General features: G+C 48.9%; 48 protein-coding genes and 1 tRNA gene (2 of these 49 cut by a window edge). 25 read left to right on the forward strand and 24 right to left on the reverse strand.

Annotated features, from left to right (window positions below):
• Together FIM25_RS03660 and FIM25_RS03665 are read right to left on the reverse strand one after the other, a co-directional pair.
• On the reverse strand, positions 1-711 hold the 5' portion of the coding sequence (locus FIM25_RS03660; RefSeq protein ID WP_179953137.1) for a poly(R)-hydroxyalkanoic acid synthase subunit PhaE. It extends 183 nt beyond the left edge of the window; only the first 711 of its 894 coding nucleotides appear in the window; it begins with the start codon at positions 709-711; its stop codon lies off the left edge, out of view.
• A 576-nt stretch (positions 712-1,287) separates the two neighbouring features.
• The gene (locus FIM25_RS03665; RefSeq protein WP_139446429.1) at positions 1,288-1,989 is read right to left on the reverse strand and encodes a LysM peptidoglycan-binding domain-containing protein; all 702 of its coding nucleotides are present in this window, start codon (positions 1,987-1,989) and stop codon (positions 1,288-1,290) included.
• A 371-nt stretch (positions 1,990-2,360) separates the two neighbouring features.
• On the opposite strand from FIM25_RS03665, the gene FIM25_RS03670 reads away from it, so the two are divergent.
• The 8 genes from FIM25_RS03670 (at position 2,361) to FIM25_RS03705 (ending at position 11,573) form a co-directional block, all read left to right on the forward strand.
• Positions 2,361-2,855, forward strand: coding sequence for an NADH-quinone oxidoreductase subunit NuoE family protein (locus tag FIM25_RS03670; protein WP_139446431.1), 495 nt, complete (start codon positions 2,361-2,363; stop codon positions 2,853-2,855).
• A 43-nt stretch (positions 2,856-2,898) separates the two neighbouring features.
• The gene (locus FIM25_RS03675; RefSeq protein WP_139446433.1) at positions 2,899-3,306 is read left to right on the forward strand and encodes a (2Fe-2S) ferredoxin domain-containing protein; all 408 of its coding nucleotides are present in this window, start codon (positions 2,899-2,901) and stop codon (positions 3,304-3,306) included.
• Entirely contained in the window at positions 3,296-5,074 is a 1,779-nt protein-coding gene (locus FIM25_RS03680) for an NADH-quinone oxidoreductase subunit NuoF (RefSeq protein ID WP_139446435.1), read from the forward strand. The genes FIM25_RS03675 and FIM25_RS03680 overlap by 11 nt, the downstream gene beginning before the upstream one ends.
• Before the next feature lie 31 nt (positions 5,075-5,105).
• A complete protein-coding gene (locus FIM25_RS03685) occupies positions 5,106-6,854 on the forward strand; it encodes an NADH-dependent [FeFe] hydrogenase, group A6 (RefSeq protein ID WP_139446437.1) in 1,749 nt (582 codons plus the stop codon).
• Positions 6,855-7,069: 215 nt separating this feature from the next.
• Positions 7,070-9,184: a TonB-dependent receptor plug domain-containing protein gene (locus tag FIM25_RS17665; protein WP_139446439.1), complete on the forward strand. Its 2,115-nt coding sequence runs from the start codon at positions 7,070-7,072 to the stop codon at positions 9,182-9,184.
• A complete protein-coding gene (locus tag FIM25_RS03695) occupies positions 9,184-10,191 on the forward strand; it encodes an ABC transporter substrate-binding protein (protein WP_139446441.1) in 1,008 nt (335 codons plus the stop codon). Before FIM25_RS17665 ends, FIM25_RS03695 begins: the two co-directional genes overlap by 1 nt.
• 28 nt (positions 10,192-10,219) lie before the next feature.
• Positions 10,220-10,975, forward strand: coding sequence for an ABC transporter permease (locus FIM25_RS03700; protein ID WP_218961255.1), 756 nt, complete (start codon positions 10,220-10,222; stop codon positions 10,973-10,975).
• On the forward strand, positions 10,962-11,573 hold the full coding sequence (locus FIM25_RS03705) for an ATP-binding cassette domain-containing protein (protein WP_139446442.1): 612 nt from the start codon (positions 10,962-10,964) through the stop codon (positions 11,571-11,573). Before FIM25_RS03700 ends, FIM25_RS03705 begins: the two co-directional genes overlap by 14 nt.
• 74 nt (positions 11,574-11,647) lie before the next feature.
• Here FIM25_RS03705 and FIM25_RS03710 read toward each other — a convergent pair whose 3' ends face one another.
• The 10 genes from FIM25_RS03710 to FIM25_RS03755 form a co-directional block, all read right to left on the reverse strand.
• On the reverse strand, positions 11,648-11,851 hold the full coding sequence (locus FIM25_RS03710) for a DUF6485 family protein (protein WP_139446444.1): 204 nt from the start codon (positions 11,849-11,851) through the stop codon (positions 11,648-11,650).
• A gap of 41 nt (positions 11,852-11,892) precedes the next feature.
• Positions 11,893-12,711 (reverse strand): lipoyl(octanoyl) transferase LipB, encoded by an 819-nt coding sequence (lipB, locus tag FIM25_RS03715; protein ID WP_139446446.1) that lies wholly within the window; start codon positions 12,709-12,711, stop codon positions 11,893-11,895.
• On the reverse strand, positions 12,665-14,128 hold the full coding sequence (gene gcvPB, locus FIM25_RS03720; RefSeq protein ID WP_139446448.1) for an aminomethyl-transferring glycine dehydrogenase subunit GcvPB: 1,464 nt from the start codon (positions 14,126-14,128) through the stop codon (positions 12,665-12,667). The genes lipB and gcvPB overlap by 47 nt, the downstream gene beginning before the upstream one ends.
• Positions 14,128-15,471: an aminomethyl-transferring glycine dehydrogenase subunit GcvPA gene (gcvPA, locus tag FIM25_RS03725; RefSeq protein WP_139446450.1), complete on the reverse strand. Its 1,344-nt coding sequence runs from the start codon at positions 15,469-15,471 to the stop codon at positions 14,128-14,130. Before gcvPA ends, gcvPB begins: the two co-directional genes overlap by 1 nt.
• Position 15,472: 1 nt before the next feature.
• Positions 15,473-15,874 (reverse strand): glycine cleavage system protein GcvH, encoded by a 402-nt coding sequence (gcvH, locus tag FIM25_RS03730; protein ID WP_139446452.1) that lies wholly within the window; start codon positions 15,872-15,874, stop codon positions 15,473-15,475.
• Between the two features lie 329 nt (positions 15,875-16,203).
• Positions 16,204-18,141, reverse strand: a complete 1,938-nt coding sequence (gene uvrC, locus FIM25_RS03735) for an excinuclease ABC subunit UvrC (RefSeq protein WP_246052001.1) — start codon at positions 18,139-18,141, stop codon at positions 16,204-16,206.
• Positions 18,142-18,532: 391 nt separating this feature from the next.
• Positions 18,533-20,635, reverse strand: coding sequence for an excinuclease ABC subunit UvrB (uvrB, locus tag FIM25_RS03740; RefSeq protein WP_139446454.1), 2,103 nt, complete (start codon positions 20,633-20,635; stop codon positions 18,533-18,535).
• Complete coding sequence (cysS, locus tag FIM25_RS03745) at positions 20,632-22,047, reverse strand: cysteine--tRNA ligase (protein ID WP_139446456.1); 1,416 nt, start codon at positions 22,045-22,047, stop codon at positions 20,632-20,634. Before cysS ends, uvrB begins: the two co-directional genes overlap by 4 nt.
• 164 nt (positions 22,048-22,211) lie before the next feature.
• Positions 22,212-22,733, reverse strand: a complete 522-nt coding sequence (gene ispF / locus FIM25_RS03750) for a 2-C-methyl-D-erythritol 2,4-cyclodiphosphate synthase (protein WP_139446458.1) — start codon at positions 22,731-22,733, stop codon at positions 22,212-22,214.
• 185 nt (positions 22,734-22,918) lie between these two features.
• Positions 22,919-23,197 carry a hypothetical protein gene (locus FIM25_RS03755; protein ID WP_139446460.1) on the reverse strand — a complete coding sequence of 93 codons (279 nt, stop codon included), beginning with the start codon at positions 23,195-23,197 and terminating at the stop codon, positions 22,919-22,921.
• 433 nt (positions 23,198-23,630) lie between these two features.
• On the opposite strand from FIM25_RS03755, the gene FIM25_RS03760 reads away from it, so the two are divergent.
• Complete coding sequence (locus FIM25_RS03760; protein ID WP_139446461.1) at positions 23,631-24,308, forward strand: response regulator; 678 nt, start codon at positions 23,631-23,633, stop codon at positions 24,306-24,308.
• A gap of 45 nt (positions 24,309-24,353) precedes the next feature.
• Here the strand turns inward: FIM25_RS03760 and FIM25_RS03765 are convergent, their stop codons facing one another.
• On the reverse strand, positions 24,354-26,129 hold the full coding sequence (locus FIM25_RS03765; protein ID WP_246052003.1) for an ARMT1-like domain-containing protein: 1,776 nt from the start codon (positions 26,127-26,129) through the stop codon (positions 24,354-24,356).
• A gap of 178 nt (positions 26,130-26,307) precedes the next feature.
• Between FIM25_RS03765 and FIM25_RS03770 the strand changes: the two genes are divergently transcribed.
• The 4 genes from FIM25_RS03770 to FIM25_RS03785 all read left to right on the forward strand — a co-directional run bounded on the left by FIM25_RS03770 (position 26,308) and on the right by FIM25_RS03785 (position 32,085).
• The gene (locus FIM25_RS03770; RefSeq protein WP_179953138.1) at positions 26,308-27,027 is read left to right on the forward strand and encodes a GntR family transcriptional regulator; all 720 of its coding nucleotides are present in this window, start codon (positions 26,308-26,310) and stop codon (positions 27,025-27,027) included.
• On the forward strand, positions 27,024-28,553 hold the full coding sequence (locus tag FIM25_RS03775) for a glycerol-3-phosphate dehydrogenase/oxidase (protein ID WP_139446465.1): 1,530 nt from the start codon (positions 27,024-27,026) through the stop codon (positions 28,551-28,553). The genes FIM25_RS03770 and FIM25_RS03775 overlap by 4 nt, the downstream gene beginning before the upstream one ends.
• Positions 28,550-30,100 (forward strand): FGGY-family carbohydrate kinase, encoded by a 1,551-nt coding sequence (locus FIM25_RS03780; RefSeq protein WP_139446467.1) that lies wholly within the window; start codon positions 28,550-28,552, stop codon positions 30,098-30,100. The genes FIM25_RS03775 and FIM25_RS03780 overlap by 4 nt, the downstream gene beginning before the upstream one ends.
• A gap of 311 nt (positions 30,101-30,411) precedes the next feature.
• Complete coding sequence (locus tag FIM25_RS03785) at positions 30,412-32,085, forward strand: FAD-binding oxidoreductase (RefSeq protein ID WP_139446469.1); 1,674 nt, start codon at positions 30,412-30,414, stop codon at positions 32,083-32,085.
• A gap of 350 nt (positions 32,086-32,435) precedes the next feature.
• Here FIM25_RS03785 and FIM25_RS03790 read toward each other — a convergent pair whose 3' ends face one another.
• A complete protein-coding gene (locus FIM25_RS03790) occupies positions 32,436-33,032 on the reverse strand; it encodes a recombinase family protein (RefSeq protein WP_179953139.1) in 597 nt (198 codons plus the stop codon).
• Positions 33,033-33,497: 465 nt separating this feature from the next.
• Here FIM25_RS03790 and typA point away from each other — a divergent pair, with 465 nt between their 5' ends.
• The gene (gene typA / locus FIM25_RS03795) at positions 33,498-35,324 is read left to right on the forward strand and encodes a translational GTPase TypA (RefSeq protein ID WP_139446472.1); all 1,827 of its coding nucleotides are present in this window, start codon (positions 33,498-33,500) and stop codon (positions 35,322-35,324) included.
• A 78-nt stretch (positions 35,325-35,402) separates the two neighbouring features.
• Here the strand turns inward: typA and FIM25_RS03800 are convergent, their stop codons facing one another.
• The 5 genes from FIM25_RS03800 to FIM25_RS03820 all read right to left on the reverse strand — a co-directional run bounded on the left by FIM25_RS03800 (position 35,403) and on the right by FIM25_RS03820 (position 40,162).
• Positions 35,403-35,603, reverse strand: a complete 201-nt coding sequence (locus FIM25_RS03800) for a hypothetical protein (protein ID WP_139446474.1) — start codon at positions 35,601-35,603, stop codon at positions 35,403-35,405.
• 127 nt (positions 35,604-35,730) lie between these two features.
• Entirely contained in the window at positions 35,731-36,834 is a 1,104-nt protein-coding gene (locus FIM25_RS03805) for a tRNA-queuosine alpha-mannosyltransferase domain-containing protein (RefSeq protein WP_139446476.1), read from the reverse strand.
• A gap of 66 nt (positions 36,835-36,900) precedes the next feature.
• Positions 36,901-36,985 (reverse strand) — tRNA-Leu (locus FIM25_RS03810).
• 80 nt (positions 36,986-37,065) lie between these two features.
• Positions 37,066-39,228, reverse strand: coding sequence for an alpha/beta fold hydrolase (locus FIM25_RS03815; RefSeq protein WP_139446478.1), 2,163 nt, complete (start codon positions 39,226-39,228; stop codon positions 37,066-37,068).
• A gap of 25 nt (positions 39,229-39,253) precedes the next feature.
• Positions 39,254-40,162 (reverse strand): SDR family oxidoreductase, encoded by a 909-nt coding sequence (locus tag FIM25_RS03820; RefSeq protein ID WP_139446480.1) that lies wholly within the window; start codon positions 40,160-40,162, stop codon positions 39,254-39,256.
• A gap of 482 nt (positions 40,163-40,644) precedes the next feature.
• Here FIM25_RS03820 and FIM25_RS03825 point away from each other — a divergent pair, with 482 nt between their 5' ends.
• From FIM25_RS03825 to FIM25_RS03855, 7 genes are all read left to right on the forward strand, one after another.
• Positions 40,645-41,076 carry an NIL domain-containing protein gene (locus FIM25_RS03825; RefSeq protein ID WP_139446482.1) on the forward strand — a complete coding sequence of 144 codons (432 nt, stop codon included), beginning with the start codon at positions 40,645-40,647 and terminating at the stop codon, positions 41,074-41,076.
• The gene (mnmA, locus tag FIM25_RS03830) at positions 41,073-42,110 is read left to right on the forward strand and encodes a tRNA 2-thiouridine(34) synthase MnmA (protein ID WP_139446485.1); all 1,038 of its coding nucleotides are present in this window, start codon (positions 41,073-41,075) and stop codon (positions 42,108-42,110) included. Before FIM25_RS03825 ends, mnmA begins: the two co-directional genes overlap by 4 nt.
• Before the next feature lie 29 nt (positions 42,111-42,139).
• On the forward strand, positions 42,140-43,459 hold the full coding sequence (gene mtaB, locus FIM25_RS03835; protein WP_139446487.1) for a tRNA (N(6)-L-threonylcarbamoyladenosine(37)-C(2))-methylthiotransferase MtaB: 1,320 nt from the start codon (positions 42,140-42,142) through the stop codon (positions 43,457-43,459).
• A 55-nt stretch (positions 43,460-43,514) separates the two neighbouring features.
• Positions 43,515-43,754, forward strand: a complete 240-nt coding sequence (locus FIM25_RS03840) for a hypothetical protein (protein ID WP_139446489.1) — start codon at positions 43,515-43,517, stop codon at positions 43,752-43,754.
• A 281-nt stretch (positions 43,755-44,035) separates the two neighbouring features.
• A complete protein-coding gene (locus FIM25_RS03845) occupies positions 44,036-45,091 on the forward strand; it encodes a TRAP transporter substrate-binding protein (RefSeq protein WP_139446491.1) in 1,056 nt (351 codons plus the stop codon).
• A gap of 157 nt (positions 45,092-45,248) precedes the next feature.
• The gene (locus FIM25_RS03850) at positions 45,249-45,812 is read left to right on the forward strand and encodes a TRAP transporter small permease (protein WP_139446493.1); all 564 of its coding nucleotides are present in this window, start codon (positions 45,249-45,251) and stop codon (positions 45,810-45,812) included.
• 47 nt (positions 45,813-45,859) lie between these two features.
• On the forward strand, positions 45,860-47,146 hold the full coding sequence (locus tag FIM25_RS03855; protein WP_139446495.1) for a TRAP transporter large permease: 1,287 nt from the start codon (positions 45,860-45,862) through the stop codon (positions 47,144-47,146).
• Between the two features lie 19 nt (positions 47,147-47,165).
• Here FIM25_RS03855 and FIM25_RS03860 read toward each other — a convergent pair whose 3' ends face one another.
• Positions 47,166-48,233 carry a type IV pilus twitching motility protein PilT gene (locus FIM25_RS03860; protein WP_139446497.1) on the reverse strand — a complete coding sequence of 356 codons (1,068 nt, stop codon included), beginning with the start codon at positions 48,231-48,233 and terminating at the stop codon, positions 47,166-47,168.
• Positions 48,220-49,299, reverse strand: a complete 1,080-nt coding sequence (locus tag FIM25_RS03865; protein ID WP_139446499.1) for a type IV pilus twitching motility protein PilT — start codon at positions 49,297-49,299, stop codon at positions 48,220-48,222. Before FIM25_RS03865 ends, FIM25_RS03860 begins: the two co-directional genes overlap by 14 nt.
• A 390-nt stretch (positions 49,300-49,689) precedes the next feature.
• On the opposite strand from FIM25_RS03865, the gene FIM25_RS03870 reads away from it, so the two are divergent.
• The 3 genes from FIM25_RS03870 (at position 49,690) to FIM25_RS03880 (ending at position 53,121) form a co-directional block, all read left to right on the forward strand.
• Positions 49,690-50,304 (forward strand): penicillin-binding protein activator LpoB, encoded by a 615-nt coding sequence (locus tag FIM25_RS03870; RefSeq protein ID WP_139446501.1) that lies wholly within the window; start codon positions 49,690-49,692, stop codon positions 50,302-50,304.
• A gap of 60 nt (positions 50,305-50,364) precedes the next feature.
• Positions 50,365-51,399 carry an LPP20 family lipoprotein gene (locus tag FIM25_RS03875; RefSeq protein ID WP_139446503.1) on the forward strand — a complete coding sequence of 345 codons (1,035 nt, stop codon included), beginning with the start codon at positions 50,365-50,367 and terminating at the stop codon, positions 51,397-51,399.
• A 63-nt stretch (positions 51,400-51,462) separates the two neighbouring features.
• On the forward strand, positions 51,463-53,121 hold the full coding sequence (locus FIM25_RS03880; RefSeq protein WP_139446506.1) for a COG3014 family protein: 1,659 nt from the start codon (positions 51,463-51,465) through the stop codon (positions 53,119-53,121).
• 128 nt (positions 53,122-53,249) lie between these two features.
• On the opposite strand, the gene FIM25_RS03885 is transcribed toward FIM25_RS03880, so the two are convergent.
• Complete coding sequence (locus tag FIM25_RS03885; RefSeq protein ID WP_179953140.1) at positions 53,250-53,783, reverse strand: hypothetical protein; 534 nt, start codon at positions 53,781-53,783, stop codon at positions 53,250-53,252.
• Between the two features lie 196 nt (positions 53,784-53,979).
• Here FIM25_RS03885 and FIM25_RS03890 point away from each other — a divergent pair, with 196 nt between their 5' ends.
• Complete coding sequence (locus FIM25_RS03890) at positions 53,980-54,918, forward strand: FecR family protein (RefSeq protein WP_139446510.1); 939 nt, start codon at positions 53,980-53,982, stop codon at positions 54,916-54,918.
• 368 nt (positions 54,919-55,286) lie between these two features.
• Here the strand turns inward: FIM25_RS03890 and tsaB are convergent, their stop codons facing one another.
• A complete protein-coding gene (gene tsaB / locus FIM25_RS03895) occupies positions 55,287-55,970 on the reverse strand; it encodes a tRNA (adenosine(37)-N6)-threonylcarbamoyltransferase complex dimerization subunit type 1 TsaB (protein ID WP_139446512.1) in 684 nt (227 codons plus the stop codon).
• Positions 55,970-57,671, reverse strand: the 3' portion of a protein-coding gene (lon, locus tag FIM25_RS03900) for an endopeptidase La (RefSeq protein ID WP_139446514.1). 737 nt of this gene lie beyond the right edge of the window; 1,702 of the gene's 2,439 nt are visible here — the last part of the coding sequence; its start codon lies beyond the right edge, outside the window; it ends in the stop codon at positions 55,970-55,972. Before lon ends, tsaB begins: the two co-directional genes overlap by 1 nt.

Here is a 57,671-nt window from a genome sequence, read left to right on the forward strand (position 1 = left end):
ATATTCCGGAGAACGGAACAACTCCATGTAGTGAGCCTCCAGCTTCTGCAGCCACAACTTGTAGTAATCCTCATTGTCTTCTGGAATACGTCCTTCCGCAACCATCTTCTCAATATCTTTTTGCATCTGCAAAAAGCTCTGTTCCATGGGAATATAAAGAAAATGCATAAGCTCTATGGCGTTGCCATGGAAAAGACTGAACCGATCCAGAGCAGTCATTATCCTTTCCTGATATTCACGCCCCAGCCCTACCTGAGGGATATGAAAAATTTTTCGGATTTCCTTTTCATAAATTTCCTGCCATGCATGCAGAAATTCATTGCTGCTGCCTTTACCTTCCATGGTTTCAAAAACTTCTCCCAGTTTTCCGGCATTTTCCATAAAACGCTGCTGCATAAAATCCGTCTGCTTCTGAAATACCTGCATAAAACGATTCACAGCCTCCAACTGAGCTGCCATATCTGAAGGATCAAAGGATTTTTCTTTATCTTTATTCATACTTCCACCCCAATTTTCCAGGTTTTTGAAAAAACCACCCCAGTTTTCCGTTAAAGACTGCGTCCAGTTTTTCTGGAAATTCTCTGACTGACCAGGAATATTCTGACCAGCTTCATTCCATGTTTCCGAAAAGGAGCGCCAGAACTGACCCGTGGCCTCTGCAATACTCTGAATAGAATTGGTAAATGAAGACGAATCCTGATTCTTTGTCATTAAACCTCCTGTACTTTTCCTGCTGTATATAAAACAGCCCATATATAAAAATTATTTTTATCAGGCGATGGAATAAAAAATCGTATCTGCTTTTTAATTAATGAATCGAATTTAACGACAGTCAAGAAGGAAAAAGTATCAAAATACCGTAGACGACAATGCACCTTAATAACAGTAATACATTCAATGTATTCCCCGACTATAAATTTTTCATTGTTTTCGCAGAGAATATAATTTCCTGTGCTCAGATGTCATCTGGTATTTTTTATTATACAGGCGGTACAATCTTTCGTTTCAAAAAACGAGATTGATTTTCAGGTTTGCTTTGATTGGTATATGTGCAGTGAATATGCCTTAGTCTTAATGGGGATTCATCAGAATCTATGAAGATTACTTTTTTATGCTAGCCTAATTTAAAGAGAAGGTCCATAGGAAAAAACCACAAAAACATAGTTTTTTTCCCGAAGTTTTAACAGCAGATCCAGAAAAATGATTCCCTTGATCCACTTTTTATGAACCCCGTCCGGCACTGAAGGCCGAATGGGGTTCAGGATTTAAAAAAATAAAACAAAAGAATTATTCAGGGATTTTCAAACGCTGTCCGGGATGAATGGGATCACTCTGCTTCATTCTGTTAACTTCCAGTAAACTCCCAAGGGTCACCCCATGTTTTCGTGCTATACTGAACAGGGTATCACCCCGCTGTACGCTGTATTCAAGGCCTCCGGCAGAAGGAGACGTAACTGCGGAACTGGCCGGATCCATCTTTGTGGTTGAAGATCTGCGGGTTTTCAGAGCCGCATCTCCATCTGTTGTCTCTGCTGTCTTTGGAGGAGCAATGGCAGGAGCCACAGATCTGCTTTGTGCTTCCACAGCCGACTGCAGACCATCCATTTTTTTGGAAAGGGCGGCAATCTGTAAAGAAAAATCTGCATTCATTTTTCTTATAACAGACACAAGCTCTTCCTGCTCCGGAGCTCCGGATTCCGAAAACATCCGCTGCATCCGCAAAGACTCCAAGGTAGAGGCCAGTCTGTCAAGACGTTCGGATATTTCGGCATATTCTGCACCTGATCCAACACCCGATGGAAAAACAGGCTCCTGAGATCTACCAGGGAAAAAAATCAGAAAAAGAATCAGAACAGCCACAAGACCTGCCCCGAGCCATACAAAGGGCATTTCCACAGAACGATACCAGGTCTTCCTGCCAGATGGAGGCCCGAAACCGGACTCTTCCTGCCCGGCAGCCTCCAGATTCGATCGGATTTTCGGATCCATTTTACCTCCTGAAAAATCATAATGTGCAATATGTCTGCCTTACATTGGTCCAGCAGAAAGTCCTTATCTCATGCGATAAAGGTAAATCAGACGGCTTAATGATCCATTGCATCAGGACCGCATATTCACCTTCACCCATTTAAATACATAACCTGACTATTAATATATATCCAATCAAATCTAAGATATGCAATACAATAAACAACGTTCTTAAAGATAACGATAGTACAACCTTTAAAAAAACCCTTCTTTCATCAATATTTTTTTATTGAATATAAAGCCCCGAACGGTATAGGGTAGCCAAGGCTGTGACAGCAGAAACCCTGTAAATATAGTTGTGAACATTGATTCAGTCAAAGGGGGTAAAATTTATGGAAATGCAGCAGGAGTTAAAACTTTCCGATGAGCTTCTCTCCTTCATCGACATCTGGAAGGAAAAAAAGGGCAATCTCATCATGATCCTTCACCGCATCCAACAGGAATTCGGCTATGTTCCGAAAAAAATCGCCATTGAACTGAGCCGTTATATTGATGTACCGCTGGCAAAAATCTATGGTGTTCTCACATTTTACCATTACTTCAAACAGGAAAAACCCGGACGAAACACACTGGCAGTATGTACCGGCACAGCCTGTTACCTGAAAGGTGCCCAGGACCTTCTCCATGAAGTAGAGAACCTTCTGGGAGCCAGTGTAAAAGAGACCACGGAAGACGGCGAATTTTCCGTAGAAGCAGTCCGCTGCATCGGCTGCTGCGGACTATCACCGGTAATGACCATCAATGACGAAGTCTTTGGCGTCCTGAAAACCGATGAACTTGCTGGAATCATATCCAAATACCACAGCAAGTCCTCCGGGCAACAGTAAAGTTACGGAAATATCGGTCGAAGTATCCAATAAGGAGAAAATAATGGAGATGAATCCCAGAGAAGAACTGAAAAAACTGCGGGAAAAAAAACGGTTAGAACTCCATGAACGCAAAGGCAATGAAAACATAATAGAAATACTCATTGGAATGGGCAGCAGCGGCATTGCATCCGGTGCAAAAAACGTATTGCAGGCCCTCAATGAAACCCTCGAAGAAAGGGGCATCAGCAATGCCATAATCCGTAAAACAGGCTCTTTGGGGCTCGATCATGCGGAGCCAACCCTTGAAATAAGAATGAACGGCATGCCGGATATTATATACGGCAAGGTGACCCCCGATGTGACCCGGCGGATTGTTGACAGGCATATTCTCGGCAGAGAGCTGGTCTGCGGTCATGTTTTTGATAAACCTGCCCAGGATGTGGTAAAGGAGCCCAAACATGCCTTATAAAAAATTTTGCCTGGTCTGCAGCGGCAAGCAATGTGAATCCGGAAAATCCGAAGAGATTTACAAAGAGCTTAAAAAACTTACCATGGAAAGCAGTATCTGCCAAAACGTGCAAATCGTCAGAACCGGATGCTTCGGCTTGTGCAGCAAAGGTCCCATAGTAAAAATACTTCCCGATGAAACCTTTTATGTCAACGTAGACGTAAAAGACGCAAAAGCCATTATCAATGATCATATCATCGCAGGTCAGCCCGTCGAGAGACTCATGCTCAAGCATGATAATCCCGCAAAAGAATCCAGATTCTACCAGAAGCAGATACGCATTGCCTTAAGAAACTGCGGGATCATCAATCCCGAAGACATCACGGAATACATTGCCCGTGACGGCTATGCGGCCTTAAGCATGGCTCTTTTTGAAATGAAGCCCATGGACATCATCGAAGAGCTGAAAAAATCCGGCCTAAGGGGAAGGGGCGGAGCAGGTTTTCCCACATGGATGAAATGGAAATTCACCCATGACATCAAAGATCAGGCCGATGAGATTTTCATCATCTGCAATGCCGATGAAGGTGACCCCGGAGCCTACATGGACCGCTCCATACTTGAAGGGGATCCCCAGTCCGTACTGGAAGCCATGGCTCTGGCCGGATATGCCTGCGGCTCCAGCATGGGTTACATCTATATCCGTGCGGAATACCCCCTGGCCATTGAGCGTCTCTACAAGGCCATGGATCAGGCCCGTGAATACGGTCTGCTTGGAAAAAACATTTTAGGCAGCGGTTTTGATTTTGACATTGAAATCCGCTTAGGTGCCGGTGCCTTTGTCTGTGGTGAAGAAACCGCCCTTATCGCATCCATCGAAGGTGAAAGGGGCATGCCCCGGCCAAGACCACCTTTTCCTGCAGTAAAGGGGCTGTGGGGGAAACCGACTGTCATCAATAATGTGGAAACCTATGCCAATATCCCTAAGATTATTTTAAGGGGAGGCGACTGGTTTGGTCAGATCGGTACAGAAAAATCCAAAGGAACCAAGGTTTTTGCCCTTACGGGTAAAATCAATAATTCAGGCCTTGTGGAAGTACCCATGGGCACCACTTTAAGGGAAATCATCTATGATATAGGCGGCGGTATTCCCAACGGGAAAGCCTTTAAAGCAGCACAAACCGGCGGTCCGTCGGGCGGCGTCATCACCGCAGAGCATCTGGACACCCCCATTGATTATGAAACCCTTGGAGCCTTAGGTTCCATGATGGGTTCCGGTGGCATGATAGTCATGGACGAAGACGACTGCATTGTGGACGTCACCAAATTCTACCTTGATTTTTCCGTAGACGAATCCTGCGGAAAATGCGCCCCCTGCCGTATCGGTACCCGAAAAATGCATAATATTTTAAGAAAAATCACCATGGGCAAGGGAACCATGGATCATATTCAGCAGCTAAGGGCCCTGGCCGTTCCCATGCAGAAAGCATCCCTCTGCGGTCTGGGACAGGCAGCACCCAACCCCATACTTTCCACCCTGAAATATTTTGAGGATGAATATCTGGCCCATATCAGGGACCATCGCTGTCCGGCCGGAGTATGCAAGGCCCTTGTCACCTACACCATCAATCCGGATATCTGTATCGGATGTACAGTCTGCTCCCGTAAATGTCCCAACAACTGCATCACGGGCGAACGCAAAAAGCCCCATGTCATTGATCAGGACAACTGCATCAAATGCGGCATCTGCCATGAAGGCTGCAAATTCGGTGCTGTACAGATCGCATAGTTATTGAACGGAAAAAAGAAGGAGCGGATACGTGCAGAAAATAAATATAAAAATAAACAATGTCCCCATGGAAGTCGAAAAAGGCACTTCCGTACTGATGGCGGCCAAGCAGGCTGGCATTCATATTCCAACCCTCTGCGCCCATCCCGACCTCACACCCTGGGGGGCCTGCGGTCTCTGTGTGGTCAAGGTGGAAGGTATGCCAAAACTTCCCAGAGCCTGCGTTACGGAAGTCAGCGAAGGAACCAGCTACATCACCCATGATCCGGAACTCAACAAAATCCGCAGGACCATTGTTGAGATGATTCTCTCTAACCACCCCAATGAGTGCCTCACCTGCGGACGCAGCGGCAGTTGTGAGTTGCAGACCCTTGCGGCAAACTTCAGTATCCGTGAAGTCCCCTTTGAGTCCAATATAACAGAACTTCCCAAAGACGAATCCACCCTGTCCATTGTTCTGGACCCCAGAAAATGTATCAAATGCGGCCGATGCGTTCTGGTATGCCAGCAGCTTCAGGACGTATGGGCACTTGAGTTCATCGGCAGGGGAGATCATACGGAAATGATGCCCGCTGCCGGTGCCCTTCTGAGTGAAAGCCCATGCATCAAGTGCGGCCAGTGTAGTGCCCACTGCCCCGTGGGTGCCATATACGAACGGGATGACACCAAAAAATTGCTGGATGCCATTCTGAATCCGGAACTCCATGTGGCAGTACAGATAGCACCTGCCGTACGTGTGGCCATTGGTGAAGCCTTCGGCCTTGAACCGGGAACCATAACCACAGGAAAAATTTATGCGGCTTTAAGGCGTATAGGTGTGGATGCCATCTTTGACACCAACTTTTCTGCGGACCTTACCATTATGGAGGAAGGTACGGAGTTTGTCGATCGCCTCACCAAGGGAGGTGTGCTGCCCCTGATCACATCCTGCTGTCCCAGCTGGGTTGATTACATGGAAAAACACTGTGCCGATATGATTCCCAACTTCTCCACAGCCAAATCCCCCATGATGATGCAGGGGGCACTCACAAAAACCTATTATGCTGATAAAAAAGAGATACCCAAGGAAAAAATCTTTTCTGCGGCCATCATGCCCTGCACCAGTAAAAAGTTTGAAATTGTAAGGCATAAGGATATGTATGCATCAGGACGACAGGACGTGGATGTGGTGCTTACCACAAGGGAACTGGCCCGGCTCATCAAACAGTCCGGCATTGACTTTCTTTCCCTTCCCGATGAAGAAGCAGATTCTCCCATAGGTGCATATACGGGTGCAGCCACCATTTTCGGTGCCACCGGCGGTGTTATGGAAGCAGCCCTGCGCACGGGATACTTCCTTGTCACCGGCAGCGAATATGAAAAAATCACCTTTGAGGAGGTGAGGGGCATGGAGGGCATCCGTACCGCCAGCATTCATATTAACGGAAAAGAACTGCGTGTGGCCATTGCCCATGGCGTCGCCAATGTACGGGATCTGCTCACGGAAATACGTCAGGCAAGGGACGAAGGAAAAGAACCTCCCTACCATTTTGTGGAGGTCATGGCCTGCAGGGGCGGATGCATAGCCGGCGGTGGTCAGCCCTACAACACCACCGATGAGGTAAGAAACGCCCGTATTGCCGGAATGTACGCCGATGATCAGCACTCGGAAATCCGGTGTTCCCATAAAAACCCATTCATTCAGGAAATATATAAAGAGTTTCTGGAAACACCCGGCAGCGGAAAGGCCCACGAACTGCTGCACACCCACTACCAGCACAGGCCCCTTTACACCAAATAGGGTAAGACGGGCAGGCACGGGGGCCTGCCCCTACAAACACCCTTCATGGCTTGGGCAGGCCCCTGCGCCTGCCTTCCTTAAAGACCTTAAAGACTCTAAAGACCTTAAGGACCCTAAAAATACTAAATCCTGGCAGGTCCCTGTACCTGCCCCAAAGAGCTTCTTTGTACCCGAAAAGACAGTAACCCCTTTATCATCAAATAAGGAGATACAACTTGCCCGGCTTTACGCTTTGCCAAAAAACAACCCGTGCCAATAAAAAACTACGCAACAAAACATATATTTTTAGCTGTCTAGTTCTTCTTTTTTTAATTTTGCCCTCACCAGCCCCGGCATCCCAGCCCCAAAACCCGGAAGATATTATTCTTCTTGAAAGGGTAATTGTTTCCGCAAGGGGCAGTGAAACCCCCATTTCCCAGACACCCGGCGGTACTGCCCTGATGGATGGTGCAAGCCTTCTGCGCAGCAGCCCTTTAGGTGTCACGGATGCCCTGACCCGGATTCCGGGTTTAAGTGTATCACCGGATTCCCCATGGGGCTCTGAAATAAACATCCGCGGCCTTGGCAGAAACCGGGTAATTTTTCTAATTGATGGTGCAAGGGTGCATACCTCAACGGACATTAATGCCCGCTTCGGCCTCGTGGATACCGCAGACATTGAAAGGGTGGAGGTTCTCAAAGGACCCGTAAGCGCCCTTTACGGTTCAGGCTCCATAGGCGGAGTTGTTAATATCATCACAAAAAAAGGAAATTTTTCCCCTGTCCCGTCATTCCACGGCTCCCTTATCACTACCTTCAGAGACAACCCTGAAGGTTATGGCATCCATGGCCGCATCCAGTACAATGCTCCGGATTACTGGCTTTACGCATCGGGGAGCAGACGGGATCACAAAAACTATAAAGACGGCAGCGGTGATAAGATACACAATTCTCAGTTTGAAGACCACGGGGGCAATGTCAAGGCAGGATACAGATGGAACAGCCTGCACTCTACCCGCATTCAGCACCAGTATCTTGAAGGAAAAAATATCGGTATTCCCGGAAGGGGCGAAGCCTCCATGCCACAGACAGCCGATGTCACCTACCCGGAAACCTTAAGAACACTGACACAGCTAACCCATACCTTCATCCCGGATCAGGGGCTGCTGCAACAATCGGAGCTAAACATCTTTCATCAGAAAATAGAAAGAAATGTACGCATTGATCAGCTGCCTCCCTCAGGTCCCCTGAGCATTCATCCTTCCGCAGACCATGACACATGGGGGCTGAAGTTGCTCAACAGCATGAAAAAAGGTAACCATGCCTTTACTCTGGGAGCGGATATATGGGAATGGGAAATGACATCCTCCAGAACAAGGCACTTCAGAGACCAGACCACGGGCATCGACACTCCCCTTGCAGACGCAAAACAGCTTTCCGCAGGTGTTTTTGGCGAAAACAACTGGCGTATCCACCCTTCCTTCAGCCTTAATATGGGCGGCAGAATGGATTTCATCCGTGCTGAAAGCAAAGACCACTACGCATGGATAATTCCCCAAACCCCGGATGCCCCTAACCCCCTTACACGGAAAGCGGATCATCATGAAAACATGAGCTGGGACCTGCACGCAGGCCTTGCATGGAACTTTGTACCAGGATGGTCCATGACCTTTCTTGGTGCATCCAGTTACCGCGCACCGGATCTGATGGAACGATTCAAGTATATCCATCTGGGCCAATATGCCGTATACGGTACTCCGGATCTTGATCCGGAAAGATCCAGATTTTTTGAATACGGACTCCACTATGTGCAGCAAAACCTTGCCGCCAGCATCAGTGCCTTTATTAATGATCTGGATGATCTGATTGTGGAAAAAAGAATCAACAGCGAAAGACATGAGATGCAGAACATCGAACGGGCAAGAATCTACGGAGCAGAAGCTGAACTGGAATACCGTTTTTCTGGTCACTGGCATGCGGCATCCAACCTTGCATGGACCCGTGGAGAAAACAGAAGTGAAAAACACGATCTTACCGGAATTCCTCCCTTAAACGGTCTTCTGGGGATTCGCCACAGCCCGGCCACAGGCTTAAACGGTCATCTTGAACTGCTCTGGGCGACAAAGCAGACAAAGGTTGCTCCCGAAGAAAAAACAACGCCCGGATGGACCAGCCTTAATACGGGTATTTCATATATATTCAGACAGACGAAAACCATCCATGAATTTGCCTTAAAGGTTAACAACCTTATGGATACCAGCTACAGGGAACATCTTTCCACAGGAAGAAAGCCCGCAGAACTAAATGCCCCCGGAAGAAGCCTTGCGGCCAGCTACACTCTGGAATTTTAATGAAAAAAGCCAATTACATCAAAATACTACTGAGTCTCATCATTACAGGCCTTATGGGAATTGCAGGTGCTGTTATCCTGTTCAGGGATACTCCGGATAAGACCCTTGTTTTCGGAAACAATCCTGATCTCCCCACCCTCACCTTTTATACTTCAGGCATGGCAACCACGCCGCAGCTTCCCTTCTGGGCGGGGGTTCAGAAGGGAATACTCCTTGAAAAATGCAATATAAGGGTTGAACTGTGGAAAAATCTGGATGACCTCAGGGGAATCATGCTGGCTGGAAAAGGGGACCTCTGGCTGGGAGATACGGAAGGTTTTGCCAGAGCCCATGCCGCAGGAGCACCTGTACGCATTCTATTGATCAGCGGCTGGCGGAAATTTTATCTTGTATCCAGAAATCCGGATATCACTGCCATAAGCGACCTTCAGGGCAGAGAACTGGCAGTGGCTCCTCCGGGCTCCCCTGCGGTATCAGTTCTCAGATCATTAAAAAATGACCATGAAAAACATATCCATTTTTCAGAAATGGAACCCCGCCAGCTGGCTCTGATGCTTATGGATGGCAGAACAGATACTGCCATTGTACCGGAACCCCTGCTCACAAGCCTTCTTATGCGGGATAAAAGCTTAAAAATAATTGAAAACATAGAAGATCACTATGGACGGCTGACAGATGGCCCCCCACGCATGCCCATTGCAGGGATGGCCGTCCATGCAAAAACGGCTGAAAAATACCCGGAACTCATTGCATCCCTGCTGGATATCCTTCTATATGAAGGAAAAAAACTGGAAGAAGATGCAAGGGATGCCGTCCATGCCCTGCCTGAAGTTTTTTCCGCTTTCATTCCAAAGGAAATGGTTGCAGCGTCCCTGGAAAGGGATCAGGTATTGGTGAAGAGTGCAGTTGAAGCAGAGCAGGAAATACGAAACTATCTGCATATTCTCATGCCTGCTTTTTTTAAAAACAACAAAGACCGGTCTGATTTTTTCTGGCAGAACCCCTAACCAGACCGACTGCTTTTAAGGAGACAAGGTGCAAGGCTGCATTCCTTTTATTTTTTCCATGGGTCTGATGCTCGGCTTCTGGGGACTTCTCACTTATTTTATGGGCGCAGGCCTTGTGCCCTCCCCTGTGGAAACCTTTGCCTGTCTTGCAAAAATGCTTCTGGGAGCCAGCCTATGGGAAAACCTTGCCATTTCAGTTTTCAGAGGTCTTCTGGCCATTTCCATGACCCTGCTTCTGGCCCTTATCACAGGTATTCTGGCGGGCCTTTCCCGAAAAACCATGTCCCTCATTACTCCCCTTGTGGTCGCCCTTCAGGCTACACCCCCAATTCTGTGGATCACCCTGCTCATGATATGGGCAGGTACAGGAAGTACGGTTCCCATTGCCGTGGTCATGGCTTCCCTTTATCCACCACTTTTTTTTACCATAGCCCAAAGTGTGGCGAGCCTTGATACACGGCTCTTTACCCTTGCAGAAATCTATGGCGTAAAAAAATACAGAATTTTAAAAGACCTGATACTGCCGGGCATTCATCCCTATCTCCTTGGCGGACTGTCCTTTGCTTTGGGAAGCTGCTGGAAGGTAACGGCTGTGGCGGAATTTTTTGGAAGCAGCAGAGGAATCGGAGCCGGAGTCTACTGGTCATACAGGATGCTGGACATGCCCCAGCTTTTCTCCTGGGCCATCATCCTTGTGGGCATGGGCATGGGGATAGAATTCGGGCTGATACGGCCCTTACGCCGCAGGGCAATGGCACAAAGGGGCATGCATGCTAAGGCTTGAACATATATCCAAACAATTTCAGAGCCGCTGTATCCTTGGGGATGTCAGCCTTACCCTTGCAAAAGGCGATCTGCTCTGCATGACAGGTCCTTCGGGAATTGGCAAAACCACCCTGCTGGAGATTGCCGCAGGTATTGTCCGACCCGATGCTGGAAACAGAATTAGCACTTTTTCACACATGGCCTGCCTGCTGCAGGATGCTCCGCTTCTGCCCTGGAAAACAGCTCTGGAGAATATGGATTTTATCCTTTCTGCCCGGATTTCAGGGGAAAAAAGGTATAAAAACAGTCTTTTCTGGCTGGAAAAAATGGGACTTCAGGAAGCAGCCCATAAGAAACCCATGGAGATGAGCGGTGGTATGCAAAGACGGCTTGCCATGGCAGCATGCTTTGCAGGCAAACCAGACCTGCTGCTTCTGGACGAGCCCTTTGCCTTCCTTGATGCCTTCTGGCAGGACAGAATATGGGAAGAGATTGTTGAAATGAACCAGAAAAATGGAACGGCCATTCTCATGGTTTCCCATGCCACGGAACAGTTCAGGGATGCCGACATCCGCATTGTTCCACTTTCTGCATCACCCCTGACCATTGATATCTGAAAAGCCAGACCAGACCCATCCTGCCGAAATAAGATGAAAAGTTACCCAAACCAACCCCTCACAGCCAATACATCCTACACCCTGCCCTCTGCCACAAGCCTTGCAAAATGCTTAAAGGAACGGTCATAGGTTTTTTCCGCATCCGCCGGGAACACACAGGCAGGAAGCTGCCCCTTTACCCTGTGATAGCGGATGCAGGCGCAGCAGTTACCCTGCCTCGGGCATCCGGGATAAGTACAGGCACAGCTCTTTTTGTTTTCTTCCTGGTTGCATTCCATAAATACCCCACTTTCAGAACAATTAATTCTTCTTCTATTATTCACAGATTTTTCATCCGGTGATCTTCCAGCCCACGGGTAAAGGCCATCACCATTTCCCTTTTCACATCATCCATGGATACGGGCACTCCCAGCTCCTCCTGCAATGAACCCATAGAAACATCAAGGCCGCAGGGACTGATCCATGAAAAAGGTTCAAGGTCCATGGAAACATTCAGGGCCAGACCATGAAGACTCACTCCCCCTTTTACCGCAACGCCGATGCTGCCAAGCTTACGGTTTTCCACCCATAGTCCTCTGGCATCCTCCCTGCCATGGGCCATGACTCCCATACGGGCTGCACAGTCCACCATCACCCTTTCCAGAAAATCCACCCAGCCCCTTACCCCAAAACCTTTTTTTTGAATATCAAAGACAGGATAAACCACCAGCTGCCCCGGCCCGTGATAGGTCACAAGCCCACCCCTGTCCGTGCGTACAATGGCAGCACCTCTGGCCCGGATCTCCTCGGAAGAAAGCCTGAAAAAACTTTCCCCTCCCCTCTTCCCCAGAGTAAATACCGGATGATGCTCCAGCAGAAAAAGGACATCTTCAGATTTAGGCCAATTCCTGAAATAAAGATGCCTCTTGTCCCCCTCTGGGTCTTGGCTGGGGCTATCGAAGCTAGGGGCGGAGTGAGGTTTCAATTTTCGGGTATATTTAATCCCGGAAGCAGCCTTAATCGATGCCCTTTTTTCCTCCAGTACCTGCTGCTGCAGACAGAAGGCCGACTCCCAGGAAATCAGCCCCAGATCCTTAACAGAAAATTCCTGTTCACATGCCTCCGCAAAGGCAGGGATTTCTTGCTGCACCTGTTTCATCAAGACGCCTTACAAAGGTTCTGGAAGGGGACTGAAGCAGGGTCTCCGGCTCGGATTCCGCCTCTTTCCGGATACGCTTCATGGCTTCAATGAAGCGATCCAGCTCTTCCACACTTTCGGTTTCCGTGGGTTCCACCATCATGGAACCGGAGACAACCAGAGGAAAATATACGGTGGGCGGATGAAAGCCCAGATCAATGAGACGCTTGGCCACATCAAGGGTCGTTACACCAAAAGCTTTCAAACCCTTATCAGAGAACACGCACTCGTGCATACAAATGCCTTCATAGGCAAGATCATAATCATCCTTAAGGCTTTCCCGGATGTAATTGGCATTCAGAACAGCCAGCTCACTTACCCTTTTCAGATCCCCTCCCAGGCTCCTTATATAGGCCCAGGCCTTCAGCAGCACCCCAAAATTGCCGTAAAAGGCATGGAGACGACCTATACTTTCGGGGAAATCCGTTTCAAGCACATATCCTTCACCCCTTTTCACAACACGGGGGACGGGAAGAAAGGGCTCCAGCTCACGGGTAACGCAGACAGGTCCAGCTCCGGGTCCGCCTCCGCCATGGGGAGTGGAAAAGGTTTTATGCAGATTGAAATGCACCACATCCACACCCATGCGCTTCATATCCACATAGCCCATGACGGCATTCATGTTGGCTCCGTCACAATAAACAAGACCGCCCTTTTCATGGACAATGGCCGCAATGGCCGCAAAGTTGGTTTCAAAAAGCCCTAAAGTATTGGGATTGGTGATCATGATGCCTGCGGTGTTTTCGTCCATCAGGGCAGCCACATCTTCTGCGTGCAGAATGCCATCCGGACCGGATCGCAAGGGCAGAGGCTTCATACCGCAAAGGGCGGCTGAGGCCGGGTTGGTCCCATGGGCCGTATCCGGAATAATGATTTTCGTTCTTTTTTCTCCTCTGGCTTTGAAGAAGGCGTCAAAGAGCATCATGCCGCACAGCTCTCCATGGGCACCGGCTGCGGGCTGAAGACTTGCTGCATCCAGACCTGTGATGGCCTTCAGCATTTCCTGAAGTTCAAACATCAGACCAAGGGCTCCCTGACTTAAGCTTTCCGGCAAAAGGGGATGGGCTGTGGCAAAACCCGGCAGGGCCGCAAGTTTTTCGTGGATCTTGGGATTGTACTTCATGGTGCAGGAACCTAAAGGATACATGCCCGAATCCACGCCATAGTTCCACTGGGAAAGCCTGGTGTAATGGCGCACCACCTCAAGTTCAGAGAGATCCGGAAAATCCGGCCCATCCCCTGCCATGGCGCAGGGCAGCTCTTCTGCGGATGGTACATCGGAAAGGGGCATGGAAAAGGCCATGCGTCCCTTTTTTCCCTTCTCCCAGAGCAGAGATTCTTTAAAAACCAGACCCGTTGATGCATAATCCCCTGTCATTATATTTCCTCCCGAATAGCATCTGCCAGCCTGTCCATGGATGCTGCGGATGCGGTTTCCGTAGCACAGAAAAGAAAAGTCCCTTCAAGTTCAGGATAAAATTCTCCAAGGCCCAGCCCAGCCACCATGCCCTTTTCCATCAGCTTTTTCCGGATTTTTGAAAAACCTTCCGGTGCCTTCAGGCAAAATTCGTTGAAAACAGGGCTTTTAAAAAGGGGAGTAAACCCTGCAGTCTCAAGCCTTTTTTTCAGATAGGCAGCCTTATCCCTGTTCAGGGCCGCCAGCTTCCTGAAACCCGTAGCTCCCAGACAGGCCATATACATGGCCGACGCCGTTGCACACAAACCCTGATTGGAACAGATATTGGACGTGGCCTTTTCCCTTCGGATATGCTGTTCCCGAGTGGAAAGGGTTAGCACAAACCCCCTTTTTCCATCCATATCCTTTGTCTGACCCACCACCCGGCCCGGCAGATTGCGAACATGGGCCATGCGGCAGGCAAACATCCCCAGCCCCGGCCCGCCAAAACTCTGGGGAATGCCTAAGCTCTGACCTTCACCGCAGACTATATCCGCCCCCTGAATTCCGGGATTTTTTATAAGACCAAAGGCCAGCGGCTCACTGAAACAGGCCACAAGCAGGGCCTTTTCTCCGTGGGCAAGGTCTGCGGCCCTTTGAAGGTCTTCTATGCAACCGAAAAAATTGGGACTCTGCAGGGCAATGGCAGCCAGATCCCCGATATCTGCCAGAGTGCTTAAATCCGTGACTCCCGTCTCAGGATCATAGGGCAGCTCTATGACTTCAAATTCCGTAGGGGAAAAATAGGTAGCAACCACCTGTCTGTAATGGGGATGAATGGCCGAAGACAGGGCCACCTTCCTCCTTCCCTTTCCAAGGCGGATGGCCATGAGCAGGGCTTCTGCCAGAGCGGATGCTCCGTCGTACATGGAAGCGTTGGCCACATCCATGCCTAAAAGCCTTGCCGTAAGGGTCTGGTACTCAAAGATGGCCTGCAGGGTTCCCTGACTGACCTCCGGCTGGTATGGCGTATAGGCCGTGGTGAATTCAGAACGGCCCAGCAGCTGGGGAATCAGGGCGGGAATGTAATGGGAATAACTTCCTGCCCCCAGAAAAACAGAATGGGAAGCTCCGCCGGATATGCTTGCAGCCATGCTTTCCATGCGGGCAATCAGATCCCATTCCGAAAGGGGCCGGGGCAGATCCATGGACCGGAGAGACCTACAGGATTCAGGAATCCCTGCAAAAAGATCTTCTACGGAAGAAACCCCTATCCTTTCCAGCATGGCCGCCACATCTTCCTCGGTATGCGGGAGATAGCGCATTTTAAAGTCCCTTCAACATATCAAGGTAAGCCCTGTGATCCATCAGAACGGAAAGAGCTGCTGGATCATCCGCGCTGATTTCAAGAATCCATCCATCCCCATAGGGCGAAGAATTGACAAGCTCCGGGCGGTCTTCAAGCTCTGTATTCACACCGGTAACCGTTCCGGAAACAGGCATGTAGATTTCACTGACCGCCTTGACGGACTCAACGGTTGCACAGACTTCCCCTTTTTCAAGGCGGGTTCCCGGCTCAGGCAGCTCCACAAAGACCACATCCCCAAGCTGATCCTGGGCATAATCCGTAATGCCCATGCGGGAAGGTGTTGCATCTTTGTCCATCCACTCATGGGCATCGGTGTAGCTTAAGTTTTCAGGTACAATAAGATCTTTGATTTCCTTCATTTTCAAACCTCTCTAAATTTTGATTGATACCCTGAACCATATATATACAATGTATAACAACAGAATGTTTAGCCGAAAAAACCTTTTTCAATCCCAATCCATTCTTTTGGGCCTTGTCCAAAGATGAAAAAAGAGGCCCACAGGGGAACCTTACACAATTTAGAGCTGAAAAATCTGAATCCTTACCCTTCCATTGTATAGACCACATGTTTAAATTCTGTAAGTTCCGGTCACTGTTTTTTTATATCAAAAGCATAGCAACCCACCTGCAACTCTTCCTCAGCCAGTCCACACTAAACTCAGATGATACTTTGAAGTCTATATTCAAACTACACATCCTCACCTGTAACGCCAATACCCTTAAAACCAGCCTCAGCAAGCTCACTGCTGTGCAGAAACTCATACAGCCTGCGGGCACTCTGCGGACTGAATCCGTCAACGCTACTTATATCTTCCACCGGTGCGGCAAGGAGCTTTTTGAAACTTCCGAAATGGGAAAGAAGAGCAGCTTTACGTTTCGGTCCAACACCCGGCGCTCCGTCAAGTCTGGAGTGAAGTGTACTTTTGTTTCTCTGTTTTCTGTGAAAACCCACGGCGGTTTTATGGGCTTCATCCCTGATTCGCATGAGAAGAAAAAGGGCTTGCGGATCTTTTCCGAAATTCACCGGATTCATGCGGCCAGGGATAAAAATCTTGTCTTCGCTTTCTCCCTTTTCCGTATCCATCTTGGCAATGGCCGCCACATGGAAACTTCCAAAAACCCCCATATCCTTAAGAACTTCAATGGCAATGTTCAGCTGACCCTTACCCCCGTCCACAAGGAGCAGATCCGGCAGGGGGCCTTCCAGCTTTTCAGCAGCAAAACGGCGGCGCAGGGATTCATTCATATAGGCATAATCGTCCTGCTCCGGCACATGGCGGATCTTATATCGTCTGTACTGGTTTTTATCCGGCCTGCCATCAATAAATACCACCATGCCAGTAACGGGATTCTGACCTGAAATATTTGCATTATCAAAGCACTCAATGCGGTGCGGAAGGCCTCCCATTCCCAGCTTTGCGGCCAGAGTTTCCAGCACAGCCTCATCCCCCTGACGCAGAGCCATGCGCTCTTCCAGCTCCTTTTCCGCATTGCTTTTCGCCCACTCAAGAAGTTTCACCTTTTCACCGCGCAAAGGCCTTGTGATGGTCACCTTCTTTCCCGTCCATGTGTTCAGGGCTTCACTTAAGGCTTCCCTGTCTTCAAGATCTTCAGGAACAAGGATTTCACGGGGAGGCTGGGGCTGTTCCGGATAATACTGACGGATGAAGGAAGCAATCTGCTCTCCCGGATCAGCCAGAGTCTCCCTGAAGGCAAAATGACGGGTATCCACAAGAAGTCCGGAGCGGACCCTCATCAGGGTAAAAATCCCCATGCCCGGCACTTCAGCCCGTCCAAGGATATCCCTGTCGACCAGATCCGTGGCCACCACCACCTGAGACTCCCTCGTTCTTTCCAGGGCAAAAAGCTTGTCCCGGATTTCCGCAGCCTTTTCAAAGTTCTGGGCTAAAGCCGCCTTTTTCATCTCCCTTTGCAGCTTGGTCAGCAGTACCGGTGTTTTCCCCTTCAGTACCAGCACGGCTTCCCGGACATTTCTGCGGTAGGCGTCTGTATCAACCTCCTTACAACAGGCCCCTATACAGACCCCCATCTGATAATTCAGGCAGGGCCGGGAACGTCCCTTCATCACCGTATCCTTGCATGTTCGCAGCCGGAAGGTACGGTTCACAAGCTTCAGGGTTTCCCGCACAGCTCCGCCGGAGGAAAATGGTCCGAAATAGCGGGCATGATCCTTCTGTATTCTGCGTACCACCGTAAGATTTGGGAAGGGATGGGAAAGATCAAGGCGAAGGAAGGGATACTGCTTGTCATCTTTTAAAATGACATTGTAGCGGGGCCGGTGACGCTTGATGAGGGTAGACTCCAGAAGCAGAGCCTCATTTTCACTTTCCGTGAGGATGGTGTCAAAGTCTGCAATTTTTGCCACCAGCACCCCGGTTTTTACGGGATGACGGTCCATGCGCTGAAAGTAGGAGGCCAGTCTTCGCCTTAAATTCTTGGCCTTACCCACATAAAGGATGCGGTTTTCACCGTCCTTCATCAGATATACACCCGGCCCTGTGGTCACCTGGGCAAGCTTTTCAAGGATTAGCAGAGATGGACCGGATGCTTCTGTATTTTCTTCACAGCCTGTATTGACTTCTTCTCCGCCCATATCCATCACCATGAAAAAGATAAATATCCCTGAATGTTCAGTACATTTTTTTAAGTGCTATACCTGTCAGACAGATGCACAGGCACCCAAGCTATTTGCCCGTGACGCAATCTTATTCTTAGAGCTTCTTGCCCTGTGCGGAATCGGCAAAAACTCCCCGCCACAGGCAGGATAAGCTTTTTTATTACCATAGCAGGCCTTAGTACGCTGCCTTTGTGGCGGCTCAGACAGTTTGCCGCTTCTTTCGCACAGGCCTGCAAAGCTCTGATCCGAAACGATTGCAACGTCACTTGCAAATAGCCAGGGTGCCTTGCAATAGTACGAAGCTGTTGAAATTACAGCTTTAGAATTTCGGAATAAAAATGTGCTGAACAATTACAAAAATTCTTCGTTTCAAAAAAGATCAGAGATCCTGAAGACTCCGCAGCTCCCGGATTCTGTCCCGAAGTCTGGCTGCCCGTTCAAAGGCCAGTTCCTCGGAGGCAGCCATCATCTCCGCCTCCAGACCTGCAATGATGGATCTGAGATCCCCACCTTTTTTCTCCACCTCAAAGGGAGCAGAACTTTCCGCAGCCATATCCATCCCTATGCTATCCCCATCGGCCACACCGAATACCGCCATGGAACCAATGACCTTGGTTGTGGATACCGGAGTAATACCATGGGTTTCATTGTAGGCCTGCTGAATGCTGCGACGCCTGCCCGTCTCCTCCAGACACTTGGCCATGGACGGAGTAATGCGGTCTGCGTACATGATCACCCGGCCAATGACGTTTCTTGCTGCCCTGCCGCAAGTCTGAATCAATGACCTTGCGGAGCGCAGGAAGCCTTCCTTATCTGCGTCCAGAATAGCCACAAGGGCCACCTCCGGTATGTCCAGTCCCTCCCGGAGAAGGTTGATGCCCACCAGAACATCAAAACGATCCATGCGCAGATCCTGAATGATTTCTATCCGCTCCAAAGTAGAAATATCCGAATGCAGATAACGCACACGGATACCCGTATCCGTATAGTAGTCCGTCAGATCCTCGGCCATGCGCTTGGTAAGGGTGGTCACCAGAACCTTGCCCCCCAGCTCCAGACAGGCCTTGATTTCATCATAGAGATCATCCACCTGATGCTCGGCACTGCGTACCTCAATGGGCGGATCCACAAGGCCCGTGGGCCTTACTATCTGCTCCGCCACACGATCGCCTGCCTTTTCCAGCTCATGGTCCGCTGGAGTTGCGGAAACATAGATCACCTGTTCTGCTTTTTTCTCAAATTCAGGGAACCTGAGGGGACGGTTATCCAGAGCGGAGGGCAGACGGAAGCCAAAATTCACAAGGGTTTCCTTGCGGGAGCGGTCCCCCTTGTACATCCCCCCAACCTGGGGAACGGCAATGTGGGATTCATCGAAAAAAATAAGAAGGTCATCGGGAAAATAATCAAAAAGGGTGGGCGGCGGCTCCCCCGGATTGCGACCCGTCAGGTGACGGGAATAATTTTCAATGCCGGTGCAGTATCCGATCTCCCTCAGCATTTCCAGATCATAATTGGTTCTTTCCTCAATACGCTGGGCTTCGACTAGCTTATTTTCCGAGCGTAAAAAAGAAATACGCTCCTTAAGTTCCGCTTCTATGGCAGCCACGGCCCGTTTTCTGGTGGCCTTTTCCGTCACATAATGGCTGCCAGGAAAAATTGCGGTGGTACGCATTTTCCTTAGAATCTCACCTCGAAGAGGATCAATCTCCGCAAGCCCTTCGATCTCATCTCCGAAAAATTCCACACGCACAGCCCTGTCTTCCTCATAGGCCGGAAAAATCTCCACCCTGTCTCCCCGTACACGGAAAGTTCCCCTGTGAAAATCCAGATCACTGCGGGTATACTGCATGGCGGTCAGCTCCCGCAGCAGCCTGTCCCTGCCCTTTTCCTGACCCGTTGCAAGCTCCACCCGCAGGGCCAGATAATCCTCCGGCGCACCTAAGCCATAAATACAGGATACACTGGCCACCACAATGACATCCCTTCGGGTAAGGACTGAACGCGTGGCGGAATGCCTCATTTTATCGATCATCTCATTGATGGCCGAATCCTTGGCTATGTAAGTGTCACTGGAAGGTATATAGGCTTCGGGCTGGTAATAATCATAGTAACTGACAAAATATTCCACGGCATTGTGGGGAAAAAGCTGCCTGAACTCATTGAAAAGCTGAGCTGCCAGGGTTTTGTTGGGTGCAATTATCAAGGCTGGTCTTTTGGCTGCTGCAATTACATGGGCCATGGTAAAGGTTTTACCGGAACCCGTAACACCGAGAAGTACCTGATGGGGGGCCTGCTCCCGGATTCCCCTTACCAGGGCATCTATGGCAGCAGGCTGGTCTCCTTTGGGTTCAAAGGCCGATACAATGTGAAAGTCACCATCAAAACCGGAATAATCCGGAACCTCAGGTGACTTTTCTGAACCCTTTTCAGAGGAAACTGCCAGCAATGAGCTGCGGGACTTTTTTTTCTGATCCGCTTTCATGCCATCCGCCACAGGGTGCCTTCAGCTTTATCTTCCAGAACCACGCCCATGTCCGTAAGCTGCTGACGGATTTCATCGGCCTTTTTAAAATCCTTCTGCTTTCTCGCCTCTGTGCGGGCCAGCACCAGTGCGTCAATCTCAGCTGCATTCAGACCGGTGCTGGAAAGACCCTTTTCCTTTTTTGCGGCAAAATAGGCAGGAGCCTCTTCATTGCCTATACCCAGCACGGCAGCCACAGCCCTGCAGTCCGCTGTCAGCACAGCAGCTTCTTCAACGGAAGGTCCGGAACCCTCATCCAGAAGACGGTTGGCGGACCTGATGGCATCATAAACAAGGCCCATGGCCTTTGCCGTATTGAAATCATCGTCCATGGCCTCACAAAAGGTCTGCCAGAGGCTTCCCCGGTTTTCCGGCAGGGTACAGCCCTTTTCCTCCACCCTCTGGAAAAGGCCATAGACCTTATCAAGGTTCTGGGCGGCTTCATCCAGATACTGATCCGTAAAATCAATGGGGCTTCTGTAATGGCTGGAGAGGAGAAAAAGACGGATGGCCTCAGGATGCCAGGTCCGAATAGCATCCCGAACCCGGAGGAAATTACCAAGGGATTTGGACATTTTCTCATGGTTGATATTCACAAAACCATTGTGCACCCAATAACGGGCAAAGGGCTGCCCTGTGGCGGCTTCACTCTGGGCAATCTCATTTTCATGGTGGGGAAAAATCAGATCCTTACCACCGCCATGGATGTCAAAGGTGGCACCCAGAAGAACGCAGCTCATGGCAGTACATTCAATGTGCCAGCCTGGTCTGCCCGGACCCCATGGACTCTCCCAGGCAGGCTCACCCGGTTTGGCCGTCTTCCAGAGGGCAAAGTCATGGGGATTTTTCTTCCGTTCATCCACGGCTATACGGGAGCCGGCCTCCATATCCTCAAGTTTTCTTCCGGAAAGCTTCCCATAGCCATCAAAGGTTTCCACGGCAAAATACACATCCCCGTCCACGGGATAGGCATGACCTTTTTCAATGAGACTCTCAACCACATCTATTATGTCACTGATGTGGGCGGTGGCTCTGGGCTCCAGATCCGGACGCAGCACATGGAGCCTGTCCATATCCTCATGGAAGGCCTGAATAAAGGTTTCGGAAACCGAGGCAGAATCCGAATCAGTTTCAATGGCTTTCTGAATAATCTTATCATCCACATCCGTAAAATTGCGAACATAGGTTACCCCATACCCCATGGCCCGGAAGTAGCGGACCATAACATCAAAAAAAATAACGGAACGGGCATGACCGATGTGGCTGTAATCATATACCGTGGGACCGCAGACATAAATACTGACCTTGCCTGCCTCCATGGGAGTAAAAATTTCTTTTTCCCGGTTCAGGGTATTATATATGCGTAAACTCATAAAATTCATTCTCCGGCTGATTAAAAAAGGATCTGATTCGAAGGGATTATAAGACCAGCAAATTGCGGGCAACCACCATATACCCAGAGCATGCCAGAATCATTAACAAAAAACTCCTGTCCCTGTACGGCCTGCCCGAAAGCAAAACCGGAAACGCATTATAATCATTTCAAACCGCCTTGCAAACCATCCTTTTTATCCCCTTGCCAGATCAGGACAATGGCAGTGGCAGAAATGCCTTCCCCACGGCCCACCGCATCCAGCCCTTCGGTGGTTGTGGCCTTGATATTCACACGATCCGCAGGCATGGCAAGACAGCCTGCAATATTTTTTTCCATTTCTTTACGGTGCGGACCAATTCTGGGGGCCTGTGCAAAAACAGTGGCATCTATATTCACAACAGAAAATCCGGATGCTTTCAGATGACTGCCTGTGATTTCAAGAAGTTTCAGGCTGGAAATATCTTTAAAGGCAGGGTCGGAGTCCGGAAAAAGACCTCCTATATCCCCCATTCCCGCAGCGCCAAGCAAAGCATCACAGACAGCATGGGTAAGCACGTCCGCATCGGAATGGCCCAGAAGACCCATGGGATGGTCCAGTCTTACGCCACCAAGGATAAGGGGGCGTCCTGTTACCAGACGGTGGGTGTCACTGCCTATGCCAGTGCGCAGATCAAAAGGATGCATAATATTCTCCATTACAGGTGTAAAAATCCCGTTACGGAGTTTTTATACATTTCCTTGATCCGGAGGTAAAGACGCAAACCTTCTGAGGGAAGGAGGGATGAACCCCGGTAAGATGATAAAAGAAGAATATGAAATAAGGTAAGTCAGAAATTCTGGAAAAAAGAGTCTGTCTGGAGTGGGCCTTTTCAGTGGACAGTGTGGGTTTCAATACGCATGGAAAATTCACTTTGAAGAAGAACCATGAGCAGCTCCAGAGTCATGGTGTCCATTACATCAGGATACCACCCCTTGCGTGTGAGGGCATCGTTGATTCCGGCAAGGGTAAATGCACCTCCGTCCCTCAGAAGGCCATACACGTCCTTTACCAGACGATGAACCTCTCCCGGATCAAGTCCCTGACCCGTCAGCCTCATGAGTAGGGTGGCACATATATCGGCAGAATTGGCAACAGCAGGAGAAATCATAGGCAACCTCCCTTCGTTTTTGTCCTCAGGATTATCTTTAAGAAAGCTCTCAACGACATGGAACAATGTTTTTTACAAAAAACACATTATGTATCCTGTTTTCATATTTCAGAAGAAACCGGGAATGTCCATAGGCAAATAAATCTATTTTTCCGGGAAAGATTCCCGAAATACGTGAAAAAACCATGGGGAAAAAGAAATTCATACAACAATGATTTCGATATCATTACCGAAAGGGCGGGCACACAAAAGCAGAAAAAAAGAAAATGATCAAGATTAAATATTGAAAAGTCGGCCAATTATGCTACATGAAAGAGCATCTTCTGAGCATATCAGGGCATAATGGGTTTCCGTTTCCTGTTTTCCGGTACGGCATAAACAAAAAAAAACCGGAAGGGTTCGGATTATTTTTAACTGAATCAGGGAGAATTTTTTGAAAGACCATATCCGTATCCTAATTATTGATGATCACCCCCTTTTCCGTGAAGGGCTGAAATCCATCATTGAAAGAAACAAACGCTTTGAACTGGTGGGAGAAGCCGGATCCGGCAAAGAGGGTCTGCGCATGGCAAGGGAACTTAAACCGGATCTGGTGCTTGTGGATATATCACTGCCTGACATCAACGGCATACAGCTCACCCGGGATCTCACCGCCGCTTCCCACCCAGTGCGTATTCTCATTGTGTCCATGCATGCCAAGATTGATTATATTGCCGAAGCCTTTCAGGCAGGTGCCATCGGATACATTGCCAAGGATTCCGCATCGGACCGACTGATTCAGGGTATAGAAACAGCCATGAGGGGGGACTATTATCTGGACAGTGCTATTTCCCATCAGGTTGTGGAAAAGCTCATACAGTTTCCCGTAAAAGAAGCCAAGATCACAGATACGGAATACGGTTCCCTTACGCCCAGAGAACAGGAAGTCATGCGTCTTCTGGCCGAAGGCAGCACGCCCAAGGACATAGGCGACCGCCTCTGCATCAGTCCGAAAACAGTGGAAAATCACCGGGCCAACATCATGAAAAAGCTCAATGTTCACTCCACCATGGAGCTGGTACGCTATGCAGCCCGGCTGGGTCTCATTGATGTGGATCTCTGGAAAGAATAAGGCAGAAATCTCCACAGCCTGTGCAGACGAATACTCCATAAATTCTTACAGTTTTTTGTCATGCATCTTGCCCACCCCATAGTCCTTACGGCGCATGAATTTTTCCGCGGGTGGTCCCATCAGCTGCATCTCTGGATTGTTCTTCAGCACATCCATGGCAATGTGCATTTCCTTGGTACACCCTGTAGAATAGGTGGCATCCTTTCCCACCCACTCCGGAGGCACCTTTTCTCCAAGGAGGGTAAAGGTTTCCGCAATATCCTCGTAGGTCTGAAAACGCCATATATCTATATAGCCACTGCGCTGCACAATCTCCCACATATACATGAGGTCATCGGCATCCATTCCGGGTTCATAGTATTGCGATGGATTTAGGATAAAGGTCCTTGCAAAAAGAGTTCGCAGATAATCAATGAAAACCGTCATAATCCGCTTGGCTTCATCTATTTTACCGGGTATGGAACCGATAATACCGCTGTAAAACATAACAGCCATACCGTTCTCTCTGGCATCTTTCATCTGTCCGATAATGCCCTTAGCCCTGCGCTCCAGATCAAAATGGGAAAAACGGATTACGTCCTGCGGAGCAGGCTTATGCAGAATATCCACCCTGCCCCCCTCCATGGTGCAGATATTGAAAACAGGACGGGTAAACTGGAAATGGGTATCAAAAAAGCGCCTGCGCTGCTCTTCACCTCTGGAAATAATGAGATCACATTCCTTAAATGCCCTTGCAAAGGTAGTACAGGCTAAAAGGAGATTGACATTTTCCCTTGTACCATCTGAAATCACAATTATATTTTCTTCTTTTCTTAAAATATCCACCAGGGCATTCTTACTGACTTCAGGATCTCCCAAAATACGGGCTGTTTCCAATGCCTGCTGCAGTACCCTGTCTTCCATGACATCGGCAAAATCGACCTTGGTAAAAATGGGTTCACCCTTGAAACTCACAACAATTTTATGACCAAGGCGGGCAAGATAACGGATGATTTTTAAATCCATTATGATTTCACCGGCTTCATTGGCAAGCCAGAGAATTTTTTTCCTGTCTCCCGCATCACTGCAGTGAAAGGATTCACCCCGAACCCCCAGAAAACAGAAAAGGTCTTTCACATCACCCGTCAGAGGACGGGAAAAAATATCCAGAAACCCCTCTTTGTCAGGAAGCATACAGGATTCACCCTGCCACAGCTCACTGGCTCCGGTCATGAGAAAAAGTCGTTGGAGTTCAAGGGAATTAAGGTTATCCCGTATTCTTCCCAGAGAAACAGGAGGCCTTTTCATGGCAGAAAGATCCACATAATCAAAGGCATCCTTGAATTCCTTTGAAGACAAAACCTGAACTGCCCTCTGATTCCGCAGATACTTTTCCTCAAGATAGGGATCAACTATATTTGTCTGATTAAGAAAAATCCGGAAAAGTCTTTTTTCTATGCGGGATGGAATCATCAGCTCATCCCGGGTTTCGTGCTGGAACTTAATCCGTATCAGGGCCTTCAGAAAGTCTTTCTCATCTTCTTTTTCTATAAAGGCATCCACAAGGTAAAGAATACGTTCCAGCACTTCCCGATAGCGCTGCTGTAGAAAATCCGAGGCATTCCTTCCCATGATGGCCTGATACATTTTTTCCGAGCAGGGATAATAACGCTCTTCCGGAGCCGTATGCACCATAAATCCCACCTGCTCAGGCGGCGCCACCTCTTCGGGGTAGGCTGCATGATCCAGATGATTTTCAATATAAAATGCTGCTTCCCAGGCCGCCTGAGCTGCTTTATGATTATCCGCTACTTCCCTTTTCATATCCATATCTATATTCATTTACCCGGATTCTCCCCTGCCCGACGCGACACTGATGATGAATAAGAATCTTCAAACCTTTGAAACTTCTTTTAATGAGATGCGGAAATACTGTCAAGGCCCTGATCCAGCCCCATGCTTGACAGAATTTCATCGTACTGGTATGACCTCTTACCAAATCAGAATACAAGGAGACTCCATGCCCATACGCCCTTCCGTTCATACCGAGCACAACATTCTGCACCGCATCCTTTCTGGCACATGGCCCGAAGGCACATCCCTGCCCCCTGAACGGGAACTGGCAGAAAGCCTCGGAGTCACACGACCCACCCTCAGGGAAACCCTGAAACTCCTTGAGCGTCAGGGCTGGATCACCATCCGCCATGGCAGAAGCTCCGTGGTCAATGATTTCTGGAAAAGCGGTGGCATGGGTATTCTCAGCACCCTTGCCCGGTATACGGAATTCATTCCCCTTTCTCTGATTACGGAACTGCTGGAACTGCGCATAGAGCTTCTGCCGCCCTGCGCCCGTCTGGCTGCCATCCACAATCCTGCATCCGTGGCTGCCCTTCTGACACCGGATCAAATGCCCGGAGAAGACCCAAGGATTTTTTCAGAATTTGACTGGCACCTTCAGGAAACCATGATTCTGGCTGCAGGCAGAAGGGTATCCCTTCTCATGTACAATGATTTCAAGGCCCTTTTCATCAACGGCGGAACCCTCTACTTTCAGAGCTCCGAAACACGCGAGGAATCCATGGAATATTATGCCGCACTCCCTGATCTTCTTTTTACAGATCCCGATGCCGTGGAAAAAATTGCCGCTGATGCCATGAAGAAAAGCCTTGCCTACTGGCAGAGCCTCTTCCCCGGAACGGCAGATGCGGAAGAACCCACAACAAAGGCGGAGGAACCATGAACAATTATGATCTCATTGTCATCGGAGGCGGCATTACAGGGGCAGGCATCTTTCGCGAAGCTGCAGCCATAGGCCTTTCAGTCCTCCTCCTTGAAGGATCTGACTTCAGCTCCGGCACATCGGGCAGGTCTTCCAAACTGGTGCACGGCGGGCTGCGCTACCTGAAACAGGGGCATCTGCACCTTACTCTGGATTCCGTCCGGCACCGGGAAAGACTTCTCCGGGAGCTGCCGGGACTTGTAACAGAACTTCCCTTTCTCATGCCCATGTACAGGGATGGCGGACCTTCGCTTCTGCAGATGAAGGCAGGACTCTTTCTCTATGATCTTATGGCAGGGAAACAACGCCACTCATTTAAAAGTCTTGAAAACATCCGCTTTAACCTTCCCGGAATACGAAATGAAAAACTCTCCGGTGCCTTTAGCTTCCATGATGCTCAGGTGGATGACAGCCGCCTTGTGCTGCGGCTCATCAGAGAAGCCCTTTGCCATGAAAAGGCCTTTGCCCAGAACTACACAAGGGTTACAAGCCTTGCAAAAAACAAAGAGGGCCGGGTGACAGGAGTCTGCGCCGAGGACAGGGAAACAGGGGAAAAAAGAAAATATTATGCCCCCCTTGTGGTCAATGCCACGGGTGTTTTTTCAGCGAGACTTCACCCCCTGCCTTCCAAAAAACTGCATATCCGGCCCTTAAGGGGAAGCCACCTTGTCTTTCCTTCCCATATTCTGCCCCTGAAAACAGCCGTGAGCTTTTTCCACCCCCATGATCAACGCCCGGTTTTTCTCATTCCATGGGAAGGTGCCCTGATTTTTGGCACCACAGACGAAGACAGCACCCTGAAGGATGCGGAAAACCCCGTCATCACCAGAGATGAGGTTCTTTATCTCCTGACGGCACTGAAGCATCTTTTTCCGGATGCAGGATTCAGCGAAAAAAATATTCTCTCCACCTTTGCGGGGCTGCGACCCGTTGTAACGGAAAGCATGACCAAAAAACCCTCACAGGAATCAAGGGAGCATATAGTATGGCAGGCTCCGGGGCTTATCAGCGTAACGGGCGGCAAACTCACCACCTTCAGAAAACTGGCCTGGGATACTTTGAAGCTGGGCTGCCGCCAGCGCCATCTGCCCCAACCCGACATCAAAACTCCCGTTGTTAAGGCCTTTTATCAGCCCTGCCCACCAAACCTGAATCCGAAATTATGGAAGCTGCTCTGCGGCCGCTACGGCAGTGATGCACAATATCTTGAAACCCAAAACCCTGCCCTGCTTGAATTCATTCCCGGAACCCGTAATATCCTCGCAGAAATCCCCCTTGTCTGTCGGGATGCTTCCATACGCCATCTAGACGACCTTCTTCTGCGTCGCCTGCGCCTCGGCCTTGTTCTGGCCGATGGCGGCATGGACATGATGGAGGAAATCAGGGATCTGGCCCTGCCTGTTCTGGGCTGGAGCCCCGAAAAATGGAACCATGAGGTCCTGAGATACCATGCTCTCTGGCAGAAAAACCATGGAGTTCCCCGATGAAAGATTGCATTCTGTCCATCGACTGCGGCACCCAGAGCCTGCGGGCCCATCTCTTTGATGCCGAAGGCCGCTTGTTGGCATCTGAAAAACGCTGCTACGCTCCCTATGAAAGCCCCAAACCAGGGTGGGCAGAACAGGATGCACTGTTGTTCTGGGATAATCTCTGCAAAGCCTGCCTGAGCCTCAAGGAAAAAGCTCCGGAAGCATTCTCCCGCATAGCAGGCATGGGCATCGCCACCCAGCGGGCCACCATGGTATGCCTGGACAGGATGGGTAACCCCCTGCGCCCGGCCATCACCTGGCTGGATCAGCGCAAGGCCTCTCCTGTCTTGCAAGCGGGTTTGCTTTCTCCTTTTCTGCACCTTGCCGGAGCATCCCGGCTGGTGCACAAGGCCCAGACCGATGCCAAATGCAACTGGATAGCCCAGAACCAGCCGGGGCTCTGGAAAAAAACCGCCTGCTACATGCAGGTTTCTGGCTTTCTCAACCACAGACTAACGGGAAATTTCAGCGACTCCATAGCCTCACAGATCGGGCACCTCCCCTTTGATTATAAAAAACAGGCCTGGAGCGGTCCACTTTCCCTCAGCCGCCGCCTCTTTCCTGTTCCGGAAAATAAACTGCCGGAGCTTATCCCGCCCGGTGCTGTCCTCGGCAGGGTCACGGCCAGAGCATCCCTGGAAACGGGCATTCAGGAAGGTGTGCCCGTCATCGCCTGCGGATCGGACAAGGGATGTGAAACCTTAGGGGCCGGAGTTTTTCAGCCGGGTATGGCGAGTCTGAGCTTTGGAACCACGGCTACGGTACAGACCACAACGAAGGATTATTTTGAACCCCTTCGCTTCATGCCCGCCTACCCGGCCCCGGTTCCCGGATACTACAATCCTGAGGTGGAGATCTTCCGGGGATACTGGATGATAACCTGGTTCAAGAACGAATTCGGCCATCCTGAAACCCAGGAAGCCATGGAGTGCCAGCTTCCCGTGGAAATACTGCTGGACCGTCTTCTGGCCGAAACCCCTCCCGGAGCCATGGGCCTTGTACTGCAACCCTTCTGGAGTCCAGGTCTGCACCATCCGGACGCCAAGGGAAGCCTCATCGGGTTCGGAGACGTGCATACCCGGGCCCATGTATACAGGGCCGTTATCGAAGGACTGGCCTATGGTCTGCTGGACGGTCTGCACAGCATTGAAAAACGGGGAAAAATTCCCATCCATACCCTTGCAGTTTCCGGAGGTGCTTCCCAAAGCGATGCAGTGTGTCAGATTTCTGCGGATATTTTCAACCGCCCTCTGGTGCGGGGGGAAACCTGCGAGACCTCGGGCCTTGGGGCCGCTCTGGTCACGGCCGTAGGACTCGGCCTGCATCCGGATGTAACGACCGCCCTTTCCCGCATGGTACGGGTGCAGCAGCGTTTTGTCCCGGATGCCGACAATGTGAGACTTTATCATCGCCTTTACACCGAAGTGTACCAGCGCATGTACAAGGCCCTTGCCCCTCTGTACCGGAAAATCCGGGATATCACGGGGTATCCGGAAAGCCAGTGAAAAGCTGCTAAGGTACGCAGGCCGTTTGTGAGTGACATTGCAATCGTTTCGGATCAGAGCTTCGCCGACCTGTGCGTAAAGAATCGCCAACTGTCCGAAGTCGGCACAAAAGGCAGCGTACTGAGCTTGCTATGATAATAAAAAAGTTCATCCTGCCTTTGCCGACAAGTTTTGGCGATTCAGCACAGGTCAAGAAGCTCCCGAATAAGATTGCGTCACAAACAAATGGCCTGTGTACCTGTAAGCCTGTTTAATGATTTAACAGCTACCAGATAACTTACTGAACATTTAAGGCCCTGAAAGGAACCCCCATGCCCTCCCACAGCCCATGGATTCACACCCCGCCCCCTGAAAAAAGCTTCCGCAGCATCTTCCGCTGGGGCGATCCCAACACTTTCAAGCACCCCAACTCCAGACTCCACGCCATGCTGAAAGAGACCTTCGGCCTTGGGGACAGGGATTTTCTCACCCCCCGCTTCACGGGCGAGGAAAGGGTCTCTGAAACCCTTCCCTCCACCCTGCCCCAAGCCTTCATTCAGGCCATGGAAAGGGCGGTGGGGCCGGAGCAGGTGGAAAGGGACGCCTTCAGCCGCATCCGCTACAGCACGGGAAAAACCACAGAAGAAACCCTTGCTCTGCGCCATCAGCGACCAGAAGGCGTCACGGATCTTGTGGTGCATCCCCGCCACAAACGGGATGTGCAGGCTATTGTGTCCCTCTGCCATGAACACCGTATTCCCCTTTCCGTGTACGGCGGCGGCTCTTCCGTCACCCTTGGTCACCGCATGGAAAAAGGCGGAGTCACGCTGGTCATGGCCACCCACATGAACCGGGTGCTTTCCTTCAATGAGGAAGACCACGCTGTCACCGTGGAGGCGGGCATCAGCGGCCCGGACTACGAGGCTGCCCTGAACGAAGCCCCGAAACGCTTCGGAGCTCTGCGGCCCTATACCTGCGGCCACTTTCCCCAGTCCTTTGAGTTCAGTACCGTGGGCGGATGGATTCTCACCCTGGGATCAGGTCAGGCCTCCTCCTATTACGGCGATGCGGCAGACCTCCTCCTTGCCGTGGAAGTGATTACTCCCAGGGGAGTTATTGTGACACAAAGCGTTCCGGCAACGGCAACGGGGCCTAAGATTCAGGATATTTTCAAGGGAAGTGAAGGGGCCTTCGGAGTTCTGATCAGTGTAACCCTAAAAATTTTCCGTAAAATGCCGGAAAACACTAAACGCTTTTCCTTCATATTTCCGGACTGGAAAAAAGCTGTGGCAGCATCAAGGGAGATCACCCAGGCCCAGTGCGGCATGCCTGCGGTGTTCCGCATCTCGGATGCCGAAGAAACGGACGTGGCTCTAAAGCTCTACGGCGTGGAAGGCGGGCCGCTGGACAGCCTCATGCGCTTTAGCGGATACCGGCCCATGGAGCGCTGCCTCGCCCTGGGTACGGCGGAGGGGGAGGCGGGTTTCAGCCGGAATGTGGCGAAAAACGTGCGGAATATTGCAAAAAAATTCGGGGCCATGGGCCTCACTTCCTACCCGGTTCACAAGTGGGAGCATGGCCGCTACCTAGACCCCTACATGAGAGAAGACCTACTGGATTTCGGTATCATTATTGATACCCTGGAAACGGGTGTGACCTGGTCGGCCCTGCACCGGGTACATGACAGCGTGCGGGCCTTCATAAAGGCGCGGCCCCAGACCATCTGCATGACCCACGCCTCCCATTTCTATCCCCAGGGCACCAATCTCTACTTTATCTTCATCGCCCGCATGGAAGATCTGGACAGTTACAGGGCCTTTCACAGGAAGATCATTGAACGTATTCTCCATGCAGGGGGCACCCTCTCCCACCACCACGGTGTAGGGAGGATGATGGGACCTTTCATGGTAAAACAACTTGGTGAAGAAAATATGGAACTGCTGCGGGCTGTAAAGAGACACCTTGATCCCCATGGGATTCTTGGACCGGGGGTGATGGGCCTGTAGACTTAATTGATAATTGCCCCACTCCCTATACTTTTCCACACTTTTTTAAACTGATAACCACTCTTTAATTGATTAGCAGCAGGCTGGAGACTGGAGACTGGAAAACATAAATTCAAGCAAGATAAACCATTACAAAATTTGATTTCTTACAAATTAAAAAAATATCTGAAAAGGACAGCAATTGGCCTGCAGATAATTCATCGGTGCGGTTCTGCAGGTTATCAACGTAATGGTACAGAATGAATAATCCTTCCTTCCGACAGGACTAAATGAAACAGCATGTACAAACTTTTAACGAGGCAGTCTGACAGGAAACTCTGGGAAACAATGCACTCCTGTTTTTCCGGGACCTAAGGTATCCTGCACAACCTGTGTATGGTCTGGGCATGCCATTTCCCTTTATTGGAGAAAGTTGGTACCCTGTTTTTTTCAAGGTGTTCTGCAATCTGATCATAGGTGTGGCCCAATTTCCGCAAAGTGCGTATATTTTTGACAATCTCTTTTTTTTCTTCACCGGATAGTTTTTTTAAAACGGGAGCATCCCTTCCCACACCCGACAATCCATTTTTCTTTTCTCCATTTTCCGGAGAATTCACCGCAGGTGTAGGGGCCTCCACCACCGACTTCAGGGCATCCAGCGTAAGGGGCAACAAGGCTTCGAGAAGGGCAAGTTTTTTTTCTTCCACATCTGCTCTACGCTCCCGGGCATCTGCAAGGCGTCCCATGGTTTCATTCATCCCCTGCAGAAGCACCTGTATACCCGCAAGGGTCTCTTCCGCACGCTTGAAAAAATCCTCACTGCCCTGGACCATACTCTTCTTCTGCTGGGATCGACGATCATAGGCTGCCCTCTTCTCTGGATTTCCATAAGAATCCTGGGAGCTTCTCCCTGACCCATGACTTCGCTCTTTCTGGCTGGACCGAAGGTTCTTTAAAAAATCGTTCATGGCATTCTCCTTACCACAAGAAAATCCTGATAAATTTAAAGGCAAGGGCTTCAGGCCCATGCTGCGACTTGTTGAAGAGAAACAAATTTTGCGAAGTGACCCGACACAGAAACTGCAGACCTTGCCTCAGTGACAACAAATTTTTCGGAAAAATTGATTTCTCAGGTCATAAACATGCAGACCAGCGATATGAGACCGCTGTTTCTTTCCATCTGCATAAACTTTCTGTATTCTGATAAAGATGACACCGAATCAATTCATGGTCATTCGAACAGAGTAAGAAAAAAGACATACGATGCTGACACAAAAGCATAATGGATGGAAAAAGAATACATGATAAAATTAGCAATTGTCAATTCCATATTTTTTCAGTTATAAATAGCGGTTTTGCTGTTCTGTGTCTGTTTTTTAATATTTTTTTATACCTTCAATACCCGCCCGGGCGGGGAGGCTTTCAGGAATCCCATGTCATTTGAATCATTAAATCTGCGAAACATTGCCATCATTGCCCATGTTGACCATGGTAAAACCACCCTTGTGGACACCATGTTCCGTCAAAGTGGAGTTTTTCGTCCTGATCAGGAAGTTGCTGAGCGTATCATGGACAGTATGGATATTGAAAGGGAGAGGGGCATAACCATTGCCGCCAAAAACTGCTCTGTCCGTTACGGAACAACAAAAATTAATATTCTTGACACACCCGGCCATGCTGATTTTGGTGCTGAAGTGGAGCGCGCCCTTTCCATGGTGGATGGTGCCATCCTTCTGGTGGATGCCGCCGAAGGCCCCCTTCCCCAGACCCGCTTTGTACTGAAAAAAACCTTTGAAGCAGAAATTCCCGTGATAGTGGTCATCAATAAAGTGGATCGCCATGATGCCAGACCCCAGGAAGTGCTCAATGAAATATATGATCTCTTCATTGACCTGGAAGCCACGGAAGCACAAATTGAATTCCCATGCCTCTACGCCATAGGCAGGGATGGTATTGCCGGTCCTGAGCCGGACAATCTCGGTGAAGACCTGACAATTCTTTTTGAAACCATCCTTGCCCACATTCCCCCGCCGAAGGTAAACCCCGACGGACCCTTTTCCATGCTGGTTTCCGACATTGGCTACTCCGATTATCTGGGACGCCTTTCCATCGGAAGAATTCAGAGCGGCAGCCTGAAAAATCGCATGCCCATAGTGCGGGCCTGTGCAGACCAGTCTCTGATTCCTTTCCGCCTTTCCACCATTCAGGTTTATGAAGGTACTCAACTGATAAAATCCGAGGAAACCTTTGCCGGAGAAATTGTAGTATTGTCCGGTAATGAAGATGTGGAAATCGGCGATACCCTGACAATTGTGGATAACCCGCTTATTCAGCCCCGAATCCGTGTGGATGAACCCACGGTGGCCATGCGTTTTACCAGCAACAACTCTCCCCTTGCAGGAAAAGAAGGAAATCTTGTCCAGTCCCGGAAAATCAGGGAAAGACTGCACAGGGAAACCCTGCGGAATGTGGCCATTCAGATAGAAGATACCGATGATAAGGAAACCTTCCTTGTCAAAGGACGCGGAGAATTTCAGATGGCCATTCTCATAGAAACCATGAGAAGGGAAGGTTTTGAGCTCTGCGTGGGAAGACCTGAAGTTATTTTCAGGGAAGAAAACGGCGTACGTACAGAACCCGTGGAAGATGTGTACATAGACTGTGATGAAACCTTTATGGGAATTGTAACGGAAAAAATGTCCATCAGAAAAGGTCGTATGGAATCCCTTGTGAACAACGGCTCAGGCAGGGTCAGAATTCACTTTAAAGCCCCTTCCAGGGCACTCATCGGATACAGGGATGAATTTCTGACGGACACCCGTGGAACCGGGATACTCAATGCCCTTTTTTCAGGCTATGAACCCTACAGGGGAGATTTTCCATCCCGCTTTTCCGGATCCCTTGTATCTGACCGCTCCGGCACCGCCATTCCCTATGCCCTCTTTAATCTTGAGCCAAGGGGAGAACTGCTTGTCACACCGGGTACACCGGTTTACAAGGGAATGATCATCGGAGCCCATGCCAAAAACAATGACCTTGACGTCAATCCATGCAAGGAAAAAAAGCTCACCAACATGCGGGCATCCGGCAAAGACGACAACGTCCTCTTAAAACCCGTAAGACCCATGAGCCTGGAAGCAGCCCTGCAGTTTATCGCAGAAGACGAGCTGGTGGAGGTTACTCCTTTGAGCATCCGTCTTCGCAAAACCCATCTGGATTTCCATGAAAGACAGAGACATAAAAAGCAGAAAGAAAGCTGAACAAAAAACTTTCTGAGTACCACCTCTGTTCAGCCGGTCCCTCCCAAGCCAACCAAGGGAAGGGACCGGCAGCGGCTCTCAGGAATAATTTGCAGGATCATCCACAAAACTTTCAAAATCATTCTTTTCCAGAAAAAGACTGATCATCTGATTCAGGGTTTCTGCAGGATCTGCCTTCTTCCCCTTTTCACCGGCAAGCCTTTTGGCGTTTTTCACCACAGAGGCAAGGGTCTCAGGGCTTACATCAATTGTTGCGTGAACCGTCACGGACTGACTCAAGACATCCTCCTCGTTCCAGGGTTATTTCCTTATCATTTCTGAGCAAGATTGTGGTATGGCAAGAACCATAAAACTGTGGCTACATCAAAACAGTAATCAGAAAAAGATTTTCTTTTTGCCTATAGCCTTAAGGATTCAAATGCTTCCCATGCACCAAAGCCTCCAGAGCCTGTATAAAGGGAGAAATGCTCTCTTTCCAGTCAAAACGCTGAATCCAGGAAGTAAGCCTTTTAAATTTTTCAAGTTCCTTTTCCGGGCAGCTTAAAAGCCATTCCAGCTGCGAGACCAGCTCTTCACTGTTTTTATAGAGGAGTGTGGAATGAAGATCATCAGGCAAAAGCTCAGGATAGGAAAGCCTTGCCGGAAGCAGCGGAAGACAGCCCGCAGCCATGGCTTCGGCCACAGCCATGCCGAAATTTTCCTGATCCGCCGTGCTTACACAGATATGTGCTTTTGAAAGCAGACGGGCATAATCTTCTTTTTTTGAAGGATAATCCGAACAAATAATATGATCTTTGAACTTTTCCATGGCTTTAACAAAAACCGCAGGAATTTTTGAATGCCTTGCCCCCAGCAGCATGAGCTGAAAAGGAATTCTTTTTTCTTTAATTTCAGAAAGTGCATCAAAAAAACCCGAAGGATTTTTATCATGCTCCCACCTGTGATTCCATACAATGGATCTGGGGCTTTCTGAAAAACTTTTCCCTTCAAAAGAAAAATCCACCAGATCACAGCCAGGATAGAGCACCACACTTTTCTCTCGAATTTCATCCAGGGTCCATAAAATACCCGGCTTTGGAAAACGGCGAAAAATATTTTCGGCAGTGCTTAAAAAACGATTTTTGTGGGATTCTGAATTAAAGGCAACAAAATCAGCAACCAAAGCAGAGGTCAGGTCAGTCATGGCAGGCTGCAGATCTATATGGCTGTTGGGAGAAGGGGGATAATCAAACTGATTTTCATGAAAATAAAGAAAAACAGGGGGACAGAGAGGACCGGCAAGGGCCTTGAAATCCGATACACTCATCATGTTGGTGGTGATGACTGCATCATAAGCTTCAATCTTTATAATATCTTTTAAAAAAAGAAGGGCGGCAGAACGCATGCGCCACTTCCAGTGCCTTGCCGGAAGTGTTTTAAGTTCTGTGATATGGGGAAGGTATTGACAAAGACCATCCATAAAAGCCTTGTGGGAACCGCCGTAGTATGCTTCCAGCATTAGAAAACGCACTCCGAAACAACCCCCTCAAATAAAAATGGCCTGCGGCATAAAAGCAGGCCTGTTACTTCTTTTTTATGGTACCGAAGGGGAGACTCGAACTCCCACGCCGCAAGGCACCAGATCCTAAGTCTGGCGTGTCTGCCAATTCCACCACTTCGGCATTTCATGGAGTCTTTACGGAATTTTTTGCACAGGGTCAAGGAAGAAAACAGAATTTCCTTCAAACCCTTAAAAAAACGATCAGCTTTCCAATTCCGTCAGGAAGCCGGATATCAGATCATATATTCTCTGCCCTCCGTCTTCAGCCAGAATATCGTGGAAGTCTGAATCGGTAAGGTAAAGCTCCTTGTGTGCTGTTTCAAGGCGCTTAAAGATTTCCAAAGCCGCTTCCGGTACTACCAGAGGATCCTTACGGCTCTGCAGCACCATGCAGGGAACACGGATCAGGGGAATCCCTGTTCTGACCTTTTCCCCAAGCAGGGCCATTTCCCTGAAAACAGGCTCCGAGTGCTCCCTGTATCCCATACCGGATGTCTCAAGGGCACAAGGAATACGTATTTTTTCCTTTTTCCCGGTCCTGATGCGGGAAAAAATACGATCCCATACAGCCGATCCGGGTTCATCACAAAGTCTGTATTCCTGTATTCTGGAAGGTACACCCACCAGACACAGGGCCTTCAGGCCGGGAATGCGTATGGCAAGAAGGCTTGCAAGAAAACCCCCCAGAGAAATCCCCACAGCAGCTACTTTTCCACATAGTACATGCAGCAGGGCATATCCTTCCAGAACTGCATCTTCCCACTGGACAGCCTTTGATTTTCCCAGATCCTCCGGTGAAGTGCCATGGCCCGGCAGACGCAGGCCATACACCCAAAATCCTTTTTTCTGAAGACTATTCCCCAAAGCCCGCATTCGGGCAGGTAGAGAAAGGTAGCCATGGATCAGCAGAACGCCAGCTCTACCAGCCATACCCTCCAGAAAAAAAGGCCGGCCTGAATCCTTATCCATAAATTCATGCTGAAAACCATAGCGACTGCGGGCTTCTTCAAAACTCCGCACCCCCTTTTCCAGCAAATGGGCCACAAGCCGTCTTTTTATGTGAAAGGACGTTTCCCTTGCAAGGCGGGTTAAATGGGGCCGCAACAGAGCAAGGGGCTCAATCTCATTTGCCATCACAGCTATGGGATTGGCAACACGGATATCATGGAAATCATAGTCTGCTGTAAGCCTGGCACTGTTTCGCCTGAAAAATCCGTTTTCCGCAGGGAGAAGAACGCCCGTGTCCTGGGCATAACGGAAAAAATCCTCACATCTTCCGAAACGGTCATCGGTAATCAGATGAATCTGACTGTACTCAAGGCTTCTGTGCAGATAAAGCCGCTGGCTGTCAAGCCTGAGGGTCGCTGCAAGATAGACCCTGCGACACAGATCTTCAGGATCAATTAGATCTCCGGGCATTTCCCTGAGAATGCTTGCAAACAGATGATCCGGGTTAACCGTGGTCATGGCATAAATGGCAGCCATGTAATCCTGCATCAGTTTCTGTGCTGCCTGCCTCAGGGCGTCAAGGGAGGCAATGGGGTCATCGGGACCAAAGGGGCATGGAGAATGGATGTCTGAAACAATGGCGTGATGCTTAAGATAAGCCCCCGCCTCCAGGGGGCGGCCAAAGCGGATATCCACATCCACCCCATCGAGGAGCATACTGCCTTCGGTCATAAGCTCCTCACTGACCCTCTGGGGCAGAGCATCCACCAGAAAGGCTGCCAGACGGTTCAGGGCATTCTCCCTGACCCGCAGGGGATAATAGGTGATGTTTACCGGGACAATGTGTACAGCCTTCTCCGTTACCTCTTCAGGATTTTCCACCTCAAAGGGCCGACAGACTTCCATGGCAGCTTCCCTGCCCTCCTCCGTCCTGTGATGCAGGATTCTTCTTCGATAAAACTCCGCACGCAGGGCAAGGTTGGCAGCGCCTGTTCTGGGACGTTTTTTTTCTTCCCCATTGTCCACAATAAAGCCATCATCAGAAACCACCTTCTTACTTTTAACCATGCTGCCTTCGGGGAAAATAATCCAGCGGGCTTCATCCAGAATAAGGCTTTTTATGATAAGACTGTCCCTGTCCGGTGCTGCAGTGGAAACAGCCCCGCCCTTTTCCAGAAATCCAGCCATGGCACCTGTAAACAAGGCATGGTGAGCTAAGGACCAGATGGGGCTGCCCGTAATTTCTTCCAGATGATAAGGAAGAAACAAAGTCTCGATACGGGTAAAGTGATTTACCGTAAAAATCACCGGCCCGTCCGGTATGTTCTCCTCGCCGCTGATAAGGGTTCTGGCATTGGAAAGCCGGTAAAGGCGTTTTAAGGCAAAGGTTGTGGAAAGAAAGGCAAAACGATTCATGTTTTCCTGGGATCATGGGTTGTGGTCATGAAAAAAGCCCTAGAATAAAAGCGTTCATGTCGGAATATGCTTGAGCTCCCTCCATGGAAAGCACCTCAGGCCACATTTTTTCAAATTCCTCGGGTGCCATGGCCTTTTTGGGATCAAAGCGGACACCCCGGCCCGTCACCAGCTGTACCCGGTTGAGGCAGCCAAGGCCCATGTTGAAAATACTTCCGCTTTCCCCGCAGGCAGAGGAACATAGCCAGAGAACCAGAGGAGCTACCGTTGCAGGGTCCATATTTTCAAGAACTTCCGGAGGCAGGAGGTCTTCTGTCATACGGGATGCAGCAAGGGGGGCAATGGCATTGGTCTGTATATTATTTTTTCTGCCCTCAATGCAGACAGACTGCATCATTCCCACCAGCCCCATTTTTGCAGCCGCATAGTGGGACTGACCAAAGTTTCCGTAAAGACCTGCTGCGGATGTGGTAAAAAGAATCCGTCCGTAATTCTGTTTTTTCATGATACGCAATGCCGGTGCCGTGACACAGAAGGCCCCTTTGAGGTGCACATCAAGAACGGCATTCCAGTCCTGGGGCTGCATTTTTACAAGGCTCACATCCCTGAGATTACCTGCATTGTTCACCAGAACATCCAGACGTCCGAATTCTCCCACGGCCGCAGCCACCATGGCCTCTCCGCCATCGGGATCTGCAACGGAATCCATATTTGCAATGGCCTCGCCACCCATGGCAAGGATTTCTTCCACAACCAGAGCAGCCGGTCCTTCGGAATTACCTGCCCCGTCTCTGGCAGCTCCTATATCGTTCACCACAAGCTTTGCCCCGCGCCTTGCAAACTCCAGGGCATAGGCCCGGCCAAGCCCGCCACCGGCTCCGGTTATCAACACAACCTGATTATCAAAACGAATGTTTTTTTTCCCCTGATCCACACAGGCCTCCTTTTTTCATACATATCGAAAAAAAATCAGTGACTGTTCAGCTTCATTTTCCAAGTACCATAACTGCCAGACAGATGCACAGACACCCAGGCTCTTTGCCTGTGACGCAATCCGGCACTCAAGCTGAAAGGCTTAAGCCCTTTACGGGAGCAAAAGTGCTTAGGGATCTTGAGTGCCGGATTCGGGAGCTTCTTGCCCTGATCCGAAACGATTGCAATGTCACTTGCAAACAGCCATGGTACCTTGCAACAGTACGAAGCTGTTGCAATTGCAGCATTGGAATTTCAGAATAAACTATGCTGAACGATTACGAAAAATATTGCTTTTTTAAATTGTAGAGATTAGGTAAACCCGTCATTTTTGTCAAGAAAGAGTCCATCAAAATATGCAGAAAACAAAGCCTTACTTGACAAGCCACCCACTCCAGAATAACTTTTCCTGCCTGACTTAGTGACCCGAAAAAGGAGACTGCTTTGCAATCCAAAATTCTGATTTTAAGATTTCCTGCAGAAGCCAGCCAGAAACCACTGGTCTGCAATCTTGCCCGTAACTTTGAACTGACCTTCAATATTCTCCATGCCCAGATCCTTCCCCGCAAAGAAGGTCTCATGGTTCTGGAGCTCTCCGGCAGCAGAGAGAATTTCAGAAAAGGTCTTGCCTATCTGGAAAGTGAAGGCATTGATGTACAGAATGCCGGACAGGAAATCACAAGGGATGAATCCCGATGTACCCACTGTGGCGCCTGCACCGCCGTATGTCCTACGGCCGCCCTTTATGTTCACAGGCCGGACATGGCCGTTGTCTTTGATCAGGAAAAATGCAGTGTCTGTGAACTCTGTGTGCCTACCTGTCCCACCAAAGCCATGTGTGTGACAGCCACCAAAACAGAAAAATTTTTTGAATGAGCCACATTCTGGTGGCCGTCAGCGGCGGCATAGATTCTCTGGTGACGGCCCGGATTCTTCAGGAAGAAGGACATAAAATCCGTGCCGTTCACTTTCTCACGGGCTTTCAGAAAAAAAAGCCGGAAAAAGACATGGAGGAACTGGGCAAAAGGCTTGGATGCCGGATTGAGATTGTGGATTTTTCCAAAGACTTCCAGAACCATGTCATCGATAACTTTGTAGAAGAATACAGGGCTGGACGCACTCCCAACCCCTGCCTTATCTGCAATCCTGCCATCAAATTCGGCTCCCTCATGAGTGTGGCAGAAAAAATGGATTGCATGGCCGTGGCTACAGGTCATTATGCCCGTATCCTTCCTACAGAAGACGGACTTGCCGGTCTTTTCAGGGGACGGGACAAGATAAAGGACCAGTCTTATTTTCTTTCACGGGTTCCCCGTTACCGCCTTGACAATATTCTCTTTCCCCTGGGCAGTTTTACCAAGGAAGAAGTGCGGCAGAAAGCCCATATCTTCAAACTGGAACCTCTGTCTGAAAAGGAAAGCCAAGATATCTGCTTTCTTCCGGATGGAGGATATGCAGATTTTCTTGAAACAACAGGGAATATAAAACCGCTCCCCGGACCCATTGTTACCACTGACGGAAAAGTCATTGGACGCCACAGGGGCCTGCACCGCTATACCATCGGCCAGCGCCGTGGGCTGGACTGTCCCGGTCCTGCACCTTATCATGTACTGGCACTGGATACGGCCCATAATCATCTTGTAGTTGGTTTTCGGGAAGAAATGATGGCATCGGGCTGCTGTGTAAATAATATAAACTGGCTCATGCCCCTTCCTTCTGCTGCCCTTCAGATCACCGTCAAAATAAGGTACCGCCATCAGGATGTACCGGCAACATTGATTCCTGAGGGCAACAGCCGGGCCTCTGTCCATTTTACAGCTCCACAGGCTGCCATCACTCCGGGACAAGGGGCAGTGTTCTACCATAAGGACAGGGTACTGGGCGGCGGTTTCATTCAGGAAAAAATATAAAATCCCTGTTCTGAGAACGAAAGTACATCATGACCCCTTTTTTTATCACGACCCTGGGCTGCAAGGTCAATCAGCACGAATCCGATGCCATTGCCGCCTGCCTGGAAGGCAGAGGCTGGCATAAAACCCTTAAAATCCGTGATGCTGAAGTTGTCATTCTCAACACCTGCACCGTCACAGGGAAGGCAGCCAGCCATTCCAGACAACAGATCCGGCGTCTGGCAGAACATAATCCAAAAGCCCTTCTCATTGTGACTGGTTGCTGCGCCCAGGTGGAAGGCAATCTTATTTCAGCCATGGAAGGCGTGGATCATGTCATCCCCCACAAGGATAAACACAGAATCCCGGAACTACTGGAAAAACATAAAAACGGAGCTTTTCCTGTCTGGCCTTCTTCCCCGAATGCAGAGCCATGCCAGGAAACTCTTTTCATGGACATCCCGGCACCCGCACGGGACACGGGCCGTTCCCGTGCCTTTTTAAAAATTCAGGACGGATGCAATTCCTTCTGCACCTACTGCATCGTACCCTATGCAAGGGGGCGCAGCAGGAGCCTGAATCCTGAAAGCGTACTTGAAAAGGTAAAGACCCTTACCAAAGCCGGCTATAAGGAAATCGTTCTAACAGGAATTCATGTGGGTATGTATGGGGCTGATCTCAATCCTGCACTCAGATTTGAGGATCTTTTGCATCTGCTGCTGGAGGAACCATCCTGTCCGCGGCTGCGCCTTGGCTCTCTGGAACCCATGGAGCTTACAGACAACCTGATTTCCCTTCTAGCGGAAAATCCCAAAATTGCTCCCCATCTGCATATTCCCCTGCAAAGCGGCGCTGATGCCATTCTCAAGGCCATGGGAAGACCCTATGACAGCTCTTTTTTTGCTGAACGCATCCATGCCATACGAAATAAACTGCCCCATGCAGCCATTGGCACGGATATTCTTACGGGATTTCCCGGTGAAACAGAGACCCTTTTTAAAAAAAGCCTGAAACTGGTAGAAAGCCTTCCCTTAACCTATCTCCATGTTTTCCCCTTTTCCCCCAGACCGGGAACACCGGCTGCGGACTTTCCCCATCCTGTTCCAGTGGAAATTTCCAAAGAACGCAGCTCTCTTCTGAGAAAAACCGGAGAAAACAAACGCCTGCTTTTTGCCCAAAACCTTGTGGGCAGCACCATTGAAGTCATTTTTGAACGACGCAGGGACAGAATCACCGGGTGGCTGAAGGGCCTGACAGGAAATTATCAGACCCTGCTGATGGAAGGGCCGGACAGTCTTCTGCACCAGATAATTCCCGTTACAGTGACTAAAATCCGGGAAGACGGGCGACTGGAAGGACAAATTAGCTGACAAAAAAATAACTGGAAATCTTTATCTAAAACGTAATTATTCAGCACATTTTTTTATGCAAGATTATCCATTAATTTCAAAGCACTGGTTCCAGCAAAAGACAATCGGGCTGTTTGTGAGTGACATTGCAATCGTTTCGGATCAGAGCTTTGCAGGCCTGTGCGAAAGAAGCGGCAAACTGTCTGAGCCGCCAAAAGGCAGCGTGCTTAAGCCTGCCATGGTAATCAAAAAGCTTATCCTGCCTGTGGCGGGGAGTTTTTGCCGCTTCCGCACAGGACAAGAAGCTTCCGAATAAGATTGCGTCACGAACAAATGGTCCGCTTGTCTATGCACCTAATTAATTGTGCTGAACAGTTACTCTAAAACTACAACACTGCAATCAAGTCAGTTTTATTTTAATGTAATGCACACTGGCCATGCACCTGTTTGACAGGTATGACCATTGCCAGTGCACAGAAAAAAAGGGAAACGTTTTACTGCTTTTCAATTGTGTGCTATACTTTTTGGTTATGCAAGGATATCTGTCAATAACCTTGTAACGATGATACCGTTACATACAAAATCAGGAGAATCCGCATGACTTTTAAAAAATTAACAGGACTGATCCTCATTGCCGCATTATCCCTTACAATTTTCAGTTGTAAAAGCAGCAATGAAGCACCGGAAGCAGAAGAAAAAAAAGGTGCCACATGGCGCTACGCCCATGAGGAATTTGAAGGAGATGTTCAGGATGTCTATGCCCATAAATTCAAAGAATATATTGAACAGAACTCCAATCATACCCTTCAGATTTTCCGTTTTGGTGAACTGGGTGAATCCGATGACATCATGGAACAGACCCAGGCGGGTATTCTGAACTTTGTCAATCAGTCTCCGGGATTCACCGGCTCCCTTATTCCCGAAGCCCAGATTTTTTTCATCCCCTACCTGATGCCCACAGGAGATGAGGATGTCATCCGTTTCTTCCGCACCAGTGTAGCCATCAATGAGATGTTTTCTGAGCTTTATGCCGAACAGGGCCTGGAGCTGCTTTCCATGTATCCGGAAGGTGAAATGGTGGTCACGGCAGACACCCCCGTACGTTCGCCTGAAGATTTTCGGGGAAAAAACATCCGCACCATGACCAACCCCCTGCTGGCTGAAACCTACCGGGCCTTTGGTGCCACCCCCACTCCTCTGCCCTGGGGAGAAGTATACGGAGCACTGCAGACCAACATCATTCAGGGCCAGGAAAATCCCATCTTCTGGATTCAGTCCGGTGGCCTGTACGAGGTATCACCTAACCTGACCTTCACAGGCCATGGCTGGTTTACAACGGCACTTATGGCCAACCAGAATTTCTTCAACGGACTGTCCGAAGAAGATCAGCAGCTGATCCGCAATGCAGCAGCCTATGCCTTTGACTACATCACAGAATATATTCCAGGACTTGGCGATGCCATGCTGGAAAAAATCCTGGAAGCAAAAAAAGATGTCACAGTGACAAGACTGACTGCAGAAGAGCGGCAGGTTTTCAGGGACAGGGCTGAGCAGGTGGAAAAGCGTTTCATTGAAATGACCGGAGAGCGTGGCGAAAAGCTTCTGGATCAGTTCAAAAAAGATCTGGAAAATGTGATGGCTGGAGAGGTTTAAACCCAGGTCTTGTGCCTGCAAGCGGCGGGCACCCCTTAAGGGTGCCCCTGACAACAGGGATCATGTTTTTTTTCTTGAACACCACCTTGTTTCACCATGCCGTCTGACACAGGAACGGGGGCTTAATTTTCTCCCATCTCCCACAGGGACATTACATATGGCTAAAAAAAAAGAAAAACCGGGTCTTTCGGGAATACCCGGGCAGATTGACCGCTGGATGAACCATATTGAAGCCTTTATTCTGGGTACCAGTGTGCTTCTGATGGTTCTCAATACCGTATCCAATGTCATTGGCCGTTTTTTCTTCGGAGAAAGCCTTTTCTTCTCCGAAGAAGTTAACCGCATTCTCATTGTTATGATTACCTTTGCAGGCATCGGTTATGCAGCCCGCCATGGCCGCCATATACGCATGTCCGCATTTTACGATATTCTGCCCGTCAATCTGCGCAGAATACTGATGATTTTCATTGCTTCATTCACATCTTCCGTCATGTTTTTTCTGGCTTATTTTTCCATTGGCTATATTTCCAGTGTCTACAATACGGGAAGAGTGCTGCCCACCATGGGCTTTCCCCTCTACTTTATTTATCTGTGGGTACCCTTGGGTTTTACCATCACAGGTATTCAGTATGCACTGACAGCCCTGAAAAATGCCGTTTCGAAAAAAGCCTATCTGGCTGTGAACGTAGAAGACTGCTACACAGATACTGATTCTCAATAAAAACAACAGCACAATTCTTCAGAGCTGAAGCCTGAAAGGAAATATCCATGACAGCCATTATGCTGACCATCATGGTTGTACTACTGATTCTGGGTTTTCCAATGATGATTCCCCTCATTGTTGGTGCCATTGCAGGCTTTTATATGACCTTTGATGGTTTTTCCCAGATGAATATCCTCATACAGCAGCTCATGGGAGGTATCAGACCTACGGCCCTCATTGCCGTACCCATGTTTATTTTTGCTGCGGAAATCATGACAAGGGGGCAATCATCAGAGCGCCTTGTGAATCTGGTCATGGCCTTTATCGGACATATCAAGGGCGGACTGGCCGTCAGCACAGCAGCCTCATGCACGCTTTTTGGTGCTGTTTCCGGCTCCACCCAGGCTACCGTTGTGGCCATCGGCTCCCCCCTGCGCCCCAGAATGCTGGAAGCAGGCTACAAAGATTCCTTCACACTGGCCCTCATAATCAACTCCAGTGACATTGCTTTTCTCATTCCCCCCAGCATCGGCCTGATTCTTTACGGTATCATATCAGGAACTTCCATTGGAGAACTTTTCATTGCCGGCATAGGCCCAGGCCTTCTGATTCTCCTTCTTTTTTCAGTATACTGTATGATTTACGCAATCATCAAAAAAGTCCCCACAGAACCCAGATCCACCTGGAAAGAACGGGGACTTGCCGTAAAAGAAGCCCTGTGGCCCTTAGGATTTCCCTTTATTATTGTCGGTGGTATCTACGGCGGTATTTTCAGCCCTACGGAAGCGGCTGCTGTCTGTGTTCTCTACGCAATCATTCTGGAGTTTCTTATTTTCCGCACACTTTTTCTGCCGGATCTTTTTAAGATAGCAAAATCAACGGGACTGATCACAGCTGTAGTATTTATTCTGGTAGCCGTAGGGAACGGTTTCTCATGGATTTTATCCTTTGCCCACATACCCCAAACCCTGCTGGCAAATATCGGTGTGAACGAAGCCGGACCCCATATGGTCATGTTTGCCATTGCCCTTGCTTTTTTCATTGCCTGCATGTTTGTGGATCCCATTGTGGTGATCCTTATTCTGACACCCATTTTTTCTCCTGCTGTTGCCAATGCAGGGCTTGACCCCGTACTGGTGGGTGTTCTCATTACCCTTATGGTTGCCATAGGATCTGCCACACCACCCTTTGGCTGCGATATTTTTACAGCCATAGCCATCTTTAAACGCCCCTACTGGGAAGTCATCCGGGGAACCCCTCCCTTTATTTTCATTCTGATTCTTGTGGGTGTTCTCATCGTTGCCTTTCCACAGATTGCCCTTTTCCTAAGGGATATGGCTTTTAATAAATAAACATTTCAACTGTTTCAATTTAAAGGTCTTCGTCCTCTTCCCTGGATGCAAAGAGCTTTTTATCTATGGCCTTTTCATAGGCAGCTTCCCTTGTAATACGCTTATCCTTGACCATCTGGGCCAAATGCTGATCCATGGTCTGCATTCCCCTTGTGCTGCCCGTCTGGATAATGGAACTGATCTGGGCAATTTTACCGTCCCGGATGATGCTGGCCAAAGCTGGCGAACCCAGAAGTACCTCATTGGCAGCACAGCGGCCCTTCCCGTCTCTGGTTTTCAGAAGCTGCTGGGCCACCACGGCACTTAAGGCATCGGCCAGCATGGTACGGGTCTGGGCCTGCTGATCCGAGGGAAAGGCATTGATGATCCTGTCAATGGTCTTGGCCGCACTGTTGGTATGCAGGGTCCCGAACACAAGAATCCCCAGTTCCACACAGGTCAGTGCCAGAGAAATGGTCTCCAGATCCCGCATCTCCCCCACAAGAATCACATCGGGATTTTCACGGCTTGCCACCCGCAGGGCATCGGCAAAGCTTCTGGCATGGGTACCTATCTCACGCTGGGTGAAAAGACATTTTTTATTGGGATGTACAAACTCCAGAGGATCTTCAATGGTAATAATATGGGCATCACGGGTGTTGTTTATATAATCTATTATTGCAGCCAGTGTTGTGGATTTACCACTTCCCGTAGGCCCCGTGACCAGTACCAGACCTTTACGAAACTCTGCAATGCTACGCATTACAGGTGGCAGATTCAGCTGCTCCAGGGTCATGATCTCCGTAGGAATGATACGAAAAACCCCACCGATGCCCCGATTCTGAAAAAAGAAATTACACCGGAACCTGCCAACATCTTCCAGAGCATAGGCCATGTCACAATCCAGGGTTTCATCCAGATGGGCGAGCTTATCCGGTGGCATGATTTCCGTAAGAATCCTTCGGTTGGATTCTGGAGTCAAAACAGGCTCATCAAGGGGCAGCAGTTCTCCGCGAAAGCGAATCAGAGGCGGAAAACCAACGCTCATATGAAGATCGCTGCCACCCCGCTCCTTCATTTTCTTAAAATAGGCATCAATGATCGCCATTGGCATTCTCCCTGTCCGCTAAGGGTTGAAATCTACCAGGATTAAGGGCATTGGCACAGGCTTCAGCGGCTGTGATTTTTCCGGCATTGAGCAGAGCCATGATGGAATCATCCATAATCATCATTCCAACGGATCTGCCCGTCTGCATGATGGATGGAATCTGAAAGGTTTTGGCATCTTTGATCAGATTTGTCAGGGGGAGGGTTCCGATAAGAATTTCCAGGGCCATCACCATGGATTTCCCATCCTTGGCCGGAATCAGCCGCTGGGTGATAACTGCCTTGAAAGATTCACTTAAGGTGGCCCGAATCTGACTCTGCTCATTGGGTGGATAGGAATCAATGATCCTGTCAATGGTTTTGGCCGCACTGGAAGTGGAAAGGGTACCTATAACCAGATGGCCTGTTTCCGATGCAGATATAGCAAGAGAAATGGTCTCCAGATCCCTGAGTTCACCTATCACAATAACGTCCGGGTCCTGACGCAGCGCCCCTTTCAGGGCGTTAGCATAACTTCCCGTATCCCGGGCCAGCTCACGCTGGTTGACCACACTTTTTTTAATGGGATAAATAAATTCAATGGGATCTTCCACCGTGAGAATGTGATGACTTCGGGTACTGTTGATGTAATCCACCATGGCAGCCAGTGTGGTGGATTTACCATGACCTGTGGCCCCTGTAACAAGGATAAGCCCCTGATGGTTATCCAGCACCTTTTTTACTATATCGGGCATACCCAGAGAGTCCAGACTGGGGATTTCAGGCGGAATAACCCGAAACGCTGCAGAAATTCCATTATTATGATACATCGCACTTCCCCGGAAACGGCCAAGATTTTCCACATCAAGGGCAAAATCCAGCTGCTGCTCTGCCTCAAGCTTCGCCTGCTGTTCTCCGTTCAACACCTCAAAAATAATACTGCTGCTCTGCTGTGCCGTAAGCGGTGAAGCTTTCAATTTCTGCAATTTGCCCAGCCGCCGGATCATAAAAGGCTCTCCGGGTGCCACATGGATATCCGATGCCTTATAATCTACGGCAGCCTTGAACAGCTTATGAAGGGTAGCCATGTTTTCCTCCCATGCTTGGGTATCATTAAAAAACCGCGTAAAAGGCACAGATGGAAAACACCCCTTTCTGCGGCTACAGAATTTTAAAACGTCCTTCATACTTTTTTAAATATACAATATTAAAATAATACTGTTTTTTCTGAATTTGAGTCAAGGATAAAAACCAGGCAAAGCAATGTACCTGTTATTGTAAAATACAAAAAAAAAACTGATGCGAATTGACTTTTAAACGATGATAATTTACAAATTTAAAAAACCAATAATGCATAAAATATTTTTTCCATTGCTTTATCAGTAAAACATTTTCAATTATCAGGTTCTGATACTGAAATACTTGGAAAAAAAGCTTATTTAATTTAACACTATAATCCTAAAATCAAGGAGGTTACCATGTTCCAGAAACACATACTCTTTCTGTGTATTTTTACCGCATGGGTACTAATTTTAACAGGCTGTGCCGGAACAACCGTCCAAAGACTGGATGCAACGGAAGAAGTTGCCCTTACGGACCGCTGGAACGCAACAGACTCACGCATGGTCTCTGAAGAAATGATCAATGACATGCTCTCCTTTCCCTGGATATCCCGCTGGCAGAGCAGCAATCCAAGAAATCCCCAGCCTACGGTCCTTGTAATGGGAATACGCAACCGTTCCCACGAACATATCGCAGTGGATACCTTTGTAAATGACCTCCGCAGGGCCATGATACGTTCCGGGAGGGTTGACTTTGTGGCAGGTGGAGATACACGCTCAGCTATCCGGGATGAAAGACTGGATCAGGAATTTCAGGCAACGCCTGAAACCGCAGCAGCCCTTGCCCAGGAAACCGGTGCCAACTTTGCCCTGTCAGGCTCCATTGATTCCTTTGTGGACCAGCTGGATGGTCGCCGTGTCACCAGCTACCAGATAGACCTTACCCTTATAGACATGACCACCAACCGTGAGGTCTGGACAGGGCAGAAAAAAATTCAAAAATTCCAACAGAAAAGCCGCCTTCGTTTTTAATCAATCAAGCCTGCAGCGGATACGGAGCCTCTGGAAAGATCCCAAAAAGGAGATCCTGAAATGTTCAGACACAAAAATATTTTCTTACTCATTTCTGTAATTTTTCTTTTCAGCGCCTGTATGGGATCCGGCACTGGCGTAAAAACCAGTCAGAGTTCAGAAAATTCCAGACCGGGATGGACAACGGCCCCCCCCCGTCATGCAGGCTATATCTTTGGTGTTGGCAGTGTCGAAACCTATGGCAATACCCGTACCGCCATACAGAGGGCCCATGAATCCGCCCGGGTGGATCTTTTATCCCAACTACGTGTAACGGTCAGTGGCGATATGCAGACCAGTGTCCGTGCCGAAGGAGATGAAAGCCGCTTTACCAGCATCCAGAAAATTGTACAGCAGCAGACCAGCTCCAGAGTTGAAGAAATAGAAATGACCGGCATGGAAATTACCGAAACATGGGTCAATCCTTCTGAAACTGAAGTATGGGCTCTGGCACGCATGAACCGGGCAAAAACGGAAAGTGAACTGATTTTTGCCCTGGAAGATATAGAGGATAAACTCCTTCAGCGAGGTACAGGCAGCGGCACTACCCTCAGCCGCATCCGCCATATCTTTCCCAGCCTCAAAGAACTGGAAGAACGCCGTCACCTTATACATCAGCTCAACTTTCTCTCCGCAGGCCAGAAAATAAGTGAGCGGAAAAACAGCAGGCAGGTTGATGCATTGCAGACAGAAATTCAGGATCTCCTTGCCAGCCTCACCATACGTCTGGAACCGGAAAACGACGATGCCATACAAATGAAAGGCATTCTGGCGCAAACACTTACCAGCATGGGATTTAACATCCATGATCAGAATCCTGACCTTCTCATTTCCCTTTCCATTACCATGACTCCTGTACAGCGCAACCAGCTTCACCATGTGGTCAGTCAGGCCAGGGGACAGGTAAAAAATCCCCAGGGAAGAATTCTCTATGCCCTGCAGGAATCAGGGAGATCCTCTTCCAGTGATGCAGCCATTGCATCAAACAAAGCCGTTGAAGATATGGCCCGTAAACTTGCCGATATCCTTGCTGCGGGACTTTTTCAAAACATTTAAAGCTTCAGGCTTTTGTGGAAAAACAGACACAGCACACGACACACATTTTTTAAGGAAGTCTCCATGAAAAACATGCAGGCCACAAATTTTCTTTTAAAATTTTTCTTCACCATATGCCTTATCGTCGTTATGGGTGGCTGTGCCAGTTACTCCAAACAAATTGATCAGGCAACGGCAGCTTTCCGGGACGGAGATTTCCCCACAGCCGAACAGAAAATGCAGGAAGTTCTGGAGGCTGATCGCAATAATCTTCTGCGCTATATGGAGCTTGGTGTCATCAGGCATGAGCTTGGAGATTACAGTGAAAGTAACCGTCTTCTGGAACAGGCTTATCAGCTATCAGAAGGATTGTTTGGCACTTCAGTCCGGGAACTGATGACACGTGCCAGCACCAATGCTGGAATGCTGACCTATAAAAGTGAGGTTTTTGAAAAAACCTATATCCACTATTATAAAATGCTGAATTACATCTTTCTTGCACAGGGAGATCTCAGCAGAGAAGAAAAAAATCAGCTGCTGGATGCTGTCCGCATAGAAGGACGCAGAGCACAGATCCTTCTAGATGAACGGGTGTTTCAGGCTGGTTCCTATGAAGAAGCAGAAGAGGAAAAGGCAAAGCTTCTCAATCAGATCATGTCAATATATGCTAAGCTCAATGGTGAGGTTATCAATCCAAGGGAGCTGACCTTCAGAGACAATGCCTTCATGCATTACATAATGGGAGTCATGTACGAAAAGTACGGCGAGCTGGATAATGCACGTATCAGTTACGAAAGGGCCGCCAGTGTATATGAAAGGGGCTACGTAAAACAATATGGGCTTGATCCAGGGATGGTGGACCAGGCAAAGTTTGACACCGCAAGAATCCTAAAGTCCCAGAGAGATCCCAGGTGGCAACGTGTTGCGAGCACCATAAGCAACAAAGACCTGAAAAACCAGCTTAACGCTTACCTGCCGGGACAACAGGCGAATCTGCTTATCATTCAGGAAGTTGATCTCACCTCACCCAAGGGGGAGCTCAACCTCATAATGAAACTGAACACCCGCCAAAAACAGCTGGAAATACGGCCTCTTCTCATTGGAACACGGGAAGAACAGGGATACCAGCTTTCATGGTTCTATTACCTCTATGCGCCAAAAGGGATTCTGGATGCAGTACAGCGCATCCATCAGGAAGGGTACTACAACCCCAATGAAATCAGACCAAAAACCATAGGGGTTGGCCCCTTACTGTCAGTCATGGAACAGGTTCCAGGACTAATCAGTGCCCTTGAAACCGGTGTCCGCCTGGCAGTGCCCCTTTTTTATTACGATGATCCACCTTTCACCAGCAGACTCACTGTGGATGGTCATAGCACCGGTTCCATGATGGATGCGGATAATATTGCAGGCCTTCACATGGCCAACACCCTTGTCAGTGCCCAGAGCGCGCTGACTGAGGCCATGGCTGTGGAATCTCTGCGCCTTTCCACCTGCCTGCTTACAGGAATGCCGCCCTTTGGCTGTTCACTGGCAGCAGCAGCCACATGCATGGCGGATACCCGCTCCTGGCTCACACTGCCCCACACCATCCGCATTAAAAGGCTGAACCTTCCCGAAGGACAATACCAAATGAATATTATTAGCGAGAATAAAAATTTTCGTAATGATGAGCGTTTTAACGCGGAACTTATTTCAGGAAAAATTCAAATAGTAAGAAAAAGAACAATTTACAAGCCATAAAGCACTCTGTTTTCCAGATTTATCCATAGTTTTATCAAAGTAAAACCACAGGGTCAGGCCTTGTGACTGACCCTGACAACTCTCCAGGCTGATCTGAAAAAAACAATGGCCAGGTTAAAACCGAAAATTCAGCCCCCATAACGAACCATACGCCATATTTTTTCTCCCCCCCATAGAGCAAGCCCGATACTCATCCCGGCAGGACTAGTGAATTCAGGTTGTTCTCCTTTTAAATTCAACCTTCCCTCTGCCATGACCTTCTCTGCAAGAACCACAAGATCATTTTCCCCTGCTTTTTCAGAAGCGATAGTCTCATCTTTTTCCGGCAACAAAATAAAAGGCATGGCAATGGATAAAGAAGCCAGAATCCTTCTATGCTCTTCCAGCAAAAGACCCTTTTCCGGACGGAAAAGAATTCTGGGCATCACCTGTTTGTACTTAGGGGGCCTTCCTATCTGACTGAACTGCTTTTTTACCGTTACCAGCCCCTTATCCTGATACAAATCCGTAAAAAGAACACCAGGGCTGTTTCCTGACTCCCACGCATAAAAAAACAATCGATTCAGCTGATACTTTTTATTTACATTTTTCCTATCCATATGGAGAACCGTAACCCAGGCTCCCTGCATGGATATTTCCTGAATACCTGCAATAAACATCATTTTCTCCAGAATCACTTAGTCCGTACCCTCTGATCCATCAGGAAATCAGGGAATTAATAAAACTCTAATACAAAAAATATGCTGTCAGGAAAAGAGTGAATAATCCATACCCTTTACAGGGTGACAAAGATAACAAAAATATTTATAGTCAAAAATAAGATGGTTTAAATAATCCAATAAACTTAAGGAGACGTCCATGCTTCTTCCCTCAGCCCGTTCCTATGCTTTTCTCCTGTGTATTTTTCTTTCATTTTTTATTTTCAGCTCAGCCTCTGCTCAGGGTAACACCCCACAGAAACCCTCAGAAACAGAAATAAAACTAAATGCACCCAAAGATGAATCTTTATCCTCTGCCATCTCCGAAGAGGAGAAAATGACAGAAGAAGATATGGCTTATGAAAACAGTCAAAAACCTTCAGGGCTGAGTCTTATAATGACCGAAGGGCCGGTACGGATCCTTGAAACAGGATCTCCCTTTCCAAAATCTCCGGGAGAACTGCCCAGAGTATTGAACACGGGGGATAAGGTACAGACCCAGAGAAACGCCAGAGCCTTCATCCTTTCCGCAGACAGCGAAGTCATACTGGATGCGGACAGTATTTTTAATGTGCTGGAAGCCGATTCTGCGCAACTTGAATCCGGAGTAGCTCTTTTTGAAATAACGGCAAGGGATGGCCGGAGGATAACGGCTCAAACCCCTCTGGTGGTCATCGGAGTCAAGGGCACAAATTTTCTGGTTTCATCCAATGAAAAACGCGAAGATGTGGCTCTCTTCAAAGGACATGTGGGCATAGAAAGGCAGGACAGACAGGCTATGGCCCATTATACGGCAAAAAAACCGGGGGAAATGACCTTTTCTGAATATGCGGCATTCCAGAAAAAAAGTTTCGGGGATTACAGAAAAATGCTGCTGCAGGATTTTTCCGATTACAAGGCCACAATGGCTGCTGAATTTCAGGCATTTAAAGAAGAAATTGACCTGAGACCCGGAAAAAAACTCACCATCGGTGCAGGAGAAAAACCCGAAGCCGTGGAAGCAGAAGTTGATAAAGAAACCCAGGAAAAAGCCAGATCCCTTCAGCAGTGGAAAAAACGCTCTGAAAGCAGCTTAAAACAAACACAGGAAAAGGAATAATGCCTTGTAATTATTCAGCACATTTCCTCCTGAAAGATTGTGCTTTAATTTCAAAACCTTGATTCCAGCGAAAAACAATCGGGCTGTTTGTGAGTGACATTGCAATCGTTTCGGATCAGAGCTTCGCAGGCATGTGCGAAAGAAGCGGCAAACTGTCTGAGCCGCCACAAAGGCAGCGTGCTTAAGCCTACCATGATAATAAAAAAGCTTATCCTGCCTGTGGCGGGGAGTTTTTGCCGCTTCCGCACAGGGCAAGAAACTCCCGAATAAGATTGCGTCACAAACAAATGGCTCGGTTGTCTATGCTCCTAATTGTAAGCTTTCGATTTATTAAAGGGAAATTGTGTTAAATAGTTACCAAAAAAGTTTCATTTTTTTCCCCACTGCAGTTCCGCATCGGATTTTCTCAGATAAAGAGGTGTGATCAAATGCGGAGCTACTGCAGCATCCAGCCCTGCCTCCATGGCAAGGAATGCAGCTTCCCCGGCATCGGGTTCATGGGCCAAAAGTCCGGGCCAGAAAGCCTGCAGGTTTTCTTTTTCCATGATTTCTTGCCTGTAAAGCAAAGCTCCGCTTCCAGCAAAAAGAAAAGAACCATCCATATGCCCCAAAACATCATGGGGAGATGCAACCACTGCAGGCCCCATAGCCCTTGGAATATTTCCGGAAACATCAAAATTCTGAGCATACACTTCATTCCGCCGGGCATCCATCATAACACAGACAGGCCATGGAAAAGAAAGAAAGCGGGCAGCAATAACCTCAAGGGTGGAAAAACCGAACATGGGCAATCCCTTGGCCATGGCAAGACCTTTCAATGTACTAACGCCTATGCGCAAGCCTGTAAAACTGCCCGGACCAAGGGTGGTTACCAAAGCATCAAGACTGTTTATATCCATCCCTGCATCGTCAATAACCCCTTCAATCATGGGTAACAGATGACGGGAATGGGTCTGGCCCGGATTCCTGAAACGCCTTGCCAGTATCCTTGATTCCTCCATGACACAGACACTGGCCGAAGCCGTTGTGGTATCCGCAGCCAGAATTATCATTAAGAAGCCTTCTTTTTTGAGGATTTACCAGATTTAGGAGCTGGCGGATCTGCCGAAAGAATATCTTCAGAGATGGCCTTTTTCAGGACTTCATCCACATCCTTCACCGCAACAAAACTGATTTTACGTTTCAGAGAAGAAGGTATTTCTTCAAGATCCTTGCGGTTTTTTTCCGGAATAAAGATGGTTGTCACCCCACCACGCAAGGCTCCCAGTGCCTTTTCCTTCAACCCTCCGATGGGTAAAACCCTGCCCCGTAGTGTTACTTCCCCTGTCATGGCAATATCCTGATTCACGGGCTTTTCCGTAATGGCGGAAGCCAATGCCGTAATCATGGCAACGCCTGCAGAGGGTCCATCCTTGGGAATGGCTCCCGCAGGAACATGGATGTGAATATCCAGATCATCCAGATATGAGGCTTCTTTGCCCATGCGACCCAGATTGGCCTTAACATAGGTCAGGGCTGCACGGGCAGACTCCTGCATAACCTCACCGATCTGCCCTGTCATAATCAGCTCGCCTTTTCCCGGAAGCAGTGAGGCTTCTATATAAAGCACCTCACCGCCAACGGATGTCCAGGCAAGGCCTGTGGCAAGACCCACCTGATTTTCATCCTTGTCCATCTCAGGCTGAAACTTTGCTATACCCAGAAACTTTGAAAGATTAGCCCTGTCCACACGTATTTTACCCTTGTGGCCTTCTGCAGTTTTTCTTGCGGCCTTACGGCAGATGGTACCGATTTCACGCTCAAGGTTACGGACTCCAGCCTCCGCAGTGTATTCTTCAATTATCAGCTTTAAAACCGCATCCCCAAGTATCAGAGCATCTTCCTTCAAACCATTTTCCCTGATTTGACGTGGAAGAAGATAGCGCTTTGCAATTTCAAGTTTTTCCTCCGGTGTATATCCAGGAATCTCTATGATTTCCATACGATCCAGCAGGGCGTAGGGAATGGTATCCGTCATATTGGCCGTGAGAATAAACATTACAGACGAAAGATCAAAGGCAAGGTTCAGATAATGATCAGAAAATTCCGAATTCTGCTCCGGATCCAGAGCCTCCAGCAGGGCTGAGGAAGGATCTCCCCTGTAATCGGAACCCACCTTGTCTATCTCATCCATCATGAACACAGGATTTTTTGACTCACACTGCTTCAAACCCTGAAGAATACGGCCGGGCATGGCACCGATATAGGTTCTTCGATGCCCCCTGATTTCCGCCTCATCCCTTATTCCTCCAAGGGAAAGACGATAAAATTTACGCTCCATTGCTGCAGCAATGGCACGGCCAAGGGAAGTCTTGCCAACGCCTGGAGGCCCGAGAAAACAAAGAATGGGGCCTTTCATGGTCGGATTGAGTTTACGAACGCTCAGATAATCAAGAATCCGTTCCTTGACCCGTTCCAGACCAAAATGTTCCTTATCAAGCAGTTTTTTAGCCTTTTTTATATCCAGCACGTCCTTTGTGCTTTTACTCCATGGCATATCCAGAAGCCAGTCCAGATAGGTCCGCACCACAGCGGTTTCCGAGGAATCAGGATGCATCTGCTCCATACGGCGCAACTGCTTTTTTGCCTCTTCCTGGGCAGGCTTGGGCATTTTAGCCTTCTTGATACGCTTGTTATACTCACTCACTTCCTGGCTTCGCTCATCCGCCTCCCCAAGTTCCCTGTGAATCAGCCGTACCTGTTCCCTTAGAAAA

Origin of the sequence: Desulfobotulus mexicanus (assembly GCF_006175995.1) — a bacterium.
Taxonomy (GTDB): domain Bacteria; phylum Desulfobacterota; class Desulfobacteria; order Desulfobacterales; family ASO4-4; genus Desulfobotulus; species Desulfobotulus mexicanus.

What these genes read in the sequence shown, in the direction of transcription:
- FIM25_RS03665 (WP_139446429.1), bottom strand. Translation starts at nt 1,989, where the DNA reads ATGGATCCGAAAATCCGATCGAATCTGGAGGCTGCCGGGCAGGAAGAG.
- FIM25_RS03670 (WP_139446431.1), top strand. Translation starts at nt 2,361, where the DNA reads ATGGAAATGCAGCAGGAGTTAAAACTTTCCGATGAGCTTCTCTCCTTC.
- FIM25_RS03675 (WP_139446433.1), top strand. Translation starts at nt 2,899, where the DNA reads ATGGAGATGAATCCCAGAGAAGAACTGAAAAAACTGCGGGAAAAAAAA.
- FIM25_RS03680 (WP_139446435.1), top strand. Translation starts at nt 3,296, where the DNA reads ATGCCTTATAAAAAATTTTGCCTGGTCTGCAGCGGCAAGCAATGTGAA.
- FIM25_RS03695 (WP_139446441.1), top strand. Translation starts at nt 9,184, where the DNA reads ATGAAAAAAGCCAATTACATCAAAATACTACTGAGTCTCATCATTACA.
- FIM25_RS03705 (WP_139446442.1), top strand. Translation starts at nt 10,962, where the DNA reads ATGCTAAGGCTTGAACATATATCCAAACAATTTCAGAGCCGCTGTATC.
- FIM25_RS03710 (WP_139446444.1), bottom strand. Translation starts at nt 11,851, where the DNA reads ATGGAATGCAACCAGGAAGAAAACAAAAAGAGCTGTGCCTGTACTTAT.
- lipB (WP_139446446.1), bottom strand. Translation starts at nt 12,711, where the DNA reads ATGAAACAGGTGCAGCAAGAAATCCCTGCCTTTGCGGAGGCATGTGAA.
- gcvPB (WP_139446448.1), bottom strand. Translation starts at nt 14,128, where the DNA reads ATGACAGGGGATTATGCATCAACGGGTCTGGTTTTTAAAGAATCTCTG.
- gcvPA (WP_139446450.1), bottom strand. Translation starts at nt 15,471, where the DNA reads ATGCGCTATCTCCCGCATACCGAGGAAGATGTGGCGGCCATGCTGGAA.
- gcvH (WP_139446452.1), bottom strand. Translation starts at nt 15,874, where the DNA reads ATGAAGGAAATCAAAGATCTTATTGTACCTGAAAACTTAAGCTACACC.
- uvrC (WP_246052001.1), bottom strand. Translation starts at nt 18,141, where the DNA reads ATGGTGATGGATATGGGCGGAGAAGAAGTCAATACAGGCTGTGAAGAA.
- uvrB (WP_139446454.1), bottom strand. Translation starts at nt 20,635, where the DNA reads ATGAAAGCGGATCAGAAAAAAAAGTCCCGCAGCTCATTGCTGGCAGTT.
- cysS (WP_139446456.1), bottom strand. Translation starts at nt 22,047, where the DNA reads ATGAGTTTACGCATATATAATACCCTGAACCGGGAAAAAGAAATTTTT.
- ispF (WP_139446458.1), bottom strand. Translation starts at nt 22,733, where the DNA reads ATGCATCCTTTTGATCTGCGCACTGGCATAGGCAGTGACACCCACCGT.
- FIM25_RS03755 (WP_139446460.1), bottom strand. Translation starts at nt 23,197, where the DNA reads ATGATTTCTCCTGCTGTTGCCAATTCTGCCGATATATGTGCCACCCTA.
- FIM25_RS03765 (WP_246052003.1), bottom strand. Translation starts at nt 26,129, where the DNA reads ATGAATATAGATATGGATATGAAAAGGGAAGTAGCGGATAATCATAAA.
- FIM25_RS03770 (WP_179953138.1), top strand. Translation starts at nt 26,308, where the DNA reads ATGCCCATACGCCCTTCCGTTCATACCGAGCACAACATTCTGCACCGC.
- FIM25_RS03775 (WP_139446465.1), top strand. Translation starts at nt 27,024, where the DNA reads ATGAACAATTATGATCTCATTGTCATCGGAGGCGGCATTACAGGGGCA.
- FIM25_RS03780 (WP_139446467.1), top strand. Translation starts at nt 28,550, where the DNA reads ATGAAAGATTGCATTCTGTCCATCGACTGCGGCACCCAGAGCCTGCGG.
- FIM25_RS03785 (WP_139446469.1), top strand. Translation starts at nt 30,412, where the DNA reads ATGCCCTCCCACAGCCCATGGATTCACACCCCGCCCCCTGAAAAAAGC.
- FIM25_RS03790 (WP_179953139.1), bottom strand. Translation starts at nt 33,032, where the DNA reads ATGAACGATTTTTTAAAGAACCTTCGGTCCAGCCAGAAAGAGCGAAGT.
- typA (WP_139446472.1), top strand. Translation starts at nt 33,498, where the DNA reads ATGTCATTTGAATCATTAAATCTGCGAAACATTGCCATCATTGCCCAT.
- FIM25_RS03815 (WP_139446478.1), bottom strand. Translation starts at nt 39,228, where the DNA reads ATGAATCGTTTTGCCTTTCTTTCCACAACCTTTGCCTTAAAACGCCTT.
- mnmA (WP_139446485.1), top strand. Translation starts at nt 41,073, where the DNA reads ATGAGCCACATTCTGGTGGCCGTCAGCGGCGGCATAGATTCTCTGGTG.
- mtaB (WP_139446487.1), top strand. Translation starts at nt 42,140, where the DNA reads ATGACCCCTTTTTTTATCACGACCCTGGGCTGCAAGGTCAATCAGCAC.
- FIM25_RS03840 (WP_139446489.1), top strand. Translation starts at nt 43,515, where the DNA reads ATGCAAGATTATCCATTAATTTCAAAGCACTGGTTCCAGCAAAAGACA.
- FIM25_RS03845 (WP_139446491.1), top strand. Translation starts at nt 44,036, where the DNA reads ATGACTTTTAAAAAATTAACAGGACTGATCCTCATTGCCGCATTATCC.
- FIM25_RS03850 (WP_139446493.1), top strand. Translation starts at nt 45,249, where the DNA reads ATGGCTAAAAAAAAAGAAAAACCGGGTCTTTCGGGAATACCCGGGCAG.
- FIM25_RS03855 (WP_139446495.1), top strand. Translation starts at nt 45,860, where the DNA reads ATGACAGCCATTATGCTGACCATCATGGTTGTACTACTGATTCTGGGT.
- FIM25_RS03860 (WP_139446497.1), bottom strand. Translation starts at nt 48,233, where the DNA reads ATGGCGATCATTGATGCCTATTTTAAGAAAATGAAGGAGCGGGGTGGC.
- FIM25_RS03865 (WP_139446499.1), bottom strand. Translation starts at nt 49,299, where the DNA reads ATGGCTACCCTTCATAAGCTGTTCAAGGCTGCCGTAGATTATAAGGCA.
- FIM25_RS03870 (WP_139446501.1), top strand. Translation starts at nt 49,690, where the DNA reads ATGTTCCAGAAACACATACTCTTTCTGTGTATTTTTACCGCATGGGTA.
- FIM25_RS03875 (WP_139446503.1), top strand. Translation starts at nt 50,365, where the DNA reads ATGTTCAGACACAAAAATATTTTCTTACTCATTTCTGTAATTTTTCTT.
- FIM25_RS03880 (WP_139446506.1), top strand. Translation starts at nt 51,463, where the DNA reads ATGAAAAACATGCAGGCCACAAATTTTCTTTTAAAATTTTTCTTCACC.
- FIM25_RS03885 (WP_179953140.1), bottom strand. Translation starts at nt 53,783, where the DNA reads ATGATGTTTATTGCAGGTATTCAGGAAATATCCATGCAGGGAGCCTGG.
- FIM25_RS03890 (WP_139446510.1), top strand. Translation starts at nt 53,980, where the DNA reads ATGCTTCTTCCCTCAGCCCGTTCCTATGCTTTTCTCCTGTGTATTTTT.
- tsaB (WP_139446512.1), bottom strand. Translation starts at nt 55,970, where the DNA reads ATGATAATTCTGGCTGCGGATACCACAACGGCTTCGGCCAGTGTCTGT.